We start from the raw sequence: 57671 nt of genomic DNA on the forward strand, positions 1-57671 counted from the left end.
GATTTTGTGCAATGCCAAGTTCGACGCGATAAATATTGAGGTGATCTGCCATTTGTCCGATCGTTTCTTCCGATTCTACTAGTTGCTCAGGTACAAACAAGTTGACTCCAAACGGCTGAACCGTTAGTTGTTTGATCTCTCGTATCATGCTCCGGAGTTGTTCTGGTGTTAAGTATCCGGCACCTAAGTTGCCTAGACCCCCGGCGTTTGAAATTGCTGCTACCAATTCAGGAGTCGTAGGTCCACCTGCCATCGGCGCTAGGAAGATCGGGTATTGAATTTTGAGGATACGTGTTAATTCTGTCTCAAGCATTTTTGAAAACCTCCTATTGTTGAACCTATAATGGAATCTTCATGATTTCGATTAATGCGAATTTCAAAGAAGTTTGTTACTCCATCTATTTAAGGCAGCCACCAAACTATCCTGCCCGTTAAGTTAACAAAAGAATAAGGAACTACCGCAAAGGAAGCTCCTCAACTATCGTTTCCCGTTAGAATTCCTGTAGAATGAATCATCAATGATACTGGCCTGTAATGTGCTCATTCGCATCTTTCAGTGTTTTGGAGAGTAACACAATTTGCCCTGCATGATATCCGTAGTGTGCCGCAACCTGAACAAGAAGCTGGCTAATTTCTCTCGCTTCATAGGTTTCATCCTCTGAAGCGCTAACCCGAAGCATTCTGTTCCAATCCTCGTGGTCATAGCGGATTGTAACTTCTCTTTTTAAATCCTCATCAGACAAAACTGATAATATACTTACCGATTCGGATCGTGTCCTCATAAGAACGCTAATCAACTCACCTTTCGATATGCCACCTTCAGAATTAAATTCTCGAGTACGTTCCCGAATGAATGGTTTGTTTCCGATTGCACTTATGAGGCTCTGATATTCGTTACCTGCTAAATGTAAGCAAAGATTACCGATGCTGTTCATGGAATCCTTCATTTTCTTCCAAATCAAATCATCATCAAGCGGGTTTATGCTCTTTATAATTCGATCGAGCTGCTTGTTCATGTCTTCGAGTACATGCTTTATTAGATCTGGCATGACCATTTCCCTCTCTGTAAACTTATTTTTATTATTCGTTAAACTCTGGGTATTTCCTTTAATTATCCTGCCCGTGGGACTTGATCCCGAGCGCTATAATGTTCACCCCTATTTGTCATGACCATGATTGAGGCTGGTTGGGACTTTAGATCCCCGGTAAATTTACATGAAGGAGAGATCAGATGAACCCCGTTATTGGGCTAGACATTTCTAAAGAAGAAAGCCACGGACAGGCCTTTTTAGATCGTGGAAAACCATACAGAGGGACCTTTCATTTCGAACATACGTGTGAAGGACTTGAGAAATTGCTTCAAGCTATTCGAGACGTCGAGCATGTATCTGGATATCGTCCTACGTTGATTCTCGAAGCAACCGGGCACTCCCAAAGCCCCGTCGTTCAGTTCTTGGAGGAGCATCACTATTTATTCATTGTTATCCATCCGCTCATTTCAAATCGGCTTAGAAAATCCAATCTTTGGAAAGTTAAAACGGATGCCGCGGATGCTTATCTTTTGGGCGATCTTTACTATAGGGAAGAGTTCGAACCTTTCAAAAATAGGGGTGTGCAGCTGCTTAATCTGCGCTATCTGACTCGGCAATATGAGGCATTTTCAAAGATGTGTATACAAACAAAGCTGCAGTTCCAAGCTGTCTTGGATCAGGTTTTCCCTGCATATAAAGGTGTCCAAGATCAGCCTTCTACTTTCTTCAAAACGAGGTCGCTCAGAAAATTGGATTAACGAACGAGTCCAACGATTGCTCGATGCAGCAAAACAAAATCCCTTTCAGCAAACGATGTACTCAAGCCACTTGATTAATCTAAATATCCTGATCGCCCGTATTCTTCAGTACCAGGAGCATCTTGCTGAATAGCCTATAGCCCGCTAGCCTCGGGTCTACTCTCCGGAAACTACAACGCGGACACCCGATTTGACAAACAGGATTGGCGCTCCAAGTCCCCATCCCATTCCGGAGAAGGCTTCAAGCAAAATATCGCGGTAGTCGGGCAGCTCAAAGAAGTGGCGGCGGACCTCGGCATTACAGTCGCCCAACTGTCCCTCGCTTACGTCCTCGCTCATCCGGCTTTAACGAGCGCGCTCGTCGGCGTCCGCAAGCCTGAACATATCCAGAAGTCGCTGCCGGCCGTGGATATTAAACTCGACGATGCCGTGCTGGCTAAGATTCGGACCATTGCAGCGAGCGCCGCAAGAATCATGATGCCGATAAACGAGTAAACCAGCAAATACAACGCAGATAGGTATCTGCGTTGTATTTGCTGTTCATAAAAATCATTACAGAAACAGGAAACGACTAGTAGGTACCCAAAGTTAGCAATGATACAAAAACGAAAAGAGCTGCTAGAGTAAAAAAGACAATGGAAATTCTAGAGTTATTCTTCCGCTCTTTAATTCCATAAGCACAGCAAAAGATAGCCATAGTGAATTGGGCACCACTTCGGCAATAGGCATTGCTCACAAAAAATATGCTGCTAAATTCGATTACTGCTGCGGTAAGAGCTAGTATATTAAACCATAAAGGATTTTTTCGAAATTGTTTATACATAAAGGTTTCCCTCCACCATTCCAACGAGATATCTTATATGGGCATAATATTTTTTCTTCTATTCTCTCTGATATTATAAGTGACGGATTGTAAAAATGAATCCTTAAATTACAGACTTTATTTCTTCCCATCACCAAGAAAAAAGGATATCCGCGCAACAGCGCAGATATCCTTTCTATACAGCTTAAGCATCTTTTTATGAAATGAAATTCGCGTTACATTCGGGCTACAAGGGAAAATGCTGTGCTTGGTTATGCGAGGTGTTGGAACCATATTCCCCCTCTAGGTCTTGTAGCAATGCGTAACGTGCAGCCGCAAGACGCGCGGCGATAGCCCCCGTTTCCGGGCAAATGATGCCAGTCAGCCTGCTTGCCCATATTCCGGCTCCATCCAATAGCGTATGGACTTCGTCAAACGCAGCCCATACGGGAAGTTTGGGCTTCACGCCCCGGATGGCCTGTGTCATGCGTTTTATCGTATCGCTCGTCCCCTCATGACCGCCGACAGACAGATCGGACAGATCCGCGTCCACATCATATGAAGGAAACCGCGTAGCTTCCAAAATCACCGCATCGGCAAAACGTGCCATATCTGCGGCTTGAGCCGCCTGCTTGATCTGTTGCGCTTTCACTTCCCGCAAGAGATTGGCGCGGGCAGACTCATAGGACTGTTTGACCTGCCCGTTCCATGTTTGGCTGACGTTGAGCTTGGAGGACGCATCCACCGTCAAAAGCACGCCTACCCGATATGGAATGCACCGCAGGCGGCCGCATAAGGTCTGCTCCGCAACGCCGTCGATCCAGTCCCGGGCTGCCCGGAATTGGTTCACGTCAGCAGGATTGCGTACCACAATCTCTAACTGTGGTTCTCCACCCTGCTCCACGTTCCGCAACGCTGCACGCAGCAGCGCCTCCAGTTGCATATCTTGCAGGCTTCCGATGCCCACTGCATTGTGCTGTTCGATCAAGGCGATTGTGAGTGGTGAACCGTTCAGAGACTCGAACAAGCCTTCATACTCTGTTTCCAGCAGCCCGATAATTCGCCGGGACAGATGCTCACACAATCCAGGCAAGCCAGATGCCTGATTAAAGGCTTTGTACGTATCTGATGCACGGGAGCCTGGAATAAGGAGGGGGGCAGATTCCCCGTCAGGACCATGAATCGTATGCCCGGACTCTGCCGCGTCCAGATAGGCACGGCATAATTCAGCCACACGGCTGGACGACTGCGAAAAGGGGCCGTGCAAAAGGCTATAGCCATCAAGACTGCCCATACTTAGCCCTACCGCTGACTCCTTGCTTGTATAATTCACCTGGACAGGATCATCAGCATAGATACGTATGAATGTACGCCTGTATTCATCGCTCCACTCCAGTAGTGTGCTCATCGCCTCCCTGTTATCGTTGCCCTTATTCAACAACGTTTCCCCAATGAGCTCGGAGTCCGCAGCCAGCAACGCCTCCTCTTGACTGATCCTGCCCTGTTCGGCTAATCCGACCAGCCAGCCCAGCGGGTCTTCCTCCTGTGAGGCAGATACTTCACTGCATCCTGCGAGCACTGACTCAATAGCCAGTCTCTGTGCAGCAGCGGCCTCACTCCCCGACTCGGGGCCATCGCAATCCAGACTGTTTTTTTCACTCAACAGTTCTGCGAATACATACATCAGTTTAACCTCCATGCTACAAATCCATCCTTTCTCCCGTCAGCAAGTTGGCACACACAAATTTGAGTATCCCACCAGAAAAGAAAACGCTTACCTATCAGACGTCGAGTAGAATTCAAATAAGCCTCACCTGTAAGGTCTCTACCTTAACGTATTAGGCGCACCCCACATTTATACATATCTGTAGAACGACAGGAAAACATAGATTAAACCACAGCTTTGAACGAAAAAAAGCCCTCGGATTCCATAGGATGAATACATCCGATGATAACCCGAGGGCACTATTTTTTATTCGAAAGAACGCACTTTCAGTACACGCATAACATTCAGAACGGCAAGCAATGTTACACCCACGTCGGAAAATACAGCCTCCCACATGGTAGCAATACCGAACGCACCCAAAGTGAGAAACACGGCTTTGACACCTAGCGCAAATATAATATTCTGCCATACGATGCGTCGTGTACGCTTGGCGATATGAATCGCTGTAACCAGTCTCGAAGGCTCGTCGTTCATGATCACGATATCCGCCGCCTCAATCGCGGCATCTGAACCCAAACCGCCCATCGCTACACCTACATCTGCCAGTGCCAGCACAGGGGTATCATTAATCCCGTCGCCTACGAACAAAATCTTGTCGCCCGCCTTTTTACTTGCAGACAGTTGTTCAATCGCTTCGGCTTTATGCTGGGGTAACAGTTCTGCACGTACTTCATCCAGACCCAACTGTCGTCCAACGGCCTCTGCAACCTGTCGGTTGTCACCTGTCAGCATGATTGTTTTCACTATACCCAGTTTTTTCAGTGAAGCAATCGTTCGTGCCGCGTCCTCCTTGACCTCATCCGAAATCAGGATGCATCCAGCATACGTTCCGTCTACAGCCACATGAACGACCGTTCCTTCATCCATCGTTCCTGCACGTTGTGCATCGTCAAAAGCAACTTGCTCCCGCTCCATCAGCTTCGCATTCCCGGCCAACACCAGGCGACCATCTATCTGCGCTTGAATCCCATGACCGGAAATCTCGCTATATTGCTGTACCCGCTCGGCTTGAAGCTCCTTGCCATAGGAATCACGCAGGGATGCCGCAATAGGATGCGTGGAATGCAGCTCCGCAAAAGCAGCCGTTTCCAGCAGACTTTCCTTCGTAAACTCCCCGGCAGGATAAATGCCTGTTACACGGAAAACCCCTTTGGTGAGTGTACCTGTTTTATCAAAAACAGCATATTTCACATGGTTCAGTGCTTCAAGATAGTTCCCGCCTTTAATCAGCACACCTGAACGGGAGGCTGCCCCGATGCCGCCAAAGAAGCCCAACGGAATGGATACGACCAGCGCACATGGACAAGAAATAACGAGGAAAACAAGTGCACGATATACCCAATCTGCAAACTGCGCTCCCGGTACGACGAGTGGCGGAACAATTGCCAGCAGCAGCGCAACAATAACCACAACAGGAGTATAGTATCTGGAAAACTTGGTGATAAACTTTTCGGTCGGCGCTTTTTTGGCGCTCGCATTTTGCACTAGCTCCAAAATTTTGGCGACTGCTGATTCGCTGAATTCCTTGCTAACCTCTACAGTTAAAAGTCCGTTCGTATTGATAAATCCGCTCATCACACCGCTTCCCGGCTCCACGGTACGAGGTACGGATTCACCGGTCAGCGCCGAGGTATCCACATGCGATTTTCCGTCTACAACCTTACCATCCAGCGGAATCTTCTCGCCCGGCTTGATTACTATCAGATCACCGACACGCACATCCTCGGGTGACACCCGACGTACGGAATCAGCCGTCTTCAGGTTGGCATAGTCCGGTCGAATATCCATAAGGTCGCTGATGGATTTGCGCGAACGATTAACAGCAACCCCCTGGAACAGCTCACCAATTTGATAAAAGAACATGACGGCTACGCCTTCCGGATATTGCCCAATTGCAAATGCGCCAACCGTAGCCAGCGTCATCAGAAAATACTCGTCAAAGGCCATTCCCCGCACCAGACTGCGCACAGCCTGCACGACTACATCGCCGCCGACAATGATATATGCCAGTAAAAACAGTGCCAGCTTGCCTAGGCCCTCTACAGGTAACCACCAGGCAACAGCCGCAACGACTGCACCGATAGCCAAGCGTGCAATCATGCGGCGTATACCGTCTGTACCGTGGTCATGTGTATGCCCGGCGTGGCTGTCATCTCCATGCGAATGTGAATGAGCATGTGCGGCGTCACCATGATCATGTACATGTTCGCCATGATGGTGGCTACCATGGGCATGAACTTCCTCAGCATGTGCTTCATGACTATGAGTATGACCCGTGTGGCTGTGAGCTCCATGTTGTTGGCCGTTCTCATGCGTATGTCCTTCATCATGCTCATGACTATGGGTGTGCTCCCCTGCGGTTCCTGCCTGCGCTGCACCCGCCACTCTGCGACTGTTCTCACCCGAGCGTCCCCGGGCGCTTTTTACGATCATTCGGACGTGAGGCTCCAGTCTGTGAACCTTCCGTTCCGTTTGACGAAGGATCTCCTCTTTTTGATCCGAGCTTGCTGTCATCGTCAATGTTTTCGTTACAAAATTGACCGAGCAATCAAGCACACCTTCTATTTTACTGACTCCATTTTCAATCTTCAGAGCACAGTTGGCACAATCCAAGCCTTCCAAAATCCATTCGTGCCGTTCCGTTCTTTTCAGAGCATCCATAATCATTGGCCTCCAATTAACTATATATGAGCAACTGTTCATATATTATTTATTAAACTCATTATATTCAGTATCATGAGTAAAAGTCAATGATAATAGCCCCTTTCCGCCAAATAAATCTATTTCATCGGACATACACCAAAAGAGCGCCAATCGCTTGGCGCCCTGCTTTGTTTCTATCCCAAAATTATTGATGTGAAATGTGCTGATGGGTTTGCAAAAATATCTGCTCCACATGATTATCATCCAGCGAATAAAACACCGTTTTGCCTTCCTTGCGCCGTTTGACAATGCGCAGATTGCGCAAATAACGAAGCTGGTGAGATACCGCAGACTGTCCCATATTCAACACCTGGGTCAGATCATGCACACACAGCTCCTTCTGAGCCAAAGCGTAGATTAGCTTGATCCGTGTCGGGTCACCCAAGGCTTTGAACAGCTCCGACATTTTGTATGCGATGGAATCCTCAACAAGAGAAGATTTTATGTGTTCGATTTCTTTGTCTGAACCGTGACAAGCCGGCTCGCAATCCAAAGCTTCCGTTTCAGAATTCATCCTTTTCACCCCGTGTATTTCGACTTGATGCTCCTATTATAGCAAATTCGTAGAATTTACGAATAGCTTATATTACAGCTTGCCCTGTAACGGAGAATTTTCGAGTCTCAATGCCTCGGTATCACACCCTATAAAGTTGTGCTAAGTAAAGCTTAATTCAACGTTTTTAATGCTTCATCACTGTAAGGCACGAGTTCCTCTATCCGGTTATCACGTAGCTTAACCGCAAACGCCGGGTCAACCAGCAAAGCCCGTCCAACCGCGACCAGATCAGCTTCCTCTCGCTCTACTTGTCCAACAAGTTGTTCTAATCTTGCCTGTACGCTACTCGAATGATCGGTCTGGCTGTTATTGTTTTTTTCCAGTTCACTCAAAAAAGCCTTCTCCAAACCAATGGAGCCTACAGTAATAACCGGCTTGCCTGTTAGCTTTTTGGTCCAAGCAGCTAAATTTAGATCAGACCCTGCAAATTCCGGTTCCCAAAAACGGCGGCTTGAGCAGTGGAATACATCCACCCCAGCCTTCACCAATGGAGTCAGAAACTGTTCAAGCTCCTCCGGTGTCTGTGCCAATTTCTCTCCATAATGGTACATCTTCCACTGGGAGAACCGCAGTACAATTGGAAAATCTGTACCCACTGCACGACGACAAGCCTCAATGACCTCCACCGCAAACCGAGTACGCTGGGCCAAATTGCCTCCGTACTGATCTGTACGCTTGTTGGTTTTATCCCAGAAAAACTGGTCAATTAAATAGCCGTGTGCTCCATGAAGCTCAATGCCGTCGAAACCCACCTGCTGGGCATCGGCTGCTGCTTGGGCATAGGCTGCGATAATATCAGCAATCTCGGCCTCCTTTAACGGCTCAACTACCTTTTCACCAGCAGGAGTGATACCGGACGGACCGACGGGTAATGCCTCGGGATTAGGCTGGTTAGCCGCGCCTATTTTCCGGGCCGCACCCACATGCCAAAGCTGCGGTATAATCTTGCCACCCGCCGCATGAACCTCCTCGACTACCTTCGCCCACCCCTTCAATCCCTCACCATAAAAAATAGGAATGCTCGTATGCTCCACGGCTGCGGGATGATTAATAGCGGTTCCCTCGGTAATAATCAATCCGACCGCATTTTCCGCACGGCGACGATAATACGCGGCCACCTCAGGGCCTGGGATACCTTGAGGAGAAAAATTCCGTGTCATTGGAGCCATAACAATCCGATTGGGAAGAGATAAATTACCTGCCTTAAAAGGTTTAAATAGTATATCTGTATTCATTATTTTCATCCTCCGCTCTCAACTAGAGTTATTGTTTTTACCCTACTGTTATACAATTCCATTTTACACATAAATAAACTTGAGTTCAAGTAGCCACAGTTTATTTCTCCAACACGATACTCACAAAAAAAAAGAGGAAGCGGCCCTAAGCTGCTTCCTCTTACCTAATTAGTTTGTACTTATTATTGTGCTACCATGTTGTATTCCATAATCCAGACAGAACCGCCAACAACGGTCAGCAGGATGACTACACCGAAAATCAAAGTCATGACATTCCAGCGCGGTCCATTACTTTCACGGATATGCATGAAGAAGAATAACTGCACCAGAAATTGCAGCACTGCTGCGACCAAAATAACAACCATAGTTGAAGTGCGGCTCAACATATGATTCATGACCACACCGAGAGGAATGATGGTCAGTACGATGGACAGAATAAATCCGATTACATAGGATTTCACTGAACCGTGAGAATCATCATGACCATGCGAACCCGCTCCTGATTGATGCTGTGCCATCTACATCACCCCCATCAAATAGACGACTGTCAGCAAGAAGATCCAGACAGCGTCCAAAAAGTGCCAATACAAGCTCAATGCCGAAACTTTGCCCTTCGTCTCTGGAGTTAGCCCGCGTTTTTTCAACTGGAACATAAGGCCGATCATCCACACCAGACCTAACGAAACGTGAAGTCCGTGCGTGCCGACCAATGTGAAGAATGCCGACAGGAACGCGCTCGTTCCAAAATTGGCTCCCTCGTGTACCAATTCAACAAACTCGTAAACCTCAAAACCGATAAAACCAAGACCCAGGATCGCCGTCACGATTAACCAGTTGATTAATCCCTTCATGCTTCCTTTGTTCATGGCCAACACAGCCAGACCGCTTGTGAAGCTGCTTGTGAGCAAGAGGAACGTTTCTATGATAACGCCCGTCATGTTAAACAGCTCTGCGCCCCCCGGTCCTCCAGCTGTGCTGTTCCGAAGGACGACGAAGGTTGCGAACAAGGTACTGAACAGGATTACGTCCGTTACAAGAAAGATCCAGAAACCAAGCATCTTCAATTCTTGTGGATCGTGATGCCCGTGGTCATGATCATGGCTGTGATGTGCTGCTGCTTGTGCCATTATACAGACCCCCTTATTGCCGCTTCCGTGCGTTTTACTTCATCCGCAGGGATGTAGTAGTCGCCATCATACGAGAAGAAAGAACGACAAATCATACAAATCGCAACGCCGATCAGACCCGGAATATAGAAGAACGACCATCCGAATACAAAACCGAAACCTGCGATGAAAAAGAATACCGACATAATGAATGGAATCGCCGAGTTTTTCGGCATATGAATCGCTTCAATTGGCGGTTGCTTTCTGAAAATTCCTTTTGCGCGTTTGTCTTTCTCTGCCCACCAGTCATCACGTTCTTCTACTTGTGGGATGGTAGCAAAATTGTATTCCGGTGCAGGTGAAGGGATCGACCATTCCAACGTATGACCACCCCAAGGGTCGCCAGTTGTATCCTTCAGCTTGCGGAAATTTTTGATACCCAGAAGAATTTGAAGAACCTGGAACAAGAAACCAATCCCCATCAGGAATGCTCCAACGGTTGATACAAGGTTAAGCGGCTGCCAGCCAGTATCCCAGCCGTAAGTGCTCAGACGACGTGTCATACCCATCAGACCGAGGGAATATTGTGGAATGAAACACACATAGAAACCGATATTCCAGAACCAGAAAGCCCATTTACCCGGCGTTTCAGGCAGAGTGAAGCCGAACATTTTAGGCCACCAGTAGTACAGACCTGCCAGATAACCGAACACTACACCGCCAATCAGAGCAGAGTGAAAGTGAGCGACCAGGAAGTAACTGTTATGGAACTGGAAGTCCGCAGGCGCTACAGACAACATGACGCCCGTCAAACCTGCAATCAGGAAATTCGGAATAAAGGCGATTGCCCACATCATAGGTGTCTTAAATGTAATCTTACCCCGATACATCGTGAACAGCCAGTTAAACACTTTAACCCCTGTCGGTATTGCGATAACCATCGTCGAAATGGCAAAGAATGCATTAACATCTGCGCCTGATCCCATCGTGAAGAAGTGATGCGCCCAGGTGAAGAAGGACAGGATAGCAATCATGAACATGGCGTAAACCATGGATTTGTAGCCAAACAATTTCTTTTTGGAGAATACGCTGATGACCTCGGAATAAATACCGAAGGCAGGTATAACTACGATATAAACCTCAGGGTGACCCCACATCCAGATCAGGTTGATATACATCATTGGGTTACCACCGAAATCAAGTGTAAAGAAATGTCCTCCTCCGAAGCGGTCAAGGAACAGCAAAGCCAATGTTATCGTCAGAATCGGAAACGCGAAAATGATGATAACACACGATGAAAATACGGACCACGTAAAGACAGGCATTTTCATCCATGTCATACCAGGTGCGCGCATTTTAATAATGGTAACAATAAAGTTAATCCCCGTAGCCAATGAACCTATACCAGAAATCTGTATACCCCAGATATAAAAGTTCTGACCAACGCCGGGACTAAATTGCAGCTCCGAAAGCGGTGGATAACTCAACCAACCTGCGTCCGGCGAACCGCCAATAACGAAGGACAGGTTGAATAGCATCGCTCCCATAAAGAACAGCCAGAAGCTCAGCGCGTTCAGGAAAGGAAACGCAACGTCACGCGCACCAATTTGAAGTGGTACCGCGATGTTAAACAAACCAAACATCAATGGCATCGCCATAAACAAGATCATGATCGTGCCATGCGTTGTAAAGATCTGATTGTAATGCTCAGGATGCAAAAGTGTAACATCCGGTGTAGCAAGCTGCAAACGCATCAACAATGCATCCACGCCTCCGCGGAACAGCATCAAGATGGCTGCGAGAATATACATAATACCGACTTTTTTATGGTCAACGGTAGTCAACCAGTTTTTCCAAAGCCAGCCCCATTTTTTGAAATAAGTGAGCACAAACACGATCCCGATCGTCGCAAGAGCAATAGAAACGTCCGCTCCATAAATCATTGGGTCTCCAGTAACGAAGAAAGTGGATGCAAACTCTTTTATTTTGTCAAGCATTGGGGGCCTCCTTCCCTATAATCATTTAATTGTGTCCGCTCATATTCATATTACTCATGGTGCCTGTATCAGTGCTGCCAGACTTGGAAGAACCTTCTGTGGATGCTCCACCATGTCCGCCATGAGGATTAGGAGCTCCTTCCACTACATACTTGGTCACAATATCCTGGAACAAACCGTCTGGAATCGAAGAATACTCGTCAGTCTGGGAAAGGCCTGGTTTGGCAAGCGCCAAATAGCCATCCTTCGTAAGCGGCTTGGATTGCTTCTTAATGTTAGCGACCCAGTTTTTATAATCTTCATCCGACTGAACCTCTACATCAAAGCGCATTTGTCCAAAATGCTCACCGCTGAAGTTTGCGCCCGAACCAAAGTAAGTTCCTTCCTGATCAGCCTGCAAATGCAGCTTCATGGCCATGCCTGACATGGTGTAGATCTGGCCGCCCAATTGCGGAATCCAGAACGAGTTCATCGGCGCATCAGCAGTCAGTTCGAAACGGACCGGAACGCCTTTAGGAATGTGGATCTCATTGACTGTAGCAATACCTTCTTCCGGATACATAAAGAGCCATTTCCAGTCCAGTGCAGTTACTTGGATGGTTACTGGCTTTTGTGTGCTTGCCATTGGCTTGGAAGGCTCCAGCAAGTAGGTATATCTCGCAGTGATAACCGCAAGAATCAAGATGACAACAATTGGAATACTCCACCATACGGTCTCCAGTTTTTTACTGTCGTCCCAGTGGGGTTCGTACTTCGCCTTGTTATCCGGTGCGTCGCGATAACGCCAAATGATGAAAAAAGTCAAAAACATGACCGGTACAATTAGAAGTGCAGCCATAGACGTTGAAAGAATGATCAGCTCTTTTTGTGTTTGCCCAATAGGTCCTTTCGGATCGAAAACAACGTATTTTCCGCCAGCATAAAAACACGTCCAAATGAGCAATGCTACCGTGAGCACGGTCAAAACCAACGCAATAATCGCTTTTGGTTTTTTGTTCATGTTGTTCCCCTCTCCTTAAATAATAAATTACTCAAAACTTAAGAACTCCTGTAATGTTGCCCCTATATAAGATATCAGAAAAAAGGGGACTTTTTTTATTGTTAACAGAATTGTCGATTATTTGTCCGTTTTTTGTGAAAAACCTCTCTAAAAATAAAATTTCTCTTGCAAATTCAAAATCTACTATTACTACAAAGGTAACATAAGTAAAAAATATATCGAAGCATTCCAAGGAAGAAAGACGGCTTGTAGCTGAAGTTTGTTCTTGCGATGTAAGGAAGCAAAAAACGGGGCTCCAGACAGTTTGTTGTTCCACACTGTGCGAAGACCCACGTTGTTGTTTTTCTATAGATGTTTTTTCAGTTGTATTAACTGCGTCCCTTCTCCTGATCATCCTTCTTGCGGGCAATGACCAGCCCTTTTCCGATCATATAAATAAAAAATCCGCCAACGACACATCCAATACCCACCATTAAGTATATATTACGATCACTTAGATTACCTAAGTTGAACAAAATAAGAATAATGCCTACAATCCAAGCGAGCCAGGCGATGACAGACACCGAGCGGCTCATTTGCTTTTCGTTCGATCCTGATTTTCTAAAATTCGAAGCCATATCCTCCACTCCCTCTGGTCTAAAATTGTTAAACAGCCCTCTTCAGGTATTTTTGTCAGTATGCACAATCCCTGTGTTTTTATTCTTAATAGTCTCGCCATACTTATAACAACCTGCAATTTTTTCTTGGGTATTATTACCCCAGAGGGCTTGTTGTTCAAACAAAAGGGAGTGGAGACAGGCCAATGTCCGCTTTAGTATCAAAGTTCATTTTCTTTTAACGTCTGGTCTCTAGCCAGTTGTTGCTTACCACATTTCGATACCAGTGGTAGCTTTCCTTAGGGGTGCGGACCATAGTGCGGAAATCGACATGAATCATGCCGAATCTCATACTGTACCCTTCCGCCCATTCAAAATTGTCCATGAGCGACCATGCCATATAGCCTTTGACGTGAAGGCCATCATGAATTGCCCGATGTACCTGGACCAAATGCTGCTGCATGTAGGAAATACGACGGTCATCCTGAATCTTGCCATTTACGATCTCATCGTTGATACAAGCCCCGTTCTCTGTAATGTAAATGTCAATGTTGCCGTACTTTTGCAAATAATGCAGGACCTCATACAACCCGCGCGATTCCACCGGCCAACCGATATCCGTGACGGGCAATCCCATGTCAATTTCTTCAGATTGGAGAAACCCGGCTTCGGGATTAAAACGATTGACCGACATAGCGTAGTAATTGATACCGATCAGATCAATAGGTTCGCTAATAATGTCCATATCTCCTTCCTGAATAGGTACGATAGCTCCTTGCATAGCAAACCAATCTACCAGAAACTGAGGATACGAGCCTTGATAGATGGGCTGGAGAAACCAGTCACTATGCAGGGAAACCGTACGCGCGCAAGCCGCTTTGTCTTCCTCGGAAGTGCTATAGGGCACGGCCCATGAGACATTCGGCGCTATCCCGATCTGACCGCTGGTGCCTAACTCGCGGAAACGACGTACGGATAGGCCATGCGCAACCAGCAGATGATGACCAACGTTGATGGCTGTCTGGAGATTTGTCAGACCAGGGGCATGAACCCCCAGCATATTGGATAAAAATGCGATGCACCACGGCTCATTAAACGTCAGCCAATGGTGTATTTTTCCGTGGAATTCACGGAACATCGTCTCCGCATACTGGACAAATGCCTGAATCGTGCGACGGTTTTCCCATCCTCCAGCATCTTGAAGCACCTGCGGCAGATCCCAGTGGTACAGCGTACAAAACGGCTCAATTCCATTGTCGTTCAGCATATCTACTACGCGATGATAATAGTCCAATCCTTCTTGATTGACTTCGCCGTCACCACTGGGGAATATACGCGGCCAAGACACCGAAAAACGATATGTACGAATGCCCAGCTCCTTCATCAGCCGGATATCTTCTTCGTAGCGATGATAGCTGTCACAGGCTACATTCCCGTTATCTCCGTTGAACACCTTGCCAGGCGTATGGGCAAAGGTATCCCAGATGGACAAACCTCTTCCATCCTCCTCATAGCCCCCCTCGATTTGGTAGGCTGCCGTTGCCGTCCCCCACATAAAGTCCTGCGGAAATTGAAAAATGGTCATATTGGCTCTTCCTCTCCATTAATAATAATCGTATGTCTGTCCGTAATTTCCTGCAATTTGGTAAAATTCCATGACAAAATGAATCCTCCATGCTCCGGATCAGGCTGAGCCTGCCGAGCATCTGCGCTAAACGGATGAGCACTGCGAATCGTGTAGCCTCCCGTCGGGGAGGCTGCGGTAAGTTCCGCGCGGACGAGCCTGGAACCGGACCATTCCATGCCAACCGTTATCCCGCCATGCCCCCGCAATCCGTTGACCCGCCCTTCCGACCATGCTGAAGGCAGGGCAGGCAGCAAGGTCAGCTCACCCGGACGGCTTTGCAGCAGCATTTCCGCGATACCCGCCGTCGCTCCAAAGTTGCCGTCGATCTGAAAAGGCGGATGAGCGTCGAATAGATTGGGGTAGGTCGAGCGCGACAGCAACGTGCGAACATACCGATGCGCTGCTTCGCCATCCTCCAACCGCGCGTACAGGTTAATCAACCAGGCGCAGCTCCAGCCAGTATGGCCTCCGCCATGATCGAGCCGTCGGCGCAGCGATATGCGGGCCGCTTCCGCCAGCTCCGGGGTATCGCGAACATGAATTTGTCGGCCGGGGTACAATCCATACAGATGCGAAACATGTCGATGCCCAGGCTCCGCTTCCTCAAAATCGGCAAACCATTCCTGTAGTTGTCCGTGACGACCGATCTGATAAGGCAGCAGGCGTTGCAGCGTTTCTTCACAGCGGTTGCGGAACTCATCATCTAATTCCAGCAATTCCGTAGCCTGAATGCAGTTGCTCAGCAACTCCCGAATTAACGTCATGTCCATGGTGGAACCCATGGATATGCTGCAATGCTCTCCATCCGGGGTTATAAATTTGTTTTCAGGCGACGTAGACGGAGAGGTCACCAGCCAACCGTCTGGACCTTCCACGAGCCAATCCATACAAAAGGCGGCCGCTCCCTTCATCAACGGATAAGCTTGTTCCGCCAAATAAGCCGTATCCTGAGTAAACAGATAACGTTCCCATAAATGGGCGGTTAGCCAGACACCCCCGAGCGGCCAAAATGCCCAACTGGCATGGCCGTCTGACGGTCCGGCATACCTCCACACATCTACATTGTGATGGGCCGTCCAGCCTTGCGCTCCATAATAGATCGAAGCCACTCTGCGCCCTGTGCGGCTGACTTCTCCAACCATGTGCAGCAAGGGTTCATGGCACTCAGCAAGATTGCATATTTCCGCTGGCCAATAGTTCATCTGGGTATTAATGTTCGTTGTATAATCACTGTTCCACGGCGGCTGTACATGATCATTCCAGATGCCCTGGAGATTGGCGGGCTGACTGCCCGAACGCGAACTGGCTATCAGTAAGTAGCGTCCATACTGAAACAGCGTTACCTCCAAATCCAGGTCTGCCTGACCTTCACGGTACTGCTCCAATCGCAAGTCAGTCGGAATTTGTCTCTTTGTACTTGGGTCCGTCCTGCCTTCATCCCCAAGCTCTAACTCCACGCGGCCAAACAGCTCCCAATGATCCTGCTCATGCCGATGCCTCACCTGCTCGTATCCAAGCGAGACCGCTCTAGCCAGCGTAACTTCGCATACACCTGCCGATTCCGTAGCATCAATGTCCGGTTGAGTATCGAATCCCCGGAAGCCGGTAGCTGCCGCCAAATACACCGTCATTTTATCCGCGCCCGCTACACAGATCACTCCGTCAGCCCCCCTCGTCAGGGTTCCCCCCTCGGCGATAATCCGTGCCTGAATTGCAAAAGCCATCCCCAATTCATCCTCATAAACAACCGACTGCGGATGATAGCCATGATAATCAGACTCCACATGACTGGGCGCTCGCCCGGTCAACGTAATTAAGTCCCTCTCTGGTTCACCTGAAGAGTCATCTTCTTTATCACTATCCCATTCGGATGAATCACCAAAATGTGCATCCTCACCTGCCTCGGCTTCACAAGAATGCGGCGTAGTGATACGTACGGTTGCATTAATTTTGCCTGGCGTATCCGCAGTCAGCCTTACCATAATGATTCCATCCGGCGCACTGGCAATGACTTCACGGGTATAACGAATACCGCCACTTTGGAAAGTGACCGCAGCCGTTCCAGTCACCAAATCCAGTTCGCGTTCATACTCTGCGATTGACCCAAGTCCCTCCTGAGTAATCCACAAATCGCCCAAAGGCTGATAAGCCTCCGTATCGCGCCCCAGCATGTTCGCATTGATCAGATGTTCAGCAGCCTCGTACTTTCCATCCGCAATCAGTTCCCGGACGGGCTTCAAATATCGCAATGCATCATACTGAACGCCATCCCTGGGAAATCCGGACCAGAGCGTATCCTCGTTTAATTGCAAACGCTCCTCCCCGATTCCGCCAAATACCATAGCACCCAGCCTCCCATTGCCGACAGGCAATGCTTCCTCCCACACCTTGGCAGGCTGGCGATACCATAAACGCAGAGATTTCTGTTGTTCGCGTTGTATCACATCAAACCCTCCCCCATCGAGATTAAACAGAGTGCCAATCCCATATTGACCACAAGGACAAGCGCTCTGTCATTCAGACACCCCATCATTTTGTTGCGTCTCGTTTAGTCAGATCGCTATTTGGAAGCCTTGCCGCTCCACAATTCCACTCTGTCCTTCACTAATTGAGTATATTGTTGTTCCATTTGTACCGCTCCAGCGGCATCCAGCTCTTTAAGCATGTTGTCATAAACGGCGTCAAAATTGGAGGTCGGGGCCAAAATAGCCTCCGGTATACGCTTACGGATAATATCCGTCGTTTTTTTGAACGTAACATTATAATTGGATTCATTGTCTGTCGTCAGGTTATAGGCTGCGCCCCATGGCTTCACATCAAATTCTTTCTCGCTCGGGAACAGCTCCTTCCACGTTTTTACGCCATACGCCTTGAGCGACTCCTTTTCCGGCTCCGAATAGCTTGCGATAATTTGTTCTGGAAATTTGGTGGTGTAATAATTACCAGTAGGGTCCTTTACACCATCACCGTAGTGCCCACTGATCAACGTGTATAGCTCCAGCCCGGTTGTTTTGTTGAAATTGGTGGCGTTGTTCGTTTTTTGCTCCAGCACATCAGCCGGAATGACGCGTTTGCCGTCTTTGATTTCATACTGCTTTCCTTCGATTCCCCAGTTCACCAGCACCTGTCCTTCATCGGAGGCTAAAAAATCAAGGAACTTAATAGCCCGCACCGGGTCCTTGCAGCTCTCGGTAATGCCTACACCGTAGCCGGACATAAAGCCTGTATCCTGAAAGGAATGATCCTTATATTCCTCCGAAAGTGTGACTGGGAAATGTGCATAGCTGGCATCCGCCTTGCCTGACGTTTTTAACGCATTTTCAGCTTCCAGGTAGCCCCACTCCTGGTCGATTAGACCGAGAACACGCCCGCTGGCGATTTTAGATTTGTATTGGTCACTTTTTTGTACAAAGGATTCCTTATCCAGCAGCCCCTCATTGTACATGTGGTTTAACCAGCGAAAATATTCTTTTTCCACCGGGCGCTTGTAATGGAGCTTGGCTTCAAATGTCTTGGGATCAATATTATATTCTCCATCGTCTGACGCTCCGGTCGTCTGGTAGGCAGGATTGGTTACCGTAATCATGATTCTCCAGTCATCTGCATCCAGCGTAAGGGGAATTGTCTTTTTACCGTCAATGGTTGGATGCTTGGCTACATAGGTTTTGAGTACGTTTTCATAATCCTGCAATGTTTTTACCTTCGGATATCCCAGCTCCTTAAGTACCCTGTGCTGGATTTCAAATCCACCCGTCGCATCAAAGTTCTTCTGTCCCACACCTGCATACGTAGGGATGACATAGATGGCCTGATCCTTGTTGCTGTATTTCAGTCGATTCATGTAGGGGCCGTACAGCTTTTTGAGATTCGGCGCGTGCTCGTTGATTAGATCGGTTAGATCAATCATAGCTCCGGCATCCACCAGCTTGCTGACATTCGCTTTGGCAGAAACCAGATCCGGGTACTCTCCACTCGCTGCCATCAAGGAAATGCGATCATTCCCGCCCCCGCCGCTGACATCAAATTCAGCATTCAGGGTTACACCTGTTTTTTTCGTAATTTCCTTTCCTATTTCATCCTTCATTCCGTTCCATAGCGGGCTTGGGTCGGCTCCAAAGAAGCTAAACGTAATCGGATCGGTTCCGCTGGATGAGCCTTCCTTCGCTGCATTTTGGCTCCCGCTACAACCTGCCAGTGCAGCAAGTGATATCGCAAGCAGGGGAATAAGTGCAAATCTGGACCAGTGTTTTTTCAAGTTCAAAACCTCCTATGTTCTTATGATGACTTCGTCTGCAAAATAGCTGTTACTTTACCACTGGGGATCTTGCTTTTATGATTTCACCGCGCCCAGGGTCATGCCGCCTACAAAATACTTTTGCAGGAACGGATACACCAGCAGGATGGGGAGCGTGACCGTGATCGTAATTGCCATTTTGATCGACTCTGGTGAAATTTGTGACATTTGCTTCGCCATATCATTGCTGTTCGTCATACTGGAGCCACCTTGCTGCGTGCTTTGTAATACCTTCATCAGCTCAAATTGCAGCGTCGTCCATTGCGAGGCTCCTCCATTATACAAATACGTATCGAACCAGGAGTTCCACTGATTTACCGCCAAAAAAAGAGCAATGGTCGCCAGAACAGGCTTGCACAATGGCAAAATAATTTTCCAGTAAATTGTAAAATCATTCGCCCCATCCAGCTTGGCGGATTCCTGAAGCGCGTACGGCAAACCATCCATAAAGGAACGAATAACAAACACATTAAATGCGCTAATCAGCCCCGGAAAAATATACACCCAGAACGAACCCAGCAAATGCAGATCACGCATCAAAATAAATAAAGGCACCATCCCGCCGGAAAAATACATCGTCAACGCCAGAAACGTTGAGATAAATTTACGGGCGCGGAAATCGGCCCGACTCAGTGTAAAAGCGAGCATGGATGCGCAAACCAATCCCAGCACCGTACCGATCAGCGTACGCAGAATAGATACCTGCAAGCCTCGAAGGAGACCGTCATACTGGAAAATCGTCTTGTAATTTTCAAGTGTAAATTGGCGAGGCCATATATAGATACCGCCACGAACAGTGTCCGTCGAATTATTCAAGGAAATCGCAAGTACGTTCAGAAACGGATACAACGTCACGACCACAATCAAAGCCATCAGTACATAGTTGAACAGGTCAAACAGCTTTTCAGATCGGGTCGCATTAAAAGCCTTTGTCGTCATTTCGCATCTCCCTCCCTACATGATGCTTTCTTTGGTCAGTTTTTTGAATATGCCATTTGCTGTAAACAACAGCAGGATGCTGACCAATGAGTTGAAAATACCAATCGCCGTCCCATAGGAGAACCGCCCCAAATTAATCCCGTAATTCAGCGCGTACAGATCCAGTACCTCGGAATAATCCGTCACCAGACTGTTGCCGAGCAAGAACTGCTTTTCAAAACCGTTGCTCACCAGATGCCCAATCGCCATAATGAACAGAACCGCAATGGTGGAACGGATGCCGGGCAATGTAATATGCCACATCTGTCTCCAGCGACTTGCACCGTCCACACGCGAGGCTTCATACTGCTCCTGGTCAATTCCGGTAATGGCGGCTAAATAAATAATCGTATTCCAGCCCGTCTCTTTCCATATATCAGAGGCGGTCACAATATACCAAAACCAACTCCCCTTTGCCATGAACTGAATCGGCTCATCCACAATATGAAGCGCTATCAATATATCGTTGACGATCCCTCCGTCGATGGACAGCATTTTCGTAACCAATCCGGCAACAACAACCCAGGATACAAAATGCGGGAGATAGGATACGGTCTGCACGAATCGCTTGAACAACATCCCCCGCAGCTCATTTAGAAGGATGGCAAAAAAGATTGGCACTACAAAACCAAAGATAATCCCCATCAGGCTCATCGCCAGCGTATTGCGCAGCACCAAATAAAAACGTTCGTCCTGAAATAGCTCAATAAAGTTATCCAGCCCCACCCACTTCTGATCCAAAAAGGATTTGGCCGGCTTATAATTTTGAAACGCCATCGTCCAGCCCCACAGCGGAAGATAACTGAAAACAAACACCCATATGACGAAAGGAATGGACATAAAATAAAGGTACTTTTGTTGCTTTACACTGTCCCACATGCCTTTTTCTCCACGCCCGCGCTTCGGTCCGCGCACCTTGCGTGGTCTGCCCCGGTTAGACTCAGGAATCGTAGCACCAGCATTGGAAGCGGTTTCAGTTGATGATTCCATAACAAGCTCCTCCTTGTATGTAGTTACTATTATCATACTTGGCTGGCTTGAAAGCGGATACCCAACGAATTAGGAGAAAAATCAGTTCAAAATTAGATATATGGGGGGTTGGGATTTACATGGGGTGCCACTACGCATGCGGATGGTGCTTCCCATCGCTGTTGCTTGTACAGCACCATTCCGCCTGCTCCGTTTTCCGTGTAAATTTTCAAGTTAAATTATAGAATACAAAAAGACCAGCAATGTAAGCTGGTCAAACCTCTCAATCATATTCTGCAACCAATTGGCGAGTATACGGATGTCTGTCGGGAGCAAAAAGTTCCTCCTTTACAAACTCGTCCACCAAACGGCCTTCGTGCATGACTAGAACCCGGTCACACATATATTGCACCACAGGTAGGTCATGGGAAATAAACAAATACGAAAATCTCAGTCTGCCCTGTAGCTCCTTGAGCAAGTTTAGCATTTCTGACTGAATTAAGGTATCCAGGCCGGATGTTGGTTCATCCATAATAATGAGTGCGGGCTCCACGCTGATAGCTCTTGCCATGCAAAGCCGTTGCTTTTGCCCGCCGCTGATTTCATGAGGATATCTATCCAGCAATTCAGGTGATAAGCCCACATATTCCAGCAATTTCACTGCTATTCCTCTTCTGTCTGAACCACAGTCTTTCAAAAAAGATGGAACCTTTCGTTCCAGTTGATCCAGTGGTTCCATCACGGATTCCAGTAAACGAAACCTTGGATTTAGCGCCGCAGAGGGATTTTGAAATACGGCCTGCATCTGTCCTTTATAACGTTTTAACGACTGCCTGTTGCCTGCTTGAACAGGAGTTCCCTGAAACCGGATTGTTCCTCGATCTATAGCTTGCATAAGCATAATACAGCGTGCCAAGGTGCTTTTTCCACTGCCGCTTTCTCCGATCAGACCCACACATTCACCCGCTCGAATCGTCAACGATACCCCGCCGAGCACTTGTCTCTTTTTGCGGTAAGATTTATGCACGTCCTGCACGACTAAAAGTTCAGGTAAAAGTTTCGGGTTCATAACGATGTTGTCGCCCTCTCTATATGGACTCATGCACGGATTTCATTGATGGGCGCAAGGATGGAATAGCTTCAATCAGCCTTCGGGTGTAGGGCTGCTTCGGGTTGTTCAACAATAGCAATGTGTTCCCCGACTCCATAAGCTGCCCTTCTCGCATTACGGTGACTTGATCGGCGTAGCGCTTGACGTTTCTCAGATCATGCGAGATGAACAAAATACCGCATTGGGTGCGTTCTTTTAGCTCTGAAATAATCCGCAAAATTTCGTTGGCATTCGTTTGATCCAATGCTGTCGTAGGCTCGTCCATAATCAGCAGCTTGGATTCCAGCATGATGGCAACGGCAAGCGATATCCTTTGTAGCTGCCCACCGCTGAGCTGAAATGGATAACGGTTGTATATTTCATTCGGTAACCGAACGTGTTCGAGGACTTGCTTGATGCGCTCTTTGCGGCTTTTGCGTTCTAACACATGATGTGCTTTTAGCGTTTCGTCCATTTGTTTGCCTATGGTGATAAACGGCGTAAACACGCTGGCATAGTCCTGAAAAACATAAGCGATTTCCTGCCCGCGAAGGCATTCTCTTTCTTTCTTGGACAGCGTGAGTAACGAGCGTCCGCACAATTCGATCTTACCCGATTCTATCCAGACCGTCGCAGGAAGCAGATCGCCAATCGACAGCGAGGTCATGCTTTTCCCACTACCGCTTTCACCAATCAGCGCATGGCACTGTCCCGCGCCAATAGATATATGAAGATCACGTACGATCAAGCCTTGCTCAGACCTCAAATGCAGCCCGGTTATTTCCAGAATGTTCATCATTTCATTTCCCCCGTGGCCTTAGTTCAAGATTGTCCCGTAGCTGATCCCCAATCAGATTGGATAAAAGAACGAACAGCATAATGGCCACCCCCGGAATAACCATCGCCAACGGAGAACTGTGAAAATAGGCCCGTCCCTCATTCAGCATCGCTCCCCATTCGGGAGTAGGCGGCTGTAGCCCAAGTCCAATATAGGATAGAGCCGCGATCATTAAAATGATTTTACCCAAATCCAGTGTGGCTACGACCACAATTTCTCTGAAAGCCGCTGGCAGCAAATGCCGGATGACCAATCGAATCGTCGGCACCCCGCTCAAGCGGGCACTGTAGATATAATCCTTCTCTTTTTCAGCCATCAGGCTGCTTCTCACCAGACGAGCATATGCCACCCATTTTACCAATACAATCGCAATCATCAGGTTGACGACACCCGGCCCGAGCAAGCCCGTCAGTACAATCGCAATCAAGTAATCGGGAAAAGCCAGAAAGGAATCCGACACCCGCATGAACAATCGGTCTACCCCTTTGCCCATAACCCCTGCAATGACCCCGGCCGGAATGCCAATACCAAGAGACAGGAGCAAAATCAATAAGCTCGTGCCAACCGTATTCCTTCCTCCGTATACCACCCGTGACATTAAATCTCTGCCCAATCCATCCGTACCCAGCCAATGCTCACCACTTGGGGATTGAAGCCTTCGAGTGAGCGAAACGAGTAACGGATCATTTTTCATAAACTCAGGCAGGATGAACAATGCAGCTATTCCACCGATAAACAACCATAGAGGAAGTCGGGATGTACTCAATGTCCTCCCTCCTTCAAGCGGATTTCAGGATTTACGTATCCTACCGTTACATCCGTCACCACATGAAGCAGCATAATGATAGCACCCATAAATAAAATGTATCCCTGAATCATCGGGTAATCCCGGTTATGAATGGCTTCTACAATAAATTTCCCCAGACCCGGATAGGCGAATATCGTTTCGACCACGACACTCCCACCCAACAAGCTTCCGACACTAATGCCAAACATAGTCACTACGGGAGTCAGGCTATGGCGACACGCATGCAACCAAAAAATACGCTTTCTTCCAATCCCTCTCGACCTTGCACCCAGAATAAAATCCTGACTCAAGCTATTTAACAGGCTGGAACGAATAAGACGTACATATACCGCAGCCATTGTCAGCCCCAGTGTCAGCGAAGGCAACACCAGATGCATCAAAGTACCATCCCCCATGGATGGAAAAACTGACCATCGCACCGAAAATCCCTCGATAAGTAAAAGTCCTAGCCAAAAGCTGGGGATGGATGCTCCCATAATCGCGAGCACCCGGCTGACTCGATCAATCCATTTCTTGGGATATAAAGCTGAACAAACGCCCAACGGTACCGCAACTCCGATCAACACCACAATGGAGCTACACGTCAGAAGAAGCGTCGCCGGCATCCTCGTCCATATTTCTTCTATGACCGGACGATGTGTCATGTAGGAGGTTCCCAAATCTAAACGAATGAATTTCGAGAGCCATTCCCCATATTGCACGATAACCGGCTCATTCAGCCCCATGATCTCCCTTTGGATCTCCACTTGCTCGTTCGTAACCGCCACATCATCCACACGCAGCAGTTGTCGCACCGCGTCTCCCGGAGCAAGCTTAATGCCCGCGAAGCTGATGAGCGACAGAAAAAAAATAAACAGGAAAAACTCGATCAGCCTTTTCCCAAGCATTTGAATCATTTGGCTTCAACATCCAACTGGTTGGTAAGCATGTAATATTCGCTTTTGCTGGTTACCCAGTTTTTCACACGGTCTTTGTATACAACCAGCGTGTTCGGATGCACCAGATAGGAATAGTACGTCTGCTCATGAATTCTCGTGAGTGCTTGAGATATTAGTTCATCCCGTTTTGCTGTATCTACGGTTTGATCTAACTGGTAAATCAATTTATTTAACAACTCATCGTTTATTTTCCCAAAATTCAGCGTACCATCTGGTAGAAATGATACATTCAAAAAGTAGCTGGCATCACCACGAGGCGCAATCAACGGACTGTACATGCCCAGATCCCAAGTCGTATCGGTCATCAAGTAGTCTTCGTAATTTTCAACCTGCTCGATTTGCAATGTAATGCCTAATTGCTGGGCCTGCGATTGCAACGCTTGTGAGAAGATAGGGAACTCTGCTCTGGACGCGTAAGTCACCAGCTTTAAGGTTAACGGCTTCCCGTTTTGCGTTACTTTGCCATTGTCCACCTGATACCCGGCTTCCTTAAACCACTTGAGCGCTTCCTCAGCCCCGGTTTTGCGGGTTGGATATTCCGGTACAAACGGGAAATCCGGTAAAAATGGACCTTGCGCGATCGTAGCCTGTCCGCCCATAATAGCGTCCTTCAACTCCTCACGGTTGACCAAAGCATCAAATGCCTTGCGCAAATTCGCATTTTGAAACAAAGGCTTTTTCGTGTTAAATATCAACTCATGGGTACGCATGCTAACCACTGAATCCAGCTTGAGCTGACTGTCTTGCTTCATTTTGTCCATGCTTTCAACAGGTGGGCGATAGACGATATCTGCATCACCGGATAAAATAGCGGATAAACGTGCATTCGCATCCTCGTTAAAAGCAAAAACCGCCCGATCCAGCTTGGCTGCCCCACTCCAATATCCATCATAGCGGGCAAGCTTTAATGATGTCCCTGCGGTGAAGGATTCTACTTGGAAGGGCCCTGTACCGATTGGCTTTTTATCCGGATCGGCTGCTTCTGTATCCAGAATGGCTGTGTTGGGATGAACCAGTTCGGATGGGAACTGAGGGAATGATTCTTCCGTCACCACATGCAGCGTTTGGCCGGAGGCCTCCATGGAATTAATTCGCAATACCTGCTTAACCCCCGGATTCAGCTCTATTGAGCGTTCCAGCGATTGCTTAACCGTCTCTGCGGTCAGTTTTTTTCCGTTTTGAAAGGTTACACCGTCACGAATCTGAAACTCCCAGTTTTGCCCGTCTTTACTCGACCATTGGGTAGCCAGCCATGGCTGGATTTTTACGTTCTCGTCCAGTTTAACCAACGTTTCTACGACACCTGCTCTTAACGGAGTATAATCCAGACTGGGATCAACGGTCTGACTAGCAAAGTTAAACAGGAAGGTCAGCTCTTTCTTTGGCTGCTGTGTTGCTTGCGTAGAACCCTCTTGCGGACTAGAACAAGCAGCCAGTAAGACTACGGTCAAAAGCATACATACCATTGGGATAAGCCTGTATTTATTCATATTTCCCCTTCATTTCTCTATCGTTTCCTTCTATTTTACCTACCTTTGACTTGTCATGACCTGACCCACTTGAGCTATATATTCCTTATAACCTTGAACACTTTGTGACTATTATCATAGATACCTTGTATTAAGGCAAAAAAATAGCCTCCCGGCACAAATGTGCTGGAAAGCTGGTATTGATCTATTTTACCGTGATCGTTCCATAGAACATGTACATACCGCAGTTATACTCATATACACCCGGTTTCAGGTCCTTGACCGTAAAATAATTATTTTCGTGGTCCATAAAAACGTCCATTCCAAGCTTCAACGATTGTACTTCGTCTATACAAGTAAACGATGTCGATCTCTTAAAATTAATTTTAGTCGGGACACCCGCTTTTATTTCAATATTTTTAGGATAAAAACCGTCTCTCTCTACATTGACCGTAGCAATTTCATACTTGGCTTTGTCCGGCTCTTCTTGAACGGTTTTAGGTTGGCTAGCCGGAAACGACGACACGCTCCCCTGAAAATAAAACAAGACAAACCCGCCCACGATCAGCGCTACAAAGCCAATCAGCATCAAGTGCCAATGCTTAGAGATAAATGTTTTCATTCAGATCATTCCCCTCCAGTTGACCGTTCACGTGAAACACGCCAACTCTAACCAGTATACAAAAGTTAATCAAAATTTAAAATACCTCATTCGAGCTATATTCTGAGCTACATGGTATCAAAAACCAAAAGGCCTATGGCCTAAATTTAGGATCATCAGGAACAAGCCCCATTTCCAACGCGTATCTCGTTAGTTGTACACGGTTCTGAACATGCAGCTTCTGCAAAATATTTTTCAAATGGTTTTTTACTGTGTACTCGGAAATACCGTACTTTTCGGCGATTTCCTTGTTCGTCCACCCTGCGGCCACCCCATATAAGATATCCTGCTCTCTTGAGGTAAGACGGACCTGTGGCTCCTTTTTCGCGGTTATGGTGACGTCTTTCAAGATTTGAAATGCCAGCTCCCGGCTCAGTGGCGCTTCCTCGTTCACAATAGAATGCAGGTATTCCAACCATGTGGAGGGCGCTATATTTTTTAACAGGTAGCCTTGGGCACCCCGTTTCAAAGCTTCAAGCAGATGAATCATGTCATCCGACACAGTAATCATCACTATTTTGACATATGGAAACATGAGCTTAATCCGCTGTGTAGCCTCCAGACCGTCCATTCCAGGCATCGAAATATCCATCAGGATCAAATCTGGAAGCCATTGCTCGGTAAACTCAATTGCTTGTTCACCGTTGTCTACCACACCAATGACTTCAAAGCTTGGATCCATGGACAATATTTCACAGATCGCCTCGCGGGCATGAGCAGAATCGTCTACGACCAGTACTCGGGTATGCGTCATTTGCGTTCTCCTTCTTTGGATATTTCCACGATGGTATATGAAGAATCCGACAGAAGCTGCAATGTCCAGTTCATATCTTCCGCTCTTTCCTTCATGATATTTAAGCCGTATCGGTCTTTAAACCGAAAAGCATCGCTCGTAAAGCCTTTGCCATTATCCTTGACGATGACTTTCCAATGATCGTGGTCACCTTCTCCAATAATCCAGCCCTTGGAAGCCCTTGCGTGCTTTTCAATATTGACCACCGCCTCACGAATGCATGCCAGAAGCTCTACTTTCTCTTTTGGAGTCAGCGCATCATCGGGAATCGTCCACTGAATATCTACATACACAGGGATTTCATGAATCATTTGCTGCACCTTGTAGTCCAATGATTCGTTGGTTGCCAGCATCTCATCAGTGGTCGGATCAAATCGTAAATTGGCAATTGCCTGACGAACATAGCGGTTCACTTCGTGGACGGTCTTTCTGACTTTATAAATATCCTGACGATACTGCTCCTGATCTTCGTTATGCTCCAGGCGATCCATTTTGACGGACAATAAAAAAAGCGATTGGGCAATCCCGTCATGCAGCTCCCTGGCAAGATCCTCTCTGGCTTCAAGGGCTGCCTTGGCCGCGCGTTCGTGTTGCAGCTCCATCTGAATACGTTCCAGCATATGAAAAAGCTTGGTTAACAGCGTCACACTGACCAAATACAAGAGAACCGGAGTCAGCCAGTTACCCAGGTCCATAGAAATATAGGGGAGCAAAAATTGGTGTCTCACATATTCCCAGGCCCCTACCGTTAGCGTAGGTACGAATAGAATCATCCATTTAATTTGTTTATACGTCATACCGTCCTCCTTGCAGCACCACTTGCACGAACAAACTAAGCAGATCCGTGATACCAACCATTCCGAGTGTCTTTATGCATCCCAAGCATAACTTTTTTGCTGTTTTAGAACAAGATCAATCCTACAGCAGATAGAAAAGAAGAAAAAAAGCCGACATATTCATGCCGACTCCAATGTGTATGTTCATTTTACCGAAGCTTGGTCTTCTCTATTTCTTTACAGACCGGGATGATCCAGCTCATACAGGTTGCGGTATCGGGGTTGCTCCTGCCAGAGCTGCTCGTGACTGCCTCGCATGGATATGCCGCCCTGCTCCATAAAGATCACCTCGTCCATATGCTCCATTCCGGTCAGATGATGTGTAATCCAGATGAGCGTTTTGCCCTCCAGCACACGAAACATCGTCTGCATCAGTTCCTGCTCTGTTAGCGGATCAAGTCCTACGGTTGGTTCATCCAGCAGGACAATGGGGTGATTTTGAAGCAAAATCCGCGCCAGTGCAATTCGCTGTCTTTCTCCACCGGAAAAGCGCAGGCCCGTTTCCTGCATCCGGGTGTCGTAGCCATCCGGCAAAGAATCAATTAGCGTCCCCAGTCCCACCTGCTCGGTTACTGCACGAACCTCTTCCAACGTAGCATCGGGCCGCGCCAACCGAATATTGTTCGCTACCGTTGTATCGAACAAATACGGTTGCTGGTTTAACACTGCAAACAGGCTGGAATACGCCCCGCCTGTATACACGGGCGCACCTGCGACTGTGACGCTCCCTTCATCCGGCTGCAATGCTCCCTGAATCAGATTCAGCAGGGTGGACTTGCCCGCACCGCTACGACCAAGCAGTGCAACCTTTCCCCCTTGTTGTACACGCAGGGAAATGTCGCGCACGCTCCATTCTTGCGTTGCTGCATAGCGGTAGCTCACGTTGTTCAGCAGCAGCTCGTTTGAGTTGCCAGATAGCTGGGCGGTCACATGTTCTACCTCTGTTTTGTCTACCGTGCCACCTACTGCTTGCTGCCCTGCTTTCACAGAAGCCGATGCCGAAAACGATGTAGATGTAGCATCTGTAGGTGTATTCTTCTCTGACTCTTTCAGGCGCCGAAGCGAATCCTGATACTCCGGCGCATGGACCACCGCTTCTCCAGCGCGGACGAAGGCATCCAGCAACGGAAAAGCAACAAGCGCAAAAGATGCCAACCATGTTGCCTCTATGCGGTTCTCTGCTACCAGCCCTCCAGCCCACACGGTCATCATCACAATTCCGCCACCTACGACGCACTGTGCGATCCAATGAGAGCGCCATTCACCCCGCCGAAGTGAATTTTCCACTACAGCAGCCTTGTTTTGCCGTTGGATGAAGGAAGCCAGAAAATGTCCAGTCCGACCACTCAGCATCAGATCACTCATGCCAAACAATGCATCGGTCAGCTCCTGATAGGCTGTGCTCCGTTCCTGCTTGAACGTTCGCCGTTTGGCGAGCGAGGTCCACAGCGAGATGGCCGGGGCGATAAAAAGTAAAAATCCACAATACAGTGCCATCATCAAGGCAAAGGTTCCGTCCATCCATCCGAGCGCTGAAATGCCTAATGCATAGATGAGCAACGCCGATATCGCAGGCAGGACCAGCTTCAAATATATGTTTTGAAGCTGTTCAATATCCTCAGCCAGCAAACCCAACAGATCCCCTGTGCGAAACTTGCTGCGAATCATAAGCGCTTGCGGCTCTACTGCCCGGTACAGCCGCACCCGCATACGGGACACGAGACGCAGCGCGGCATCATGCCCCACCAGCCGTTCCAGATACTGAATAACCGCCTTACTAAAACCGAATGTCCGTACAAGCACAATCGGAACGTACACCATCAATATATTTTCCGGTTTTAAAGCTGAACGGGTAATCAGGTGACCGGACGTAAAGAGCAATGCGCCTGCACATCCAATTGCCAGAGCGCCCAAAAGCGCCGCAGCCAGAAAGGCCCAAAAATATTGTCTCAGATAAAATACAAACCAGCCTTGACCGCTATTGTCCGTGGCTCTCATATCGTCCGTCCCCTCCTTCCGTCATTCCCGTCAGCAAACGGTAATAGCCTCCCTTGCGGGCAACCAGTTGCTTATGTGATCCTGCTTCCTCTAGACGACCTTGATTCATCATCCAGATACAGTCCATATCCGGCATCCAATGGAGTCGATGCGTCGCAAGAAACACTCTTTTATGTTGAAAAACAGATAAAATCGTCTGTTTTAGCTCCCATTCCGTCTCAATATCCAAATGTGCCGTCGGCTCGTCCAGCAAAATCACCGGACGGTTGCTCAGCAAAGCACGCGCCAACGCTATCCGCTGTGCCTGTCCTCCACTCAGCGTCCGGCCCGCTTCACCAATCGGCTCATCCAATCCATTCGGAAGACCATCCATCAGTTCACGCAGTCCAACCGCATCAATCGCCCATTCCACTTGCTCGTTGGATGCCTCCGGTTCATAAAACCGGATATTATCCGCCAAGGAAGCGCTGAACAGGTACGGATGCTGCGGAATATAGGCAATATGACGCTGCCATTCGGCTTTGTTATCACCAGCCAATGCCCACCCATTCACGTTCAGCTCGCCCGAGGTCGGTTCAGCGAAGCCTCCAAGCAAACTGAGCAGCGTTGTTTTGCCTGCACCGCTGGCTCCGACGATGCCAATCATATTCATATGCGGCTCAACACTCGCGGATATGTGGTCAAGTCGTGCGGAACCGTCCTCATTGAGAAGGCATATATCCTTCAACCTAATCGTATCCTGTCCCGTGATATTTAGGGCATGGCCGTCACCCATAGCATTGTCTGTGCGCCCACTCCCCGTAAGGATATCCACGGAATCTGTTGGCTGAGCCGCTTCATTCTCTGTACCGAGAATGGAGCGCATTGCACCCCAAGCCTCCTTGCCATCCAGCGAGGCATGATAGTCCGATCCCAACTGGCGTACAGGCATAAAATATTCCGGGGCCAGAATGAGTACCGCAAGTGCCGCTTCCAGTCCCACCGATCCGCTAATCAGGCGCAAGCCCAAGCCTACCGCCACAAAAGCGACCGATAGCATACTAAAAAAATCGAGCGCAAAAGAGGACAGGAACGCGACACGCAGTGTACGCATCGTAGCCGTGCGATACTGGTCGCTGACCTTCCCAACCGTTGCTCCATGCTCCCGACTACGGCCCAAAAACCGCAGCGTCTGTAGGCCGCGCAACGAATCCGTGAAATGATGAGACAACAGACGATAGGAGCGCCACTGTTTATCTGCCTGCTTCCGCGCCGCCAAGCCCAGCAGGATAAAGAAGCCAACCAGGATCGGCATCGTAGCCGTCAAAATCACACCTGAAATCACGTCCAATGTGAAAACAGACACAAGCACAAGTATTGTCACACACATCATGTCAATCATACGCGGAATGGACAGCTCCAAATACGTGCGAAAACGATCCACTCCGTCCAGCGCCAACGTCACCAGCTTGCCGCTGCCTTCCTTGGCAGCAAAAACAGGTCCTCGCTCGAACAAACGAGCAAGCAGACGCTCCCTCAGGGAAGCGCCTGATGCTTCGGCAAAGCGGCCTGCTGTCCGACGTTGCAGCCAGATCATCGTATGCCTCGCCGCAAAAGCCGCGAAAAACAACGCCAGTGACGGCCATGCCATCACCAGCGGATGTTTATCAAATAAAATCGTAACCGCCTTTGCCAAAAAGATCGCTTGCGCAATCACAGCGGCCCCCTGGGCCAGGGAAAGGGCGGCCAGCAGCAGCATTACCGGCCGAATGCCCTTTAATCCAAACCATGCTTTATCCATTAGTATTCCAAATGATCCTTTTCACTGAGACGCTTATGAAAAACAAAATAGCTCCACGCCTGATAAGCCAGCACAAAGGGTAAAAGCGTTGCTGCAACAATCGTCATGGCTTTCAGGGTGTAATGACTGGAGCTTGCATTATAAATCGTCAAATCAAATGCACTGTTGATCGAGCTCACCATAAATCTCGGGAACAAGCCGACGAACAACGAAACGAATGTCAGCAAAATGATAGCTCCCGTCATCCCAAAGGCCCAACCTTCGCGGCGTTGTTTCAGGAAATACCATGCCAGCACATAGGCGACGACCCCCACTGCAACTGCGGCGTACATATAAGAGCCACGACGTGCGAATACATCTGTTGCAAAATAAGTCCATACCACCATACCCGCGAGCAAAACACCTAATATCGGAAGGAATTTTGACGCAATCACACGAGCACGATCCCGTACTTCTCCAATTGTACGCAGGGAAATAAACGTCAGCCCATGCATCAGGCACATCCCAACTACAGTCAGTCCAATCCATACCGTATATCCGTTAAACACATCCGAGAATCCGGCTTTTAAGTCCATGTTTTGCTGAATAGGTACACCCTTTATCAAAGCCGCAAAAGCCATACCGAACAGCATCGGCGGCAGAAAGCTGCCAATCAGAATGCAGGCATCCCATGTTCCGGTCCACCACTTTCCTTCTGCCTTGCCCCGGAATTCAAAGGAAACTCCGCGTAAAATCAATCCAAGCAGAATAAGTACAAATACTAGATAATATCCGCTGAACATGGTCGCATACCAGTGCGGGAAAGCCGCGAACATCGCACCTGCTGCTGTGATCAGCCATACTTCGTTAGCATCCCAGAATGGACCAATCGTATTAATCATCAAGCGTTTTTGCTGATCGTTACGCGGCACCAGACCTGTAGCCATCCCTACCCCAAAATCAAAGCCCTCCAGGAAGAAGAAGCCAGTGAACAGCACAGCAATCAATAAGAACCACAAATCATTTAACGACATTGGTGTCACCCCCTTGAGCAAATGGATCATGGATTACCGTTTCCTGATGTGGTTCGATATCCGGACCTTTGCGAGCCGTACGGACAAACAGGAACGCCAGCACACCCGTTAAAATTAAATACAATGCGGTAAACGAAATCAGCGAGAACAGCACTTCCCCTGCCACAACGGTAGGCGAAACGGAATCTTTGGTTTGAAGTAAACCAAAGACCGTCCAAGGCTGGCGCCCCACTTCTGTCATGATCCAACCCGCAGTATTCCCAATGAATGGAAGTGATATGCCGAGCATCATCAAACGGAAGAACCAACGATGCGAGCCCTCCAATTTTTTACGGAATGTCAGATAAGCTCCGTACAAAGCAAGTGCAATCATGGCACATCCGGCCGCAATCATAATGCGGAAGCTCCAAAATGTAGTACGTACCGGCGGAATATAATTACCAGGGCCGTAAGCTTTTTCATATTGTGCCTGAAGCTCATTCATCCCCAAAACCCCGCCGGACAGCTTGTTATAGGACAGCAAACTCAAGAGATAAGGAAGCTTAATTTCAAAGCTGTTTTCCTTCTTTTCAGGGTCAATACCTGCGATAACCGTCCAAGGGGCCGGGTCACTACTGTTCTCCCATAACCCTTCACTGGCAGCCATTTTCATTGGCTGTGTTTCCACCAAATATTGAGCCTGTCCATGACCAAACATCGGGATTAACATCGAACTAATCAATGCGACAATAATACTTACTTTGAAAGAAGGCTTGAAAAAGTCCAGATTCTTCTTGTGCATCAGCTTCCATGCGCTAATACCCGCCACGAGAAAAGCACCTGTCGCAAAAGCTGCAAACAGCGTATGTGGAAACTCCCATAACAGTTGTTCGTTCGTCAACAGAGCGAAAAAATCTTTCATTTCTGCGCGACCATTATGAATCTCGTATCCTACTGGACGCTGCATGAATGAGTTGGCTGCCAAAATCCACAGGGCGGACAGCATCGTACCAATGGATACCAGCCACATACAGGTTAAATGGACTGCTTTGGACAGCCGTTCCCAGCCGAATACCCACAATCCGATAAAGGTTGATTCCAGGAAAAAGGCAAGCAATGCCTCAATCGCCAGCGGCGTACCGAACACATCTCCGACAAAACGGGAGAAGTCAGACCAGTTCATCCCAAACTGGAACTCCTGCAAAATCCCGGTGACTACGCCTACTGCAAAGTTAATCAGCAAAAAAGTTCCCCAGAATTGAGCCATTTTTTTGTACAAATCATTTTTTTTGATTACATACATGGTCTCCATAATTGCCACCAACAACGACAATCCAATGGAGATCGGCACATAAACAAAGTGAAGAATTGTTGTGGTTGCAAACTGCAACCGTGCCAATTCTAATACGTCCATGATGTTATTCCTCCCCTGCGCTTCTCTTAAGAATGAATATTAATAATTAAGTTCTGAAGCCTTCCTTCATCCTTGTGATAGTATTCACATTATTACATATGGAACGATCACTTTTTATGAATAGCCCCCTCAGGCATCTTCATTACGGAATCTCATGACCCGGCTTCAGAATATCATCATTATATAGAATAGATTTGAAAGAAATAGAATCGAAAGTGTGAACATCATGTCAAAGCTGTGTCGTAATGATGGCGAATTTATGAAAACAGCTCAAATCTTCTAGTTAGTGTGACATTTTCGATTGATCTATCCAAATTTTTTCCATGAAAAAAGCCTCTCTTCGTTCGGAGACCTTTGCTCCGACATCCACAAGAGAGACTTCATCAATTTAACCCACGGGAATCCATCAACTGCCATCCGTCCCTCTGTTCTTCTGAACCCGATTACGATAGGAGGAAGGCGACATCCCCGCATATTTTTTGAATTTGCCGTGAAAATAATCGGCATTGGCATATCCGACACGTCCTGCCACCTGATGCACCCTGATCCCCTGTGCAAGCAATTCCCTTGCCCGCTCGATCCTCACCTTGTCCAGATAGGCGTTAAAAGCTTCGCCTGTATGACTTTTGAACAATTTGCCCAAATAGCCGCTGTTGTAATTAAACATATCCGCCAACATCTCCAAGCGCAAATTCTCATCATAATGACCATGAATGAAACCAATCAATTGTTTCATGATCGTTTCCTTACCACCTGGATCGGTCTGACCAATCCATTGCAGAACATGCTCCTTCGACCGATCCACCAGCTCTCCCAAGGTTGAATAGGCATAAACATCCGTAATCAAGCGGGAATGCTCTTCCAGCACCATACGGCTCTGTTCCTGTCCAGCCGCATACTTGTTCAGCGCTAAGGTAAATGTCTGTGCAAACGCCGCCTTGATTTCAGCCTCTGTACGATAGATCTGTGGAAATTGGACCTCCATTTCCTTCAATACACGTATTGCAGCTTCACGATTGGACATATCCAGCGCGTAGTACAGCTTCTCTGCATAACGCATGGGGTCTGAGGCTTTGTCAGTCGTTTCGCACATTCCCTCGTCCGAAGTTTCCAAAACGTGCAGGTCACTGGTAAGCATCACCCTTTCCGCCCTGAAAAGAAAAGTACGCTCCAGTAGACGCAGCGCCTGTTCAAAAGAGCTCGGAATATCATGAAGTCTTCCCACCGGATCGCCAGCAGCTACGTATATTTTCGTTGCCCACGGCTTTAGCGCCTGTCGCCAGGAAGCCAGCAACTGAACAGCATTTTCTTCTGTGTCCACCGTGGCGGGAAGTAGCAAGCCTGTATATATTCCTGCCTCAAATACAATTCCCCTACCCTGCTCCCGGCACATTTCCGTTAGGCGCAGCTTTGCTGCCGACTGCCGGGCTTGCCGATCCCAGTCGGGTATCCGAAGATCCAACAGTACGACCTGATAGCTTCCCCAATCCAGAGGGGGTGGCGCTGAAAGCTGGCCAGGATGTTCAGCTTGCTCCGTTCCTCCGTTGAGAGGGTCGCTGTGTTCCAATGCACCACGATTAGCCCGATCTTCCTGAACCGGAAACAGCAGGATTTCGATCCAATCGCGTTCATGGACAGGTGGGCTTCCCCACTTGCCGTCTTCTTTTTCACTCTCAATGCTTCGCCGTACCCGTTTCAGCTCTGTCGTCATTTCTTCTTCGTCCACAGGCTTCAATAAATAACCATCTACCCCAAAGCCCATCGCCTGCCGCGCATAATCAAAGTCCGCATATCCGCTTAAAATAAGAAAATGAAACGGCTCACCGTTCATTTCGCGTATGCTCCGTATGACCTCCAGCCCGCTCATCCCCGGCATCCGTATATCGACAATGACCAGTTCCGGCCGATGCTCCTTAAATTTATCCAATGCCTCGCGCCCGTTCTCTGCGGTATCTACAATATAGAAGCCGCAGTCTCTCCAATCAATGATGGAGGTCAATCCTTCACGAATCGCAGGCTCATCATCCACAATCATCGCTTTATACATTCGACTCCTCCTCGCTGGGTATTGAAAAGGTTACAGTTGTTCCGGCCTGCGGTACGCTCTCCATATGCAGACCATAGTGTTCACCATACATCAGCGTCAGACGCTGGTGAACATTGCGCAGACCAATACTGCTCCCTTCCGGCTCTTCCGTGCCTGTGATACGGTCAAGCAGACGGGACAGCTGTTCTGCCTCCATGCCAACTCCATCGTCGGCTACTTTTATTCGCAACTCTCGTAGCTTCATCGAAATATCGACTTTCACGGTAACCGGTTCTTCCTTGTTTTCCAGGCCATGAATAACTGCGTTCTCCACCAGCGGCTGTATAATTAATGGAGGAATGGACATTTCCTCAGCGCTTTCTTCCAGATTCACTTCATAGATCAAACGATTTCCAAACCGGAACTGCTGAATTTGTAAATAGGATCGCACCATATCCAGTTCCTGACGCACTGTCGTTTTACCGCTTCCAATCTCCAGATTCCGCCGCATCAATCGGCCAAGCAAACGCACCGTCGTGGCAATCTCCGCCTCCCCGTTGAGATGCGCCTTCATCCGAATAGACTCCAGCGCATTAAACAGGAAGTGCGGGTTAATCTGACTGGCCATCATTTTCAGCTTGATATCCTTTTGTGCCATTTCGAGCCTGTTGTTTTTCTCACTCGCTTCATACACCTGCCCCATCAACTGGCGGATGCTGGCAACCATATAGTTGAAGCGGCGGGACAAGTCCCCAATTTCGTCCATCCCCTCCACGCTCGATACGACATGGAAATCCCCCGCAGCCACCTTACCTAGCTCATGGCTCAATCGCTGTAGCCGTTTGGTGAGCAGCCAAGAAATCATCGTAATAAGAACCAATGCCATCACCAGCACCGCAAGAACACATAATGCGCCGATCAAGCTGATCCGGTTCGCTCCCTGTACAATGTGTTCCGTCGAAAACACCGAAATAATCGTCAATCCGCTCACACTGGAGGCTGGCAACAGCTCATCCACAATAATGTTCGAGGATTTCCCGTTTATTTTTGCTTCATATATCCCCTTCCCCCTACCCTGTACATCAAAGCCCAGATGCAGATCCACCAATGTTTGACCCACGGACTGTGTATGGGTAGCCGCGACCACAATTCCGTTACGATCCACAATCAACGTTTCAAACGGCTCCTTGCTGAGCATATGGTTCAGCTCCGTCTGACTCAGTGCAATCATCAAAACTCCCTTGGTATTGTATTCGGGAAAGGGAATTTGCCTCACCAGACTCAGTCGATTTACCGGGTTGTCCTCTTTATCTTGAATATAAAACCAGTTAATCGCCGTCCCCTTCAAGGCCGTCTCAAACCACTTCTGCTGCTCAATGCCAGAATCTACAGGGATAAATTCCAGATTATTAACAAGCGTCGGATTATACGCATAAAACCGGATGGTCGCAATCTCTCTATACTGCTGTACATACTCATTAAAGTCCTTGTATTGATGATACGCATTCATCAGCTCTACCATGCCCGAATAACGGCGATTCGCCATCTCCCTCAGCCTTTTATCGAACATCAGCCCATTTGAAATATCCGTGGGTACTCGCAGTAAATTTGCAGTCTGGCTCTTGATCTTTTCCACATTATTTACCGTTTGGGCAATCGCACTGTCCAAAGCCTGCTCCCGCAAATAAAACGTGGCACAGCCGCCCACCACCAGTACCGGGATCATGACAATCAGCACGTAGGAGAACAGCAGCTTATTTCGCATACGCATATTATTCATAAGATGCCGAACTCCACGATACATGCCATCCCCCCGTTAGATAAGCGCTTACATAAATATGTATTACTTACTCGCCGCATCACAATATACATGATTTCAGTTTAAAGCTTCACAACATCTATATCTATATTTTTTGCAAAATAAAAATGTGGCGAACGGAGTCACCACACTTTACGGATCATGAACTATTCATGCACAAAAGGCTCGATATGCACACCCTGCGGCAGCTTTTGAGGATCGTCCGGGTCAATATGGTCATAGAACATAATGCCATCCAAATGGTCCATCTCGTGCTGTACCACAATCGCCGCATAGCCTTTGAAAGTCAGTAGTTCCTGCGTTCCATCTGGCAAATGGGCCTTAATGCGAATTTTTTCATAACGCGGGACATATCCAGATATGTAACGATCCACTGACAAGCAGCCTTCGCCCTGTTCCAAATAAATCATGGACGTCGAGTGGCTGACCAGCTTCGGATTAAACAGCGCATACTCCACCGTTTTATCTCCATCCTGATAATAGACAGCACACATCCTTTTGTTCAGACCGACCTGGTTGGCTGATAATCCCACACCCGGACGCAGTTCATAACGGGTTGCCATCTCTTCATTTTGACTATTTTTCAAATAATCCATCATCCACCGCATCTGTTGAAGATCCTCTTCACGCAGCGGCAGGCATACCGGATCAACCTTCGTACGCAAAATCGGTTCCCCTTCACGTACGATATCCTTCGTGAGAAGCATGTCCATCGGTAGATTGCTCATTCGTCAGCCTCGATTCATTTTAATAAATATACTTTCGTGTGATCCTGCGAAATATGGGTAAAATTCTCGGTTTTACTTCAAGTTTTATCCCATAAATTATATCTATTCATGAAATGAATTGTCAAAATAAAGCGGTATTTGGAGTAAGGCCAAAATTCATCCCGTTAAACATTCATAAGCTTAATTGTTCACCAGGTTAACTAGATAATAGATATCATATATTTATGATGAAAGAAGGTTATTCTATTGAATTTTAGCAAAAAGAAAGCAAGTCAATTGTTAGTTGCTTTTATGGCATCTGTTGTTGCGTTTGCACCGATCGGTGCCAGTGCTACAGTTTTTGCGGAGAATACGCCTCAAAATGAGAAAACAATTAGCGTGGATAGAAAAGGATACACACCTATTGTAGATAGAATAGAAAATATCCCAAGTATTAGTGAACTGAAAGAATTAGGTTTATCAGATGATGAAATTCAAAGATTGCTGTCCATAAAATCCTCTGGAATATATTTAATTGATGGGGCTGCCTATGATCGTAACGGCAACTCTTTAGAAAAAAATGGTTCGGGAGCAATTAGCACTCAAGGTAAGTTATCTTGGGCTGTTAAGTTATTAAGAGCAGCGTGGGATAAACTGCCGACAGGCGTTCAAAATGCTATAGGCGGCACGGCAGGATTTGCTACTCTATTAAGCATTATAGATACCTATACAGGAGCCGTTGAAGACGCTGTGTTGGAAGGCTGTAAGGCACTAGGTATGTCGGATACGGTGGCTTGGTGGGTGACAAAAACCTTAATGGCGTTTGTTTTGTAATTTGAGGAAAATGCCTTTTAAAAAAAATACTGCGAATACAACTAAAAAAACAATGATTATAGCGGTTAATAACATTCCTATTCCGGTCCAAAAACCGTATTGAAAAACACTTATTACACTCTTGGGAGAAGTAATGAGATTAACTAGCGTGGCTATGGCTATAATAATCACAGTATATAACAATGATTTTTTTAACATTTACGACACCCACCTCTCATAATTTATATTACTATACATTATTTATTATAAAAATGAATACCGAGTTGCATCAGTAATAGAAGAATATATCTTTTCTATATCTATTTTCCTCATTCTAAAAAAAGAACCCAGCAAAAAAACTCCTACACTAAAAAGGTTCGGAGTTTTTTTGCCGTTTTACAGTTTCGAAGTTACCTCTCCGCAGCTTTTCCCTATATTAAGACGGCTGTTCCAGTGCATCCGGTGTATCGATGAACAGCTTCGCCTTGGGATTAGGCTGTGTCCAGGTGTTATAATACTGCGAGTTTTTGCCGTACGAATTATCAATGACGACATGCGGCATATCGAGCAGGCAGGCCAGAATATGACCGTGCAGCCGTGAAGTGCGCACCTCGCGGTAAGAGCTGAACAGCGTAACCGCCTTGTTCATAAGGTGGTCGGTATACTTGTACCAAAAGGTACGCGTAGGCAAGGGACCGCCGATTTTTTTATCCAGACGGTAAAACTTCTGGAAGTAGACGATCCCTTTCACTTCCAGCGGAGTGAACAGAGTGTCCCAGTCCAGACGGTGGGCGGCATCTGCCTCGTCGTCGAATTGCTTTTGCCCCCCTACGGTTTCAATATCCGTACGCAGGAAGTACAGTACGTCCTTGACCGTTTCTGTCGTCGGCTTCAACGGCCAGAGCTGGTGCGCCATATCCGGGCATAGCGTGATGCTGCACTGATTCAGTTTGTCCTTGGCCCACGTATAAGAGCGTGTGTCCCGCACAAACATATGTAAATCCGGGTGACCATTGAATAACGCAGCGACCTCATCGGCCCTCTGTTCAGACTGGAAGTGGATCGTCTGTGGCATGATTACAATGCGGTGACTCGGAAAATCCCGCACGATACGTTCCCGCAAATTTTGGTGATTTGGATATAAATCGCCGAAATTGCCGCCTCCATGACACACGATAATCCAGTCGGCCGGAATTTGGAGCTGATCGGGAATATCCATAGCACTGTAACGGGCACGAACACGAATACCGTTATCTTTGAAGAACGCCTCGGTGCCTTTCATGATGAGTACGTCCCCACCGTTGTTATACACGGGGTAGTCAACATAAATGATGTTCGAGCCTTGGGGGACTACGTCGAGAATGACGCTCAGCTTATTTTTCAGTTTAGCCATGGGATGCGAATTCGGCATCTTTCAGTTCTCCCTTCCTGCGCTTCTTTTGTATGGTCTGAATAACAAATGTGATATCACTCTTATCAAAAATAATCCGTGATAACGGAACATCGAAAAACATCGGGAATGAAAACAGCGAGAATGCCAACCGTACACAAGCGCCTACGAGCAGAGCAATGGCAATGCCGTCCAGACCGAAGATCGGGGTACAAATAAAAAACAGCCCGACAGTAATCGCATATGCCACAATTTGCCGAAACAGCACCAGCCCTGGCCGACCCAATGCGTTGAAGGCCGAAGCCAGAACCCAGGAGCCGCCTCCAATGATGCACTCCAGTGACAGCAGGTAGAAGGTTAACGATGCTTCCAGAAAAGCGGGGCCATACAGCAAGCCCAGCATGTATCGTCCAATGAACAAAGCCGGCACGATGACGATCAGCATAGCAGCCATGGAGATGCGAAAAGCACGACCGACGGTTTCGACAATTTTGCTGTGCTCCATTCCGGTCACCTTCGGAAAGGTTACATTCGTGACGGCATTTTGCACCACATTGAAGACACGCGACAGAGCATAGACGACAGAGTACAGACCAAACGCCTTGGGGGACAGCAGCGCCACGATGACGATTTTGTCTGTTTGTGTGGACAATGTCCCCATCAGCTCCATCCCGTAGACTCTCGCTCCATAGCTATAATAAGGGCGGAGTACCTGGCGGCTGGTGAACGGGCGGAAAGCACGCAAATTCATATGCTTGCGCAAACGGAGGAACGCCCAGACCAGCGCAAGGAAGCTCGCGGCAAAATTAACGGCCCCCGCCAGCTGCACATTGAGCAGCCCCATCAGCCACAGCGTCACCAGACCGATGAAGTTCAGCAGCGGATAATAAAACAGCAGCCCATTATATACGCTAAACCGATCCAGCCCTTGCGATAATGCTGTTGTCAGCGCCGTAAGCACCGCCAGCGGTACCGCAGCCGCACAATAAAGCTGCGACAGATGGACAATATCCGCACCATAGCCATTCAGCCACAGCGGCATACATATCCAGGCCACCGCACCCGCCAGCAAGCTGGCAGGCAACTGAATCCACAGCGACAACGCCAACAATTCTTCCGTCGTACCTGTTTTCTTCTTGAGGTTATAAATCAGCGACGTTGGCAAGCCAAAGCTCAGTACGCTGCCGATCAGCGTAGGCCAGAACAGAACTGCCGCCAGTTCTCCTTTCCCCTCTACTCCGAGCATGCGTGCGGTCAGGATGGAGGTCAGGGTCGTCACGATCAGCACGAAAAAATTGTTGAAGCTCGTGCGCATGATCGTTTTGGCGAGACTGTCCCCCGTGAATACTTTCCTTGCTGCTGTCCATGTGCTCATGTTACGTCCAACTCCTGTTCCTTATTAAGCCTCTCGTCTCTATGTTCACATCGCGTCTCCTGCCGCACCCCCGTCAGCCCGCCGTTTTTTTGGAATTGCGCTCAGGTAGTTGGCCTCCGCCCATAGGCTCCTTCTGACTTGAAAAAATCGCCTTCAGCGCTCTTCTATAGCCTTGAATGGCAGTATGATTTTTCTTGGGCTTCTCTCTCAAAATCTGATACAGCGTCGTCCAATATAGCGCAGCATAGCCAATCGGCCCGGATCGCTCATCCCGCAGCAGATGAATATGATTCATCACCCGCATATAAGTAACCTGCTCCATATTGTCGCGCGAGGACGGCGATTCGTGGTGAAGCAGCGTAAGCGCCGGGTTAATGTACAGCGAGCCGCTTTTCATGGCAATTCGTGAAAGTAACAGGTCTTCCCCCACACTATAGCTTTGCAACCAAGGTACCGGCTCCAAACTGCGAATCGCCTCACGACGAAATGACATATTACAGCCGTGAAAAAACTCGGTTCGAAACGTCTTTTTCGCCTTGTGCCAGTTATACATCGAGCCAGACTGACCGCTAAGAGACAACTTCCCTTTGGACAAGGACTGTTGGAATGATAACAGGCAACGAATGGTTCCCATGAAGCTGTTGCTCATTCCCTGCGCAATCCCGCCGACACCAGCGGCCTGCGGATAAGCCTCATAGGTGCGTAGCAGCTCGTTCAAATAGTTATTCGGCAGTTCAACATCATCGTCAAGAAATAAAATGATATCCCCCTGTGCCAGCTCCACCGTTTTTACACGTGAAAGCCATAAGCCCGGCTGCTCCTTGCGATGGTATCGGTAGGTAATCCCCGCTCTGCCCAATTGACGCTTATAGCGTTCCAGCACATGCTTGGGCAGTTCTCCATCATCAATAATCCACAGCTCGGTTTTACATGCCTCCGGTGCCCCACCCATAGCTATTGAATTGATGCATCGGGTCAGATCGTCAACCCGATTTCGGGTACACAGGGCAATGGACAAGCTTAACATCATACTCCCCCTTTATCCTGAAAATGTGTGTGGAATCAGATTACTGAACCGCCTGGCCTAAATATTCGTTATATTTTTGCTTGCGCGGATTCAGAATGAACAGCACCCCCTGCTTGTATCCTTCTGCGGCATTAAAGTTACGGCGTAGTATTTCCTTGAACATCAGATAGGACAAGGTCCATAAAAGCGCCCCGTACTGAATGGCTCCCGCCTTTTTCAGAGCAAGGAAATAATAGTGATTGATCGCTGTAGCCTTGGCTACTTTGCCCGCCTTATCGCGCGAGCTTGGAGATTCGTGATGAATGATCGTTAAGTCGGGATTGATAACCAGCTTGCCGTAACGGCTCGCCAACTGACACATATACAAATCGTCAGCCACGGCATAGCTGGTCATCCACGGATACGGCTTCATATCCCGAAGCGCATCCCGACGGAATGACATGTTGCAGCCATGAAAAAATTCCGTGTCAAAAACCTCCGTCGCTTCTCCCCAGCGCAGCAATGAACCTGCCAGACTACTGGGCGAAAGCTTGCCGAGAGACGGAGACATCTGAAATGTCAAAATGCCCAGCAGCTTCCCTGCCCGGCTCGAATGTAGTCCCTTTGCAATCCCTCCTACCCCCACAATCTTTTCGTCCTGATTATAGGTATCGAGCAAGCGCCGGATGTAGAGTTTATCGTCCAATTCGGCATCATCGTCAAAATACAGCACGATATCATACCGTACGAGAGACAACGCTTCATAGCGGGACAACCAAACGCCGGGACGACTTTTTTTATGATACTTCAAAACGCCTTGAGGCAAGCCGGATACCAGGTCACGGTACAGCTCGACCTGTTGGTCGGAAATATCGCCGTCATCCACAATCAGCAGCTCGACAGCCGTATGCTCCAGTTGCTGCTGTCCTGCGATAGATTGTATACAGCGTGTCAGATCCTCGATCCGATTGCGGGTACAAATGATAATGGAGACATCGGACATGCCATTACCTCCTGTGTGTATCCAGATGCTTTGGAAGAGATATTCAAAGTTTTTCCAATTGCTGGATGATATATGTTTATTGTATCTTTGACAGCGTTTGAGTGTATATACCTCTTTTGTATACTTTTTCAGTCTCCAAAAGGGTAGACAATCCTCGAAAAAGGGCAAAAAAATAGGATCGGCTTTTAGCGCCAATCCTGATCTACCCTTGAAAGTCCAGAAACAACGTCGCATTTACATACCTGCGTGCCATGGACAAAAAATAACTATTTTGCACCGATACCGCAGCCACCAGCAATGTATTCCGAACGGCTTGACACTGGTTAGGGGTCAAATGCTGCAAACGGCTGGTGTATTGGTCTGCCGCCTGAATCAGCAATTCCTCTGTCGCACCCTCCTGACGCTGCTGCACTGTAGCAGAATTCCAGTTTTCTTTGGCAAGCCCGCCCCCTGCCACATCCAGCAGTTGATCTCCATTCGCATCCAGCTCCTCAAACAAGGTTGAATAAGCAGCGTACAAATCGACCGGCTGGATTAGATCATCCGTATCATCCTCCGGCTGCTGGAACAGGATATGAAATAACTGACGGATGGATTCAAAATCAAGGCACGATTTCAAATCCTCCACAATGAGCAGCAGTGCGGCCTGGTTGACTGAATATTTTTTACCGATCTTCGGCGATCCGAGAAATTCCTTGAAGTCGCGTTTGACCCAATTTTGCATAGAGGCCAATGAAACATGGCTATATTCGACCAGTTGACCGAGAGAAACAATCTCCTGTAGCGAAAAAGCTGCGCTGTGCTTGCCCTTGATAATTTTATCCAGCACAGGCGTTACCTCAGTGTACAAAAATGTCGGCATCGTGCTGCCGGGACGGTCCGGATGGATATGGGTACGTCTCCAGGCATCCTGAAGAACGGCCAACGGCTGCAATTCGCGGCGACCTTCCATCGCCAGCAGCAAATGGGCCATATCACGGCGTGTGAGGGTAAAAGACTCCATCTGCTTTCCTCCCTTTAAACCATTTCAAGTTCATTTGAACTCATCATACGCCCATAAACTAGGCTTGTAAAGTGAAGCAATGATCCGTGCGGGTTCTGTTTTGCCTTATTTTCCGTGCAAATTGGAGGCAGGTGACCTGCTATGATTGGATATGAACCTTGTATATTTGCTTTTAAGTTCTTAAAATAAGTTCAAGTGAACTTAAAATGGAGTTCATTAAAAATTGAACGAAAAAGGGATGAGTGAAAATTACATGGGTATAGGTGTCAGTCTATTTTTGTTCGCGGTGTTGATTATATTTAGTGCTTTCTTCGTGGCTACCGAGTTTGCGATTATTAAAATCCGTACCAGCCGGGTCGATCAGCTGGTAGTGGAGAACCGTAAAAACGCACTGGCGCTACAAAAGGTCGTCAATAATCTGGACGGCTACCTGTCCGCCTGTCAGCTTGGTATTACGATTACAGCGTTGGGACTCGGCTGGCTCGGTGAACCGACCGTGGTCAAATTGCTGGAGCCTCTCTTTCAACAGCTCAACATCAATGGGGAATTTTCACATATCCTGGCCTTTATTATTTCATTTGTCATTGTAACTTACCTGCACGTGGTTATCGGTGAACTGGCTCCCAAAACGCTGGCGATCCGCAAAGCGGAAGCAGTAAGCTTGTTGACCTCCCCGGTCATCGTATGGTTTAACCGGATTATGTATCCGTTTATCTGGCTCCTGAATGGCTCGGCCAACCGTTTGGTTCGTTTGTTTGGTCTTCAACCGGCAAGCGAGCATGAGGAAGCGCATTCTCAGGAGGAAATTCAGATCATTTTGTCCGAAAGCGTGGAAAGTGGTAAGATCAATAACACCGAATATGGCTACGTGAATCGTATCTTTGCTTTTGACGAGACCGTTGCCAAAGAAATTATGGTGCCACGTACAGATATGGTATGCTTGTTTACGAATCGCTCGCTGAAAGAAAACATGCTGACCATTCACGAAGAGCAGTATACCCGTTTTCCGGTGGCGACAGAGAACAAGGATCAGATCATCGGTATGATTAATACCAAGCAGTTGTTCCTTGAGTATGACCGCAACCCTGAGCTTGATTTCAATAGTCTGATTCAACCGATCCTGACTGTTCCGGAAGTGATACCTGTCAACACGCTGCTCAAACGCATGCAGAAGGAGCAGGTTCATATCGCCCTACTCGTCGATGAATACGGCGGAACCTCCGGTCTGATTACTATTGAGGATATTTTGGAGGAAATTGTTGGCGAAATCCGTGACGAATTTGATAAGGATGAACGGAAGGAAATCGAGAAATTGACGGAGAACAGTTATTTGATGGATGGCAAGGTGATGCTTTCCGATCTGAGTGATCTGACTGGCTTGACGTTGGACGATGAGGATGTGGATACTGTCGGAGGGTGGGTGTATAGTCGGGTTCCGGAACCGAGACAGGGCAAGGAATTCATAGAAGAAGATGTGAAATTTATCATTCGTGAAATGGGTAAAAATCGTATTCGACGGGTGGAGATTATTCTACACAATGTATCTCCTGTATCCGAATTGGAAGCGGAATCTGACACTTCTTCCCGGGAGTGAACCGCTGTGACTTGAGCGGCTTGCACTGTGCACTTGACACTTGCGTCCACTCCTATTGAAATGACATACTTCCAGGGCAAACGGCTTAGGCCGTTTGCCCTGCACGCGTGTAAGGAGGCACTAATAAAGTGGATATTTTATCATCTATTATTATGGGTATTATTGAAGGGCTGACAGAGTTTTTGCCGGTCTCTTCGACAGGTCATATGATCCTGACGGCTGATCTTCTGGGGTTAAACACGGAGAATGATACGGTCAAAACGTTCGAGGTTATTGTGCAGTTGGGTGCTGTGCTGGCGGTTGTTGTATTGTACTGGCGCAGGTTCCTGAGCTTATTTGATTTCAGACGCAGAATCTCTAGCCAGCCGCGTCTGAACCTGCTACACATTATTTTGGCCATGATCCCTGCGGGTGTGATTGGCGTGCTGTTCCGTGATGTTATCAAGCAATACCTGTTTGGCCCTCAAACTGTTCTGTACAGTCTGGTCATCGGAGGCTTGCTCATGATCGCGGCTGAAAAATTCCATCCACCCATTAAATCGCATACGGTGGATGACATTACGTATAAACAGGCTTTTACGATTGGCTTGTTCCAGGTCCTGGCTTTATGGCCCGGCTTCTCCCGTTCAGGCTCAACCATGTCCGGGGGCCTATTCGCCCGTGTAAGCCATACAGCAGCCGCTGAATTTACATTCTTGGTTTCTGTTCCAGTCATGCTGGGCGCATCGGGCATTGATATGATCAAAAGCATGGACCATCTGTCCATGAGCGATTTTCCGGTGTTCGCGGCAGGCTTTATCACTGCCTTTATCGTCGGAATGCTGGCGATCAAAACGTTCCTAGGTCTGCTCAAACGCTTGAGCCTGACTTCATTCGCCATCTACCGCTTCGTATTGGCGGCTGTGTTCTTCTTCGTTATTTTGTAAGCTGTTGTTTGTTGCCGCAGAGCCTTCATGCTTTTCAGCAACAACAACTCTTTTCGTATGACAAAAAAGGGTTATCCCATGGCTGACAAATCAACCCATGGGATAACCCTTTTTCTATTTCAGCATTTTGCATCATTCATTATTGCTTTGATTCCAACGTGGTCAGGTATTCAGAAATTTGTGCTGGCGTCTTGGCATATTTGCTGTGCAAATGAGCAATTTTTTCGCCGTTACGGAAAACAAGCAGGCTCGGGATTCCACGCACCTGATTTTCCTCGGCAATCGGCTGGAATTTCTCAGCATCAAGTGCAAAGAAGCGCTTATCTGCATTTTCCTCGATAATGCCACCCATAAATTTATCCAGTGTCTTGCAATCCGGACACCAGGTTGTATCAAATTTTACGACCGTCAAGCCGTCACCGTTAATCAAATCCTGATACTGCTGCTGTGATTCGATGCGTTCCATTTGTTGGTTCCTCCTAAAGTATATTTATGAACGTCTCCATATTCAAATATGGATTATAAACCTGAGCTTATTCTTATATTGTAATGATTCTTTCATATATTGCAACTATGGCAAGTACACGTTCAAAAGTATGAACCAATTTATCGGTTGGCAAATCGCATTTCCGACCGTGTGACAAAGATTCCCTCTGTCCTGCCTGTACTTGTATCAGCGGTATTGCGCATCATAGCGGTTAGCCCGGCTAATCTGCTGTAGCGCCTCCCGCTCCTGTTGGGTTAATGGCGGGAGACTTGCTGCTGCGATATTATGCTCCAATTGTCCCAATGAGCTTGCACCCGGGATGACAGCCGCGACAGCCGAATGAGACAGGCTATAACGGATCGCCGTCTGCCCCATGCTGCGCTCTGCCCCCGTGAACGTCTTTAATTGCTTGCGTACGTCCAGCAGCTCCGCCTCTTCGTAGTCCAGATATCCCTTGGCTGCCTTACCCTCTCCTTCGGCGGTCAATACGCCGCTGGCGACAGGCCCGCGTGCAATGACACTGATTCCTCGCTCCTGAAGCAAGGACAGTACCTCTTCCTCTGCCCGACGGTCCAGCAAGCTATATTGATTCATGACGCTGACGATATTGGAACGTTCGACATATTCACGGATGACGTGAGGACGAATCGAGGAAATGCCATAATAACGGATGACCCCCTCCCTTTGGAGCTGTTCAAAAGCCTCAATCGTTTCGTCGATGGGATCATCAATCGTCCCTCCGTGAAGCTGATACAGGTCGATATAGTCCGTCCCCAGGCGGCGCAGGCTTTCTTTGACCGCAGACAGGATATATTCTTTGGACGGGTCCCACCCCCAGCCCTCCTGACCCGGCATACGCCGATTACCGACCTTGGTCGCCAAAACAACGTCTTGTCGCCGTCCACGGATCGCTGCACCCACGATTTCCTCATTACGTCCGTGATGGTACAAATCCGCTGTATCCAGCAGGTTCACGCCCCGATCCAGCGCTTCATGGATCAGGTAGACACCTTGCTGTTCCTCCGTACCGACCGACATACAACCCAGGCCAATCTCGCCTACCAGCAAATCCGAAGATCCCAGACGCTTTTTCTTCATATATGGGTTCCCTCACTTTCAATAACGTGTAACATCAAATTTTGAGTATTACTCTATTATACGCAAAAAATAACCCCAAAGGGCATAGAGACTCCACGATCTCCAATCCTTTGGGGTTATTGCACAAAGTCCATATTCCAATCGTGCTATCGGAACAAACACTTGATGACCTTTCACCGTATGCAACTCTACATCGTGTACATGTTATCCATTACAACGCGGCGTCAATTTCCTTGATCATTTCCGATACGGATTCCAGACCATTACCTGACAGATACCAGTAGTTCGGGTCAAGATACACAATATGGCCGTTTTTAAATGCATTGGTTTTCTTCACCAGTTCATTCTCAATCGTTTGTTTGCCTGTGACCTGTTCCTTGCCTTCCTTTACCACAACAGCCCCACGGTCAACGACAAAGATGTAATCCGGATTTTTTTGCTGTACATATTCAAATGAAACCTTTTGTCCATGGGTGGATACTTTAATGTCAGGATCTACAGGAGTGACGCCCAGAGCGTCATGAATGATACCAAAGCGGGATTGCTCGCCATATGCGCTCAGGCTACCTTCATTCGTCAGAACAATCAGTCCTTTGGCTTTGCTCGCTACAGCCTTGTCATGTACGGCCTTGATGGAGCTATCAATCGTAGCCAATTCCTGTTTGGCAGCATCCTCTTTATCAAAAATTTGACCCAGTGTTTCAACGTTTTTCTTAAAGGAATTCACAAAATCCTTGGTGTCTACAGCCAACGAAATGGTCGGTGCAATTTTGCTCAATTCTTTGTACGCATCTGCCTGTCTGCCACCAATGATGATCATTCCAGGAGAAAGATCGCTGATTTTCTCGTAATCTGGTTCAAACAGCGTACCTGCACATGCATATTTGGAATCTTTATATTTGCTCAAATATGTAGGAAGATCCTGCTGTGCTACTGCGGCAACATCCACACCCAGTTTATCCAATGTGTCCAATGCACCAAAATCAAACACAACAACATTTTTCGGATTAACCTTCACTTGAACCGGATTTTCATCCAGTGCATGCTTGACTTCAATGGTTTTGGGCTCGGTTGTTGCGGCAGATGATGAATCGTTTCCAGTTGCTTCCTGAGTGGCTGGAGCCGCTTTGCCACAGGCTGACACGATCAATACCAGCGCCAGTATTAGCGTTAAAAACATCATATTTTTCTTCATTTTACATTCCCCCTATGTGAAATAAACGCAAATTTTATGATCACCGATCTGTTGGATCGGAATATTCATATCGTACAAATCCTTTAATACCTGACTATCAATCATTTCGTTAGCAGTTCCCTGCTTTAACAGCCTGCCGTCCTTCATCCCCACGATATAGTCCGAATAGCAGGAAGCAAAGTTAATGTCGTGAAGCACCACCAGAATCGTTTTGCCGAGATCATCCACCAAACCGCGCAGCGTCTTCATAATCTGAACCGAATGCTTCATATCCAGATTGTTCAGCGGCTCGTCCAACAGTATGTATTCCGTATCCTGAGCCAGAATCATCGCAATAAAAGCCCGCTGTCGCTGTCCCCCGCTTAGTAAATCAATATGCTTGTCCTTCATATCCTCCAGCCCCATGTAGGCCATGGACTGCTCGACCATTTGGCGATCCTTGCTGTTCAATCTGCCCTGGGAATACGGAAAACGGCCGAAGCTGACCAGTTCCTTCACGGTTAAGCGGATGTTGACATCATTCGTCTGTTTTAAAATGGATATCTTCCGGGCCAGCTCATCACTTTTCGTCAGGCCTATAGCCTGCCCATCAATAAGGATTTCTCCCTCATCACTGTCTGTCAGACGACTGATCATCGACAACAATGTGCTTTTTCCCGCGCCGTTGGGCCCAATAAAGGAAGTAATGGTGCCTTTCGGTACGGTGACGGATACCTGATCCACCACATTTTTATGCCCGTAGCGTTTGGATACGTTTATGACTTCTACCATGATTTATTCTCCCGCAGCAAAAGGTACAGGAAGTACACCCCCCCGATAAAGTTAATAATGACGCTGACTGTTGTCGATAAGTCAAATACTCTCTCTGCCAGCAGTTGGCAGCCTGCCAGGGCAATGACACTGACACAGATAGAGGCCGGAATAAGATATCGATGCCGATAAGTCTTCATCACCTGATAGGCCACATTTGCCACAATCAACCCGAGAAAAGTAATCGGCCCGACGAGCGCCGTGGAAATGGAGATGAGAACCGCCACGATCACCAGCAACCTTTTGATAATAAAACCGTAAGGGAGTCCTAAATTAATGGCATGTTCCCGTCCGAGCGACAGCACATCCAGATACTTGATGAACCTCCACGCATAAGCGAATACGAGCACTAGAATCACGACGGACAGCCACAGCAGCTCGGTGTTCACATTGCTAAAGCTGGCAAAACTTTTGTCCTGAATTTTGGCATATTCGTTCGGATCAATCAGCACTTCCATAAAGGTAGATAAACTGTTGAACAGCGTGCCGAACACCAGACCGACCAGCAGAAGAACATAAATCCCGCGTCCGTCCTTACGAAAAATTAATTTGTACAATAAACCCGCGAACAGCACCATCAGTCCCACAGATAATAAGAAATTCAGCTCTCTGCTGGTCGAAATGAACGGTACGGAGCCAAATGCAAACACAATGGTTGTCTGAATCAGCATATACAGTGAATCCAGTCCGATAATGCCCGGGGTCAAAATCCGGTTGTTCGTAATCGTCTGGAAAATAACCGTTGCAAAAGCAATCGAGCCACCTGTCAGCATGAAGGCTGCAATCTTTTTCAGTCGTCGCGGCAGCGCGTAGTGCCAGGTATGCGGAAGATCTATAAACACGAAAGCAGCAATCAACAGAAGCGCGGCAGCGGCTAATATGCCGATTTTTAATTTAGGATTCATAGGCCCTTCCCCTCAACAGCAAATACAAGAACAACGCGCTCCCGATCACACCAACCGTAAGCCCTACAGATATTTCATACGGATAAATGATGACCCGTCCCAAAATATCGCAAAACAACACAAAGACGGCGCCCAAGGTCGCGGTGTGGGCCAAACTTTTTTTTAGATTATCGCCCATATACATGCTAACCAGATTCGGTACAACCAGCCCCAGGAAAGGGATCGTTCCCACGGTCAATATGACTACGGAGGAAGCCAAAGCCACGATCACCAGACCGACATTGACGGTGCGCTTGTAATGTACGCCCAAATTTGCCGCAAAATCCTCGCCCATGCCTGCAATTGTGAAACGATTCGCATATATGTACGCCAATGCAACCAAAGGAACACTAAGATACAGCATCTCATAGCGACCACTCATCACCAGTGAAAAATCACCCTGCATCCAACTGGAAATGCTCTGGATCAGATTGTATTTATAGGCGAAAAAGGTTGTCACCGAATTCAAAATGCCCCCGAACATCAAACCGACCAGCGGGATAAATACCGGGTCCTTGAACCGGATTTTGTCCAGTATTTTCATGAAAATTAGTGTCCCCGCCAGAGCAAACCCGAAAGCCGTCAGCATCTTCGTCCAAAATCCAGCCGCTCCAAACACCATAATAGCCATCAGTACACCTAATCGTGCCGCGTCCATCGTCCCTGCGGTGGTGGGCGATACAAATCGGTTCCGGGTAAGCTGCTGCATAATAAGCCCACAGATACTCATACTCGCTCCTGCGATGATGATGCTGATCAAACGGGGGAGTCTGCTAATCAGGAGCACCTGCGCCTGATCGTCGGTTAAGTGGAACAAATCAAGTGGAGTTACATCATGAACACCGATAAAAACCGAGGCGAAGGCCAGTACCAGAAAAGCCAGTATTAAATAACGCAATTTCATGTTCTAACCAAGGGAGCCTGTTCTCCAACAACCTGTACCAAGCTTCGGCCCTGCCCTCCCCTCCGATAATGATAATCATTATCAAAAATTAACTAGCATAAATTATATCAGTCAAATCGTATCTGTCAAATTTTTTTGAAAGGAGTAAAATTAAAAATAAGGAATTTTTGGGCCACAAACTTTTTTTATTAGAAATAAGTGCTATTTAATCTTTATAATGCAGATGTTGCTATGTAAATGAAAAAGAAGAAGTATCTCTGCCTCTTCTTTTCGTGGTTAATTGTTAATTTTTGAGTTTTTCAGAATAAACTTTATGTTACCCACTACCACCAATGCGGAAAGATATGGACTACAAATATTAGAGTCTTCCTGACAATCTCGGGTACATGAACCATCACAATGCCCTTACACTTCCATATCAAAATTCGCGTTCACCAAAACCTCAAGCTTTTCCATAATTCCCCCACCTCCTTTCACTCCTAAAATACCATTGAAATAACCCTAGACCCCCCCATTGTAAAAATTATCCTTTTTAGAATATTGACTACATTTAGATGCCATCATTTTATTATTTCAGTGATGCCTTCGCTCTTTTATGAAGAGTTTCCGAACAGTCCAGATAAACAATGAGCAAATCAGAGCAATATCCTGTAAACTGGAAGTAGAATATTCTATGACCCCCTTTAACATTTTACTGTGCGCTGCTTTCGAAACCCCAGCCCGGTGGCACGATTTTCAAAAAAATAGGAGGAAAACGATGAATCACATATTAATCGTTGAGGATGATATAGCTTTAAGTAATGGTATTGTTCTGGCTCTTAAAGAACCTAACAACGTATTTGTGCAAACATATAATCTTGCCACTGCAAAGGAACAATTGGCAAGTGCTACTTTTGACCTAATGATTCTTGATCTAAATTTGCCGGATGGAAACGGACTAGACTTTTTAACTGATATTTGGAGAACAACAACTTTACCAATCATCATTCTGACTGCACATGATATGGAAACGGATATTGTAACAGGTCTCGAGTTGGGTGCCGACGACTATATCACCAAACCTTTCAGTCTGATGGTATTAAGAGCTAGAGTGGGCGTTCAGTTAAAGAAAATCAAGCGTGATCTTGCAGAATCCTTTCAAATAGATGCCTTTTCCTTTTCCTTTGAAAAGATGGAATTTGTGAAAAATGGTACACCTGTGGAGCTAAGTAAAACCGAGCAGAAATTACTCCGCCTCTTAATTGTTAATCGAGGGAATACCGTTACCCGCGATCATTTGGTAGACAGCATCTGGACAGACGGTGCTGAGTATGTAAGCGAAAATGCCTTGTCAGTCACCATAAAAAGGCTACGTGACAAGCTAGAGGATATCCCCTCCTCCCCCCAGTACATTAAGACCGTGTATGGGATTGGTTACACATGGGCGGTGAAATGATTGACTACCCTGAATTATGTATGTTTTGGAATTGCTATGACTGCTCTTGTCGTTGCTGGGGTTGTCATTCTTCTATATCGTAGAAACGTACATAAAACAATAAAAACTATTGATCATATGATTGAAGCTGCTATTAGTGGCGAGTTTTCGGAACGTGTTTTTGACGAATCTGTTTTATCAGCAGTAGAGGCTAAACTTGCGCAATTCCTTTCTATTTGCTCTGTTTCCTCGAAGAATTTGTTAGCAGAAAAAAATAAAATAAACGAGCTCATTTCTGACATCTCACATCAAACGAAAACACCTGTTGCTAATATCCTCCTATACTCACAACTGCTTAGTGAACATGATTTGCCGGAAGATAGCTCCTCTTGTTTAAAAGCTCTGTCTATACAAGCCGAAAAACTGAATTTCCTTATCCATGCGTTGGTGAAAATATCCCGGCTCGAAACGGGAATTATTAAGGTATCACCAAGGCAGGAGCCTGTTCAAAAGCTGTTGGATGTTGCATTAGAGCAAATTATGCCGAATTTAGAAGCTAAAGAGATCACGATTGCTATGAAGGGTACAGCAATTCAGGCTTCCTTTGATTTAAAATGGACGGTTGAGGCAATCTATAATATTTTGGACAATGCCGTCAAATATACAGAGACTGGCGGGAGCATTGTCATAAAAGTGATTGCGTATGACTTATTTTGCCGCATTGATATTACCGATAGTGGAATAGGGATTGCAGAAGAGGAACACAGTAAGATTTTTAAGCGTTTCTATCGCTCACAAACTGTGAACTCAAAGGAGGGGGTTGGTATTGGCCTGTTTTTGTCGAGAGAAATCATTGCGGCTGAAGGAGGATATATCAAGCTACAATCGAGTCCAGGTAACGGGTCCACCTTCTCCATTTTTCTCCCTATAGACAAATAATTCTTTCAATATTGTTAGATTTTAGAAAGATTGTGGAAAGATTGATGTGGTACAGTCTGTATTGCGGTTGGCTGCAATACAGACTATTTTCTTTATGGAGGAGAAATTTAATGACTCTATTAAAAACTCAAGATTTAAAAAAACATTACAGCAACGGAGATACGACTGTTCATGCACTGGATGGGGTGAACCTGGAGATAAGTCATGGAGAATTTATCGCAATCGTTGGTACATCCGGTAGTGGTAAGTCTACCTTGCTGCATATGCTAGGTGGACTGGATCGGCCGACAAGCGGAAATGTCACGATTGATGGTAAGGATATCTTCTCTCTCAAAGATGAAGAATTGACCATTTTTCGCAGACGAAAGATTGGCTTCGTGTTTCAAAACTACAATTTGGTACCCGTCCTAAATGTCTATGAGAATATTGTACTACCGATTCAATTGGACGGCAAAGAACCACACCAAGCCCATGTAGATAAAATTGTAAACACTTTGGGACTTAACCATAAACTAAACAATTTGCCGAGTAATCTATCGGGCGGACAACAGCAACGTGTAGCTATTGCAAGGGCGCTGGCAGCAAAACCTGCTATTATTCTGGCAGATGAGCCCACTGGAAATTTGGATAGCAAAACAAGTTTGGATGTGATGGGACTTATCAAAGTATCCAGTCAGCAGTTCCATCAAACGATCGTAATGATTACCCATAATGAAGAAATTGCACAAACAGCGGATCGGGTCATTCGTATTGAAGATGGTAAAATTACCGGCGGTGACAGCAAATGATCAAATTAAATAACAAAAAAATTATCCGTAATTTATCAGACAAGAGCCTGAAAATGAATAAAAACCGAAACATTATCGCCATTGGTGCCATAGTCCTAACTGCCTTGTTGTTTACAACATTGGTTACGATGGGGCTTGGCGCAGTAGAAAGTCTTCAACGAGCAACCATGCGTCAGGCTGGTGGAGGTGGTCAGGCTGTACTCAAATATATCAATGATGAGGAGTTTAATCATGTTAAGAATCATCCGTTGATCAAGGAGATAGCCTATAATCGCTTGTTAAGCGATAAGGTTACAAATCAAGAATTATTAAAACGTCATACGGAGTTCTGGTTTTATGATGATATAGGGATGAAACTTGGCTTTATTGAACTTAAAGAAGGTCACAAGCCTATGGCTGAAAATGAAGTAATCGCTGATTCCAAAACGCTGCAAT

Annotated in this window: 51 protein-coding genes (1 of these 51 running past the window's edge); 9 read left to right on the forward strand and 42 right to left on the reverse strand. The window is 47.2% G+C overall.

The annotated features are described in order from the left end of the window. The coding region (locus C1I60_RS25120) for a nitronate monooxygenase (RefSeq protein WP_252361527.1) at window positions 1-313 on the reverse strand (313 nt) is incomplete at its 3' end. 202 nt (window positions 314-515) lie between these two features. Further along, entirely contained in the window at window positions 516-1016 is a 501-nt protein-coding gene (locus C1I60_RS02185) for a DUF1572 family protein (RefSeq protein WP_252361528.1), read from the reverse strand. Between the two features lie 215 nt (window positions 1017-1231). Between C1I60_RS02185 and C1I60_RS02190 the strand changes: the two genes are divergently transcribed. Then, complete coding sequence (locus C1I60_RS02190; RefSeq protein WP_252361529.1) at window positions 1232-1789, forward strand: IS110 family transposase; 558 nt, start codon at window positions 1232-1234, stop codon at window positions 1787-1789. Between the two features lie 129 nt (window positions 1790-1918). Beyond that, a complete protein-coding gene (locus C1I60_RS02195) occupies window positions 1919-2284 on the forward strand; it encodes an aldo/keto reductase (RefSeq protein WP_137060310.1) in 366 nt (121 codons plus the stop codon). Window positions 2285-2838: 554 nt separating this feature from the next. Here the strand turns inward: C1I60_RS02195 and C1I60_RS02200 are convergent. The 29 genes from C1I60_RS02200 to def all read right to left on the reverse strand — a co-directional run bounded on the left by C1I60_RS02200 (window position 2839) and on the right by def (window position 39568). Next, window positions 2839-4290, reverse strand: coding sequence for a PEP-utilizing protein (locus C1I60_RS02200; RefSeq protein WP_137060311.1), 1452 nt, complete (start codon window positions 4288-4290; stop codon window positions 2839-2841). Between the two features lie 273 nt (window positions 4291-4563). Continuing rightward, the gene (locus tag C1I60_RS02205; RefSeq protein ID WP_137060312.1) at window positions 4564-6978 is read right to left on the reverse strand and encodes a heavy metal translocating P-type ATPase; all 2415 of its coding nucleotides are present in this window, start codon (window positions 6976-6978) and stop codon (window positions 4564-4566) included. Between the two features lie 187 nt (window positions 6979-7165). Then, a complete protein-coding gene (locus tag C1I60_RS02210) occupies window positions 7166-7534 on the reverse strand; it encodes an ArsR/SmtB family transcription factor (protein ID WP_014278144.1) in 369 nt (122 codons plus the stop codon). Window positions 7535-7686: 152 nt separating this feature from the next. Continuing rightward, window positions 7687-8811 carry an NADH:flavin oxidoreductase gene (locus C1I60_RS02215; RefSeq protein WP_137060313.1) on the reverse strand — a complete coding sequence of 375 codons (1125 nt, stop codon included), beginning with the start codon at window positions 8809-8811 and terminating at the stop codon, window positions 7687-7689. 182 nt (window positions 8812-8993) lie between these two features. Continuing rightward, window positions 8994-9329: a cytochrome o ubiquinol oxidase subunit IV gene (gene cyoD, locus C1I60_RS02220; RefSeq protein WP_137060314.1), complete on the reverse strand. Its 336-nt coding sequence runs from the start codon at window positions 9327-9329 to the stop codon at window positions 8994-8996. Then, entirely contained in the window at window positions 9330-9938 is a 609-nt protein-coding gene (gene cyoC, locus C1I60_RS02225) for a cytochrome o ubiquinol oxidase subunit III (protein ID WP_137060315.1), read from the reverse strand. After that, window positions 9938-11914, reverse strand: a complete 1977-nt coding sequence (locus tag C1I60_RS02230; protein ID WP_137060316.1) for a cbb3-type cytochrome c oxidase subunit I — start codon at window positions 11912-11914, stop codon at window positions 9938-9940. The genes cyoC and C1I60_RS02230 overlap by 1 nt, the downstream gene beginning before the upstream one ends. 25 nt (window positions 11915-11939) lie before the next feature. After that, on the reverse strand, window positions 11940-12914 hold the full coding sequence (gene cyoA, locus C1I60_RS02235; protein WP_137060317.1) for a ubiquinol oxidase subunit II: 975 nt from the start codon (window positions 12912-12914) through the stop codon (window positions 11940-11942). Between the two features lie 368 nt (window positions 12915-13282). After that, the gene (locus C1I60_RS02240; RefSeq protein WP_137060318.1) at window positions 13283-13531 is read right to left on the reverse strand and encodes a hypothetical protein; all 249 of its coding nucleotides are present in this window, start codon (window positions 13529-13531) and stop codon (window positions 13283-13285) included. Window positions 13532-13748: 217 nt separating this feature from the next. Continuing rightward, on the reverse strand, window positions 13749-15095 hold the full coding sequence (locus C1I60_RS02245) for a GH1 family beta-glucosidase (protein WP_137060319.1): 1347 nt from the start codon (window positions 15093-15095) through the stop codon (window positions 13749-13751). After that, on the reverse strand, window positions 15092-17581 hold the full coding sequence (locus C1I60_RS02250) for a glycoside hydrolase family 95 protein (protein ID WP_137060320.1): 2490 nt from the start codon (window positions 17579-17581) through the stop codon (window positions 15092-15094). The genes C1I60_RS02245 and C1I60_RS02250 overlap by 4 nt, the downstream gene beginning before the upstream one ends. Window positions 17582-17697: 116 nt before the next feature. Continuing rightward, a complete protein-coding gene (locus tag C1I60_RS02255) occupies window positions 17698-19392 on the reverse strand; it encodes an ABC transporter substrate-binding protein (protein ID WP_137060321.1) in 1695 nt (564 codons plus the stop codon). A gap of 75 nt (window positions 19393-19467) precedes the next feature. Then, window positions 19468-20370, reverse strand: a complete 903-nt coding sequence (locus C1I60_RS02260) for a carbohydrate ABC transporter permease (RefSeq protein ID WP_137060322.1) — start codon at window positions 20368-20370, stop codon at window positions 19468-19470. A gap of 15 nt (window positions 20371-20385) precedes the next feature. Further along, window positions 20386-21399 carry an ABC transporter permease gene (locus C1I60_RS02265; protein ID WP_137060323.1) on the reverse strand — a complete coding sequence of 338 codons (1014 nt, stop codon included), beginning with the start codon at window positions 21397-21399 and terminating at the stop codon, window positions 20386-20388. 262 nt (window positions 21400-21661) lie between these two features. Next, entirely contained in the window at window positions 21662-22447 is a 786-nt protein-coding gene (locus C1I60_RS02270) for an ABC transporter ATP-binding protein (protein WP_137060324.1), read from the reverse strand. A gap of 19 nt (window positions 22448-22466) precedes the next feature. Then, on the reverse strand, window positions 22467-23267 hold the full coding sequence (locus C1I60_RS02275) for an ABC transporter ATP-binding protein (RefSeq protein WP_252361531.1): 801 nt from the start codon (window positions 23265-23267) through the stop codon (window positions 22467-22469). Between the two features lies 1 nt (window position 23268). Further along, a complete protein-coding gene (gene nikC, locus C1I60_RS02280) occupies window positions 23269-24072 on the reverse strand; it encodes a nickel transporter permease (protein WP_137060325.1) in 804 nt (267 codons plus the stop codon). Next, complete coding sequence (gene nikB / locus C1I60_RS02285) at window positions 24069-25010, reverse strand: nickel ABC transporter permease (protein ID WP_137060326.1); 942 nt, start codon at window positions 25008-25010, stop codon at window positions 24069-24071. Before nikB ends, nikC begins: the two co-directional genes overlap by 4 nt. Beyond that, window positions 25007-26518: a nickel ABC transporter substrate-binding protein gene (nikA, locus tag C1I60_RS02290; protein ID WP_137060405.1), complete on the reverse strand. Its 1512-nt coding sequence runs from the start codon at window positions 26516-26518 to the stop codon at window positions 25007-25009. The genes nikB and nikA overlap by 4 nt, the downstream gene beginning before the upstream one ends. A gap of 208 nt (window positions 26519-26726) precedes the next feature. Continuing rightward, a complete protein-coding gene (locus C1I60_RS02295; RefSeq protein WP_137060327.1) occupies window positions 26727-27143 on the reverse strand; it encodes a cupredoxin domain-containing protein in 417 nt (138 codons plus the stop codon). 133 nt (window positions 27144-27276) lie between these two features. Further along, window positions 27277-27936 (reverse strand): response regulator, encoded by a 660-nt coding sequence (locus C1I60_RS02300; RefSeq protein WP_137060328.1) that lies wholly within the window; start codon window positions 27934-27936, stop codon window positions 27277-27279. Then, a complete protein-coding gene (locus C1I60_RS02305; protein WP_137060329.1) occupies window positions 27933-28772 on the reverse strand; it encodes a sensor histidine kinase in 840 nt (279 codons plus the stop codon). Before C1I60_RS02305 ends, C1I60_RS02300 begins: the two co-directional genes overlap by 4 nt. Before the next feature lie 216 nt (window positions 28773-28988). Next, on the reverse strand, window positions 28989-30809 hold the full coding sequence (gene cydC / locus C1I60_RS02310; protein ID WP_137060330.1) for a thiol reductant ABC exporter subunit CydC: 1821 nt from the start codon (window positions 30807-30809) through the stop codon (window positions 28989-28991). Beyond that, on the reverse strand, window positions 30790-32589 hold the full coding sequence (cydD, locus tag C1I60_RS02315; RefSeq protein WP_137060331.1) for a thiol reductant ABC exporter subunit CydD: 1800 nt from the start codon (window positions 32587-32589) through the stop codon (window positions 30790-30792). The genes cydC and cydD overlap by 20 nt, the downstream gene beginning before the upstream one ends. Continuing rightward, the gene (gene cydB, locus C1I60_RS02320; RefSeq protein ID WP_137060332.1) at window positions 32589-33602 is read right to left on the reverse strand and encodes a cytochrome d ubiquinol oxidase subunit II; all 1014 of its coding nucleotides are present in this window, start codon (window positions 33600-33602) and stop codon (window positions 32589-32591) included. The genes cydD and cydB overlap by 1 nt, the downstream gene beginning before the upstream one ends. After that, entirely contained in the window at window positions 33589-34995 is a 1407-nt protein-coding gene (locus C1I60_RS02325) for a cytochrome ubiquinol oxidase subunit I (RefSeq protein ID WP_137060333.1), read from the reverse strand. The genes cydB and C1I60_RS02325 overlap by 14 nt, the downstream gene beginning before the upstream one ends. Before the next feature lie 406 nt (window positions 34996-35401). Beyond that, the gene (locus tag C1I60_RS02330; protein WP_137060334.1) at window positions 35402-37042 is read right to left on the reverse strand and encodes a response regulator transcription factor; all 1641 of its coding nucleotides are present in this window, start codon (window positions 37040-37042) and stop codon (window positions 35402-35404) included. Further along, window positions 37035-38825, reverse strand: a complete 1791-nt coding sequence (locus tag C1I60_RS02335) for a cache domain-containing sensor histidine kinase (RefSeq protein WP_137060335.1) — start codon at window positions 38823-38825, stop codon at window positions 37035-37037. The genes C1I60_RS02330 and C1I60_RS02335 overlap by 8 nt, the downstream gene beginning before the upstream one ends. 161 nt (window positions 38826-38986) lie before the next feature. Continuing rightward, window positions 38987-39568: a peptide deformylase gene (gene def / locus C1I60_RS02340; RefSeq protein ID WP_137060336.1), complete on the reverse strand. Its 582-nt coding sequence runs from the start codon at window positions 39566-39568 to the stop codon at window positions 38987-38989. A gap of 246 nt (window positions 39569-39814) precedes the next feature. Between def and C1I60_RS02345 the strand changes: the two genes are divergently transcribed. Next, window positions 39815-40381: a hypothetical protein gene (locus tag C1I60_RS02345; RefSeq protein ID WP_137060337.1), complete on the forward strand. Its 567-nt coding sequence runs from the start codon at window positions 39815-39817 to the stop codon at window positions 40379-40381. A 415-nt stretch (window positions 40382-40796) separates the two neighbouring features. Here the strand turns inward: C1I60_RS02345 and C1I60_RS02350 are convergent, their stop codons facing one another. The 5 genes from C1I60_RS02350 to C1I60_RS02370 form a co-directional block, all read right to left on the reverse strand. Next, entirely contained in the window at window positions 40797-41771 is a 975-nt protein-coding gene (locus tag C1I60_RS02350) for a polysaccharide pyruvyl transferase family protein (RefSeq protein ID WP_137060338.1), read from the reverse strand. Further along, window positions 41746-43125 (reverse strand): lipopolysaccharide biosynthesis protein, encoded by a 1380-nt coding sequence (locus C1I60_RS02355; RefSeq protein ID WP_137060339.1) that lies wholly within the window; start codon window positions 43123-43125, stop codon window positions 41746-41748. Before C1I60_RS02355 ends, C1I60_RS02350 begins: the two co-directional genes overlap by 26 nt. A 73-nt stretch (window positions 43126-43198) precedes the next feature. Further along, entirely contained in the window at window positions 43199-44152 is a 954-nt protein-coding gene (locus C1I60_RS02360; RefSeq protein WP_137060340.1) for a glycosyltransferase family 2 protein, read from the reverse strand. Between the two features lie 40 nt (window positions 44153-44192). Continuing rightward, window positions 44193-45134: a glycosyltransferase family 2 protein gene (locus C1I60_RS02365; protein WP_137060341.1), complete on the reverse strand. Its 942-nt coding sequence runs from the start codon at window positions 45132-45134 to the stop codon at window positions 44193-44195. Between the two features lie 202 nt (window positions 45135-45336). Beyond that, window positions 45337-46137 (reverse strand): DUF1836 domain-containing protein, encoded by an 801-nt coding sequence (locus C1I60_RS02370; RefSeq protein ID WP_137060342.1) that lies wholly within the window; start codon window positions 46135-46137, stop codon window positions 45337-45339. A gap of 223 nt (window positions 46138-46360) precedes the next feature. On the opposite strand from C1I60_RS02370, the gene C1I60_RS02375 reads away from it, so the two are divergent. Then, window positions 46361-47731 carry a hemolysin family protein gene (locus C1I60_RS02375; RefSeq protein WP_137060343.1) on the forward strand — a complete coding sequence of 457 codons (1371 nt, stop codon included), beginning with the start codon at window positions 46361-46363 and terminating at the stop codon, window positions 47729-47731. A gap of 128 nt (window positions 47732-47859) precedes the next feature. After that, a complete protein-coding gene (gene bacA, locus C1I60_RS02380; RefSeq protein ID WP_137060344.1) occupies window positions 47860-48657 on the forward strand; it encodes an undecaprenyl-diphosphate phosphatase in 798 nt (265 codons plus the stop codon). A 139-nt stretch (window positions 48658-48796) separates the two neighbouring features. Here bacA and C1I60_RS02385 read toward each other — a convergent pair whose 3' ends face one another. The 6 genes from C1I60_RS02385 to C1I60_RS02410 all read right to left on the reverse strand — a co-directional run bounded on the left by C1I60_RS02385 (window position 48797) and on the right by C1I60_RS02410 (window position 54095). Further along, window positions 48797-49123, reverse strand: a complete 327-nt coding sequence (locus tag C1I60_RS02385) for a thioredoxin family protein (RefSeq protein WP_044644532.1) — start codon at window positions 49121-49123, stop codon at window positions 48797-48799. A 207-nt stretch (window positions 49124-49330) separates the two neighbouring features. After that, window positions 49331-50242 (reverse strand): aldo/keto reductase, encoded by a 912-nt coding sequence (locus C1I60_RS02390; protein WP_137060345.1) that lies wholly within the window; start codon window positions 50240-50242, stop codon window positions 49331-49333. Between the two features lie 211 nt (window positions 50243-50453). Continuing rightward, window positions 50454-51437 (reverse strand): siderophore ABC transporter substrate-binding protein, encoded by a 984-nt coding sequence (locus C1I60_RS02395; RefSeq protein WP_137060346.1) that lies wholly within the window; start codon window positions 51435-51437, stop codon window positions 50454-50456. Window positions 51438-51449: 12 nt separating this feature from the next. Further along, entirely contained in the window at window positions 51450-52208 is a 759-nt protein-coding gene (locus C1I60_RS02400) for an iron ABC transporter ATP-binding protein (RefSeq protein ID WP_137060347.1), read from the reverse strand. After that, on the reverse strand, window positions 52202-53152 hold the full coding sequence (locus tag C1I60_RS02405; RefSeq protein ID WP_137060348.1) for an iron chelate uptake ABC transporter family permease subunit: 951 nt from the start codon (window positions 53150-53152) through the stop codon (window positions 52202-52204). The genes C1I60_RS02400 and C1I60_RS02405 overlap by 7 nt, the downstream gene beginning before the upstream one ends. Then, on the reverse strand, window positions 53142-54095 hold the full coding sequence (locus C1I60_RS02410) for an ABC transporter permease (protein ID WP_137060349.1): 954 nt from the start codon (window positions 54093-54095) through the stop codon (window positions 53142-53144). The genes C1I60_RS02405 and C1I60_RS02410 overlap by 11 nt, the downstream gene beginning before the upstream one ends. Before the next feature lie 757 nt (window positions 54096-54852). Between C1I60_RS02410 and C1I60_RS02415 the strand changes: the two genes are divergently transcribed. The 4 genes from C1I60_RS02415 to C1I60_RS02430 form a co-directional block, all read left to right on the forward strand. Further along, window positions 54853-55530, forward strand: coding sequence for a response regulator transcription factor (locus C1I60_RS02415; protein WP_137060350.1), 678 nt, complete (start codon window positions 54853-54855; stop codon window positions 55528-55530). Then, window positions 55531-56448, forward strand: a complete 918-nt coding sequence (locus tag C1I60_RS02420) for a sensor histidine kinase (protein WP_137060351.1) — start codon at window positions 55531-55533, stop codon at window positions 56446-56448. A gap of 110 nt (window positions 56449-56558) precedes the next feature. Further along, on the forward strand, window positions 56559-57236 hold the full coding sequence (locus tag C1I60_RS02425) for an ABC transporter ATP-binding protein (protein WP_137060352.1): 678 nt from the start codon (window positions 56559-56561) through the stop codon (window positions 57234-57236). Continuing rightward, window positions 57233-57671, forward strand: the 5' portion of a protein-coding gene (locus C1I60_RS02430; RefSeq protein ID WP_137060353.1) for an ABC transporter permease. It continues 2096 nt past the right edge of the window; 439 of the gene's 2535 nt are visible here — the first part of the coding sequence; its start codon is at window positions 57233-57235; its stop codon lies beyond the right edge, outside the window. The genes C1I60_RS02425 and C1I60_RS02430 overlap by 4 nt, the downstream gene beginning before the upstream one ends.

The organism is Paenibacillus terrae, from assembly GCF_005217525.1.
Classification (GTDB): domain Bacteria; phylum Bacillota; class Bacilli; order Paenibacillales; family Paenibacillaceae; genus Paenibacillus; species Paenibacillus terrae_C.

Bases quoted from the DNA above. Each gene is read 5' to 3' on its own strand.
- C1I60_RS02230 (WP_137060316.1), bottom strand. From the start codon at position 11,914: ATGCTTGACAAAATAAAAGAGTTTGCATCCACTTTCTTCGTTACTGGA.
- C1I60_RS02410 (WP_137060349.1), bottom strand. From the start codon at position 54,095: ATGAAATTGCGTTATTTAATACTGGCTTTTCTGGTACTGGCCTTCGCC.
- C1I60_RS02190 (WP_252361529.1), top strand. From the start codon at position 1,232: ATGAACCCCGTTATTGGGCTAGACATTTCTAAAGAAGAAAGCCACGGA.
- C1I60_RS02260 (WP_137060322.1), bottom strand. From the start codon at position 20,370: ATGACGACAAAGGCTTTTAATGCGACCCGATCTGAAAAGCTGTTTGAC.
- C1I60_RS02395 (WP_137060346.1), bottom strand. From the start codon at position 51,437: ATGAAGAAAAATATGATGTTTTTAACGCTAATACTGGCGCTGGTATTG.
- C1I60_RS02370 (WP_137060342.1), bottom strand. From the start codon at position 46,137: ATGGAGTCTTTTACCCTCACACGCCGTGATATGGCCCATTTGCTGCTG.
- C1I60_RS02425 (WP_137060352.1), top strand. From the start codon at position 56,559: ATGACTCTATTAAAAACTCAAGATTTAAAAAAACATTACAGCAACGGA.
- C1I60_RS02300 (WP_137060328.1), bottom strand. From the start codon at position 27,936: ATGACGCATACCCGAGTACTGGTCGTAGACGATTCTGCTCATGCCCGC.
- C1I60_RS02335 (WP_137060335.1), bottom strand. From the start codon at position 38,825: ATGTATCGTGGAGTTCGGCATCTTATGAATAATATGCGTATGCGAAAT.
- C1I60_RS02415 (WP_137060350.1), top strand. From the start codon at position 54,853: ATGAATCACATATTAATCGTTGAGGATGATATAGCTTTAAGTAATGGT.
- C1I60_RS02245 (WP_137060319.1), bottom strand. From the start codon at position 15,095: ATGACCATTTTTCAATTTCCGCAGGACTTTATGTGGGGGACGGCAACG.
- C1I60_RS02200 (WP_137060311.1), bottom strand. From the start codon at position 4,290: ATGGAGGTTAAACTGATGTATGTATTCGCAGAACTGTTGAGTGAAAAA.
- cydC (WP_137060330.1), bottom strand. From the start codon at position 30,809: ATGAGAGCCACGGACAATAGCGGTCAAGGCTGGTTTGTATTTTATCTG.
- C1I60_RS02385 (WP_044644532.1), bottom strand. From the start codon at position 49,123: ATGGAACGCATCGAATCACAGCAGCAGTATCAGGATTTGATTAACGGT.
- C1I60_RS02405 (WP_137060348.1), bottom strand. From the start codon at position 53,152: ATGAATCCTAAATTAAAAATCGGCATATTAGCCGCTGCCGCGCTTCTG.
- C1I60_RS02360 (WP_137060340.1), bottom strand. From the start codon at position 44,152: ATGTTAAGCTTGTCCATTGCCCTGTGTACCCGAAATCGGGTTGACGAT.
- C1I60_RS02205 (WP_137060312.1), bottom strand. From the start codon at position 6,978: ATGGATGCTCTGAAAAGAACGGAACGGCACGAATGGATTTTGGAAGGC.
- C1I60_RS02350 (WP_137060338.1), bottom strand. From the start codon at position 41,771: ATGCCGAATTCGCATCCCATGGCTAAACTGAAAAATAAGCTGAGCGTC.
- C1I60_RS02295 (WP_137060327.1), bottom strand. From the start codon at position 27,143: ATGAAAACATTTATCTCTAAGCATTGGCACTTGATGCTGATTGGCTTT.
- C1I60_RS02270 (WP_137060324.1), bottom strand. From the start codon at position 22,447: ATGAACCCGAAACTTTTACCTGAACTTTTAGTCGTGCAGGACGTGCAT.
- C1I60_RS02305 (WP_137060329.1), bottom strand. From the start codon at position 28,772: ATGACGTATAAACAAATTAAATGGATGATTCTATTCGTACCTACGCTA.
- C1I60_RS02390 (WP_137060345.1), bottom strand. From the start codon at position 50,242: ATGAAGAAAAAGCGTCTGGGATCTTCGGATTTGCTGGTAGGCGAGATT.
- C1I60_RS02365 (WP_137060341.1), bottom strand. From the start codon at position 45,134: ATGTCCGATGTCTCCATTATCATTTGTACCCGCAATCGGATCGAGGAT.
- def (WP_137060336.1), bottom strand. From the start codon at position 39,568: ATGAGCAATCTACCGATGGACATGCTTCTCACGAAGGATATCGTACGT.
- C1I60_RS02265 (WP_137060323.1), bottom strand. From the start codon at position 21,399: ATGGAATCATCAACTGAAACCGCTTCCAATGCTGGTGCTACGATTCCT.
- C1I60_RS02325 (WP_137060333.1), bottom strand. From the start codon at position 34,995: ATGGACGTATTAGAATTGGCACGGTTGCAGTTTGCAACCACAACAATT.
- nikA (WP_137060405.1), bottom strand. From the start codon at position 26,518: ATGGTATGTATGCTTTTGACCGTAGTCTTACTGGCTGCTTGTTCTAGT.
- C1I60_RS02400 (WP_137060347.1), bottom strand. From the start codon at position 52,208: ATGGTAGAAGTCATAAACGTATCCAAACGCTACGGGCATAAAAATGTG.
- C1I60_RS02275 (WP_252361531.1), bottom strand. From the start codon at position 23,267: ATGATGAACATTCTGGAAATAACCGGGCTGCATTTGAGGTCTGAGCAA.
- C1I60_RS02240 (WP_137060318.1), bottom strand. From the start codon at position 13,531: ATGGCTTCGAATTTTAGAAAATCAGGATCGAACGAAAAGCAAATGAGC.
- C1I60_RS02215 (WP_137060313.1), bottom strand. From the start codon at position 8,811: ATGAATACAGATATACTATTTAAACCTTTTAAGGCAGGTAATTTATCT.
- C1I60_RS02355 (WP_137060339.1), bottom strand. From the start codon at position 43,125: ATGAGCACATGGACAGCAGCAAGGAAAGTATTCACGGGGGACAGTCTC.
- C1I60_RS02330 (WP_137060334.1), bottom strand. From the start codon at position 37,042: ATGTATAAAGCGATGATTGTGGATGATGAGCCTGCGATTCGTGAAGGA.
- cydD (WP_137060331.1), bottom strand. From the start codon at position 32,589: ATGGATAAAGCATGGTTTGGATTAAAGGGCATTCGGCCGGTAATGCTG.
- C1I60_RS02210 (WP_014278144.1), bottom strand. From the start codon at position 7,534: ATGAATTCTGAAACGGAAGCTTTGGATTGCGAGCCGGCTTGTCACGGT.
- cyoD (WP_137060314.1), bottom strand. From the start codon at position 9,329: ATGGCACAGCATCAATCAGGAGCGGGTTCGCATGGTCATGATGATTCT.
- cyoA (WP_137060317.1), bottom strand. From the start codon at position 12,914: ATGAACAAAAAACCAAAAGCGATTATTGCGTTGGTTTTGACCGTGCTC.
- cyoC (WP_137060315.1), bottom strand. From the start codon at position 9,938: ATGGCACAAGCAGCAGCACATCACAGCCATGATCATGACCACGGGCAT.
- nikB (WP_137060326.1), bottom strand. From the start codon at position 25,010: ATGATTCAAATGCTTGGGAAAAGGCTGATCGAGTTTTTCCTGTTTATT.
- C1I60_RS02185 (WP_252361528.1), bottom strand. From the start codon at position 1,016: ATGAACAAGCAGCTCGATCGAATTATAAAGAGCATAAACCCGCTTGAT.
- cydB (WP_137060332.1), bottom strand. From the start codon at position 33,602: ATGTCGTTAAATGATTTGTGGTTCTTATTGATTGCTGTGCTGTTCACT.